The organism is Planomicrobium sp. YIM 101495 (genome assembly GCF_009707665.1).
Classification (GTDB): Bacteria; Bacillota; Bacilli; order Bacillales_A; family Planococcaceae; genus Planococcus.
Window position 1 is genome coordinate 1036901 of the sequence record NZ_WLZW01000001.1, and the last position, 57671, is coordinate 1094571.

Sequence of the window (57671 nt, forward strand, 5' to 3'; positions counted from 1 at the left end):
CATTTCAGCTACAGGTGTCTCACCCATTGCAGCTTCTGGAAGTGGGTAAACCCACAAGTTAGTCAAGTTGTTTACGCGTGGTTGGTCGAAAGTGATAGTGATTTCATAGTCGCTTACAACTTCAATACCAGAGATAGTATCAGCTTCGCCGTTACGGAAAGCTTCAGCACCTTCGATTGTTGAAACGTTTGTGTAACGAGGACCATCATAGTCCGGGCTAGCGATTGTTTCTAGAGCGAATACCCAGTCATTGACTGTCAATTCTTCGCCGTTATGCCACATTACGCCTTCTTCAAATGTGAAGTTGAAGACTTTGTTGTCTTCAGTTTCCCAAGAAGCCACGTTCGGGATTGGCTCAAGGTTCTCGTTGTAATCGATCAATGGCTCATCGAAAAGAGCGATGACTTCAGCATCAGTAGCAATGCCGTAGAAAGCAGAAGAGTATAGACCTTCTGGTGATGCGTCAAGTCCGTATACCAATGTGCCGCCTTCAGCAGGCTCAGCATCAGTAGCGTCGCCATCATCTGTTTGTTCAGTATCTTTGTCTGTGTCTTTCGGCTCATCATTTGTTGCTGAATCATCGTTGCCGCCACATGCCGCTAGGAATGCAGAAAGGACAAGAATCATCGCCATAAGCCAATATAGAGACTTCTTCTTCATGGTGTTCCCCCCAAAATTTTTTTTGTGATTTAGTACAGAACGCACGCAACGTGATGACCTGGCCGCACTTCTTTTAATGGAGGTTTCTTCTGCGAACAAACTTCCATTGCCATTGGGCAGCGCGTATGGAACGGGCAGCCTGTCGGCGGATTCTGCGGGCTCGGCACATCCCCTTGCAACACGATACGTTCTTTCCGGATTTCCGTATTTGGTTCGGGAATCGCGGAGATCAACGCTTGTGTGTAAGGATGCAGCGGCTCTCTGTATAAATCTTTATTTGAAGCAACCTCGACGAGATTACCCAAATACATGACACCGATCCGGTCACTCATGTGTTTCACGACGCTCAAATCATGCGCGATGAACAAATAAGTCAGATCAAACTCCTCCTGCAACTCTTTCAGCAGGTTCAAAACTTGTGACTGGACTGAAACATCCAGTGCCGATACCGGCTCATCAGCGATGATGAGCTTTGGATTCAACGCAAGGGCTCGTGCAATCCCGATACGTTGGCGCTGTCCTCCTGAGAATTCATGTGCATATTTATAATAAGCCTCTTCAGGCAGCCCAACCCGTGTCAATAATGCTTTGATCTCTTTTTCAAGTTCCTTCTTGTTCCGCTTCTCGTAGTTGAGGATCGGTTCGGCGATGATGTCCCCGACCATCTGCATCGGGTTAAGCGATGCATACGGATCTTGGAAGACCATCTGGAAGTCACGGCGTGCCTGCTGCAATTTCTTGCCGGACACTTTCGTGATGTCTTTGCCGTTAAAAAGGATTTTGCCATCAGTCGGTTTCGCTAGTCTAAGGATTGTACGTCCTGTCGTGGACTTGCCACACCCTGACTCACCAACGAGCCCTAAAGTTTCACCGCGTCGGATCGTGAAGGAAATATCATCGACCGCTTTGACGTGGCCTAGTACTCGTTTGAAGAAACCACCTGTCACTGGATAGTATGTTTTCAGGTTTTGGACATCCAGGAGAACTTCACGCTCTTCGAGGCTATCTATTCTTTCCTGGACGAAATCTCTAGTTGTCATTGAATCGTTGCCCCTTCTCTTTGTCTAGTTTCTCCTTCTGGCCAGCTTGAGTCATACAAGAGGCATGCTGTCTGATGATTTGATGCGACATCATTCAGCATAGGCGTGACAGTGAGACATTCCGGCATTGCTGCAGGACAGCGGTTCGCAAAACGGCATCCGACCTGCGGCATGTTGATGACAGAAGGAACAAGCCCTTCAATCGTCGCCAGCTTCTCGACATCCTCCGTCATTTTCGGGATCGCCTTCATAAGAAGATCTGTATATGGATGTTTCGGATTATTGAACAGTTCATCCACGCTCGCACGTTCGACGATTTTACCTGCGTACATAACGATGACCTCATCACAGATTTCAGCGACGACACCAAGGTCATGGGTAATCAAGATGATGGCCATGTCGTTCGATTCCTGGATGCCCTTCAACAGTTCCAGAATCTGTGCTTGGACAGTAACATCCAATGCTGTTGTCGGCTCATCCGCAATCAGAAGTTTCGGCTGACATGCGATCGCCATGGCAATCATGACACGCTGTCTCATTCCCCCTGATAGTTGGTGAGGGTATTCTTCCACGATTTTCTCTGCGCGTGGAATTCCGACACTTTTCAGGAGAGCGACCGATCGCAATCGCGCTTCTTTCTTAGAAATTTTCTCGTGGTTCAAGATTACTTCTTCGATCTGGTAACCGATCGTGAAGACCGGGTTCAAAGATGTCATCGGTTCTTGGAAGATCATCGAGATGTCTTTTCCGCGAATTTGGTTCATCTTCTTATCGGAGAATTCTGAAATATTTTCTCCCTCGAATGTAATTTCTCCTCCACGGATCTTTCCGATTCCTTGTGGCAGAAGTTGCATGATGGATAGGGACATTACACTTTTCCCGCAGCCGGACTCTCCCACTACCCCGACAATCTGCTTACGGTCTACATCAAAAGAAACACCTTCAACTGCATTATAGTAATCTCCATCGATCTTGAAACCCGTCTGAAGATTTTTCACTTGTAGAATGGGTGCCTTCTTTGCTGTGAAGTTATTAGCTGACATTCAAACACCTCTAGCTTTTTTCTATTTTTCTTTCTATTCTAACTAGGGTAAAGTTTATTACAGATTCATTTCAAACGCAATATGTTTTTTGTAAATTACAAAACCTATTTCCAATAAAAAACAACAAGTTTGCTGATAAATCCAATAATGACAAGGGTTTAATGACTTTGTGAACTAATTAAACTTCCCAAGAAATTTGACAGAAAATAAGACAAATAATAAAAAAGCGTCCCACTTATGAAGTGGAACGCTTTTTAACTAGGACCATTTTAACCTTCGAATTTCTTAAAGACGAGCGATGCGTTATGCCCACCGAAGCCTAAGGAATTGCTTAAGGCATAGGTAAGCTCTTTCTCTCTTGCTTCATTTGGCACATAGTCCAGATCACATTCTTCATCCGGCGTCCCGTAGTTCATCGTCGGAGGCAGGACGCTTTCCTTCAAGGCAAGTGCCGTGAAGATCGCTTCGATACCTCCAGCTGCACCAAGCAAGTGGCCCGTCATCGATTTCGTAGATGAAATGGCAAGGTCATATGCATGTTCTCCAAAGACGGATTTGACCGCCATTGTTTCATATAAGTCATTATATGGCGTCGAAGTCCCGTGCGCGTTAATATACCCGATTTCATCCGGCTGGATTGCACTGTCCTGAATCGCTTGCTCCATTGCACGTGCTGCCCCTTCGCCTCCTGGAGCTGGTGCCGTGATGTGGTGTGCATCGCCTGTAGCGCCGTAGCCTGTGATTTCGGCATAGATCTTCGCACCACGTGCAACCGCATGCTCATACTCCTCCAGGATGATAATGCCCGCTCCTTCACCGATTACGAAGCCATCACGGTTCTTGTCGAATGGACGGGATGCAGTTGTCGGATCGTCGTTCGTCGTCAATGCCGTATTCGCTGTGAAGCCAGCCACTGCAAGACGTGTGATCGGCGCTTCTGCACCGCCAGTGATCATTGCATCCGCGTCACCGCGCTGAATCACTTTGAATGCATCACCAATCGAGTTCGTGCCGGATGCACAAGCAGTCACGGAACATGAGTTGATTCCTTTTGCTCCGAAATGGATCGATACTTGACCGGATGCCATGTCCGGAATGATCATCGGAACGAAGAACGGAGAAATTCGGCGGACGCCTCTCGTATTGAGAACATCCATCTGATTTTCGATCGTTTCCATTCCACCGATACCGGATCCGATCCACACACCAGTGCGCGGCGCGTTCTTTTCATCGATAACAAGACCTGAATCTTTCATCGCCATAATTGATGCAGCAAGTGCGTAATGCGTGAAGCGGTCCATCTTACGCGCTTCCTTGCGCTCGATGTAATCCTCGATATTGAAATCTTTCACTTCCGCTGCTACTTTTGCCGGATATTGATCCGAATCCAAGCGTGTTAAAGGACCAACGCCAGATTTCCCGGCTTTGATTGCCTCCCATGTTTCTTCAATTGTATTTCCAAGAGGCGTGACGCCCCCGATTCCTGTAATTACAACACGCCGTTTTTCCATTTTCCCCTCATCCTTTCCTGTTAAGCTCATCATTTCCCCCAACGCATGGCGATAGCTCCCCAAGTGAGCCCTCCGCCGAAGCCGACCATCACGACAACATCATCTTCTTTGATCCGGCCTTCTTCCACGTCTTCCACAAGGGAAATCGGAATGGACGCTGCAGATGTATTGCCGTACTTATGAATCGTCTTGGACATCTTGTCAACTGGAAGCCCGAGACGTTCTCTCGAAGATTCCATGATCCGGATATTCGCTTGGTGCGGAATCAGGAAATCGATGTCTTCTTTTTCAAGTCCAGCCTTTTGGATGACGTTCTCTGCAGATTCACCCATTTGCCGGACAGCGAACTTAAATACTTCACGGCCGTTCATCACAAGATGCTTGTCCTGATACAGGTGTTTGCCTCCTGTACCGTCAGCGCCAAGTTCGAATGAAAGAATTCCACGGCCTTCCTGCACTTTCCCAACGATTGCAGCGCCTGCTCCATCTCCGAACAACACAGCCGTATTGCGGTCTTCCCAGTTGGTGATTTTCGAGAGCTTCTCTACTCCGACCACTAAGATATATTTATAAACATCCGACTCGATGAACTGTTTCGCTGTCACGAGTCCATACATGAACCCTGCACATGCAGCCGAAATATCCATCGCTGCTGCGTTAACTGCACCGATCTGCTGCTGGATGACACACGCCATCGAAGGAAACGGTTGATCCGGTGTCACCGTCGCGACTAAGATCAAGCCGATGTCCGCCGGATCGATTCCAGCATCCGCAATCGCCTTTTCTGCAGCTTTCTTCGCCATATGGGATGTATTCTCTTCGTCACTGGCGATGCGGCGTTCTTGAATGCCGGTCATCGTGCGAATCCATTCATCAGACGTATCCATCCGCTTCTCCAGATCGAAGTTCGTCAGTTTCTGTTCCGGCAACGATCGACCGATACCGATTATTCCTGCATTCATAAGATCCCTCTTTCCGAATTACCATCAATTATTAGTACCTGGTGATAATTATAAGCGATGAAAAATGATATTTCAACTTCGACAAATTTCTGCCATATTATTTTTTTCTTGAACATTGGTTCTTTCTGTCCTCCCATCAGTGTGCTATGATGAAAAGAGAAATTCATGTTGAGGTGAAAATCCATGCAATATATCGGAACGATTATTTGGTCATTCATTTTGATCACAATGGTTAACTATGTAGTAAGTGCTGTACAAAACGTAGATTTTGACTTCATGTTGGGTGTCTACATCTCATTGGCAGTGTCTGTCATGATCTTCATCATCGCAGCGTTGATTCCGGATGCACCGACTGCTGAAAAGCATTGATTAAAAAAGTACGGCCACTCCAATATTCATCACTGGAGTGGCCGTACTTTTTGCTTTCCCATGAAAAAATTCATCAACTGTTATTCAACCGACACTTGCAGCTGTCCTTGCTTCATTGACAGATGCAACACACTGTGTGGCGGAATTTCCCCTTTGATCATCTCGCGCGCAATTTTCGTTTCGATTTCACGCTGGATGAACCGTTTGAGCGGTCGCGCACCGAATACGGCATCCGTCCCGGCTTCCACGATATAGGAAATGACGTCCTCATCAGCCTCGAGTGTGATTTCCAGTCCAAGCATACGTTTCGCCAAGTCTCCGAGCAATTTCTTCGCAATGCCGTGGAAGTGCTTGTCGTTCAATGCATGGAAAATGACGATGTCATCGACCCGGTTCAATAGTTCTGGCTTGAAATGCTTACGCAGTTCGGCCATGACGACATCTTCCAGCTCATGATCGCCTGTATCCGCTCCGATAAACGATGAACCGATATTCGATGTCATGATGACGACTGTATTCGAGAAGTTGATGAGTCGCCCTTGGCTATCCGTAATACGTCCATCGTCCAAAATCTGGAGCAGGATGTTCGCAACGTCCGGATGTGCTTTTTCGATTTCATCCAACAGCACGACTGAGTAGGGATTGCGGCGTACCGCTTCCGTCAGTTGGCCGCCCTCTTCATAGCCGACGTAGCCTGGCGGCGCACCGACAAGCCGTGACACACTATGCTTTTCCATATACTCGGACATGTCGATGCGGATGAAGTGGTCTTCCGAATCGAACAGGTTAGCTGCGAGCGCTTTAGCGAGTTCCGTCTTCCCGACACCGGTCGGTCCAAGGAAGATGAATGAGCCGATCGGTTTCGCTTCGTCTTTGATGCCAGCCCGTGCACGCCATACCGCTTCCGTCACCAGCTCGACTGCGCGGTCCTGCCCGATGACCCGTTCTTTCAACGTGTCGTCCAGACGCAATAGCTTTTCCCGTTCGCCTTCGACAAGCTTGGTTACCGGGATGCCCGTCCAGCGTGCAACGATGCCTGCAATTTCTTCCTCTGTCACTTCTTCACGCAACAGCCTGCTTGCATCTTCCGCTTTCAACCCTTGTTCAAGTGCTGCCAACTCTTTTTCGAGCTGTGGGATCTCCCCGTGACGCAATACCGCTGCCGCATTCAAATCATATTTCGACTCCGCTTCTTCGAGCTTGCGGCGAAGTGTGTCCATTTGTTCCCGTTTTTTCTGGATGATCTGCAGTGATTCTTTCTCTGCCGCCCAGCGTTTCTTCATCTCTTCGGAACCTTCACGAATCGAAGCGATTTCTTCACGCAATGTCTCCAAGCGCATCTGGCTTGCCTGGTCTTTCTCTTTCTTCAGCGCCTGTTCTTCGATTTCCAACTGCATCAAACGTCTTGTCGCTTCATCCAGTTCTTGCGGCATCGAATCGATTTCAGTGCGGATCATCGCACACGCTTCGTCAATCAAGTCGATCGCCTTATCTGGCAGGAACCGCTCAGTGATATAACGATCCGACATGGTTGCTGCTGCGACAAGCGCTCGGTCGTGGATACGGACTGCGTGGTGCAGTTCGAAACGCTCCTTTAGTCCCCGAAGAATCGAAACTGTATCTTCAACGGATGGTTCCCGTACAAGCACTTGCTGGAAGCGTCGCTCTAACGCTGCGTCTTTCTCGATGTTCATGCGATACTCATCAAGTGTCGTTGCACCGATACAGAACAGCTCACCACGTGCTAGCATCGGCTTCAACATATTCCCGGCATCCATCGCACCTTCCGTCTTCCCTGCTCCGACAATGGTATGGATCTCATCGATGAACAAGATGATCTGTCCATCGCTGTCCTTTACTTGCTTCAAGACACTTTTCAGACGTTCTTCGAATTCTCCTCGGTATTTAGCTCCTGCAATCAGTGAACTCATATCCAATTCATAGATGATGCGATCCTTCAGACCTTCCGGCACATCGTTGCGGACGATGCGCTGAGCGAGTCCTTCGACGATGGCTGTTTTTCCGACGCCTGGCTCACCTATTAGAACCGGGTTGTTCTTTGTTTTGCGTGACAGGATGCGGATAACGTTGCGGATTTCTTGATCTCGCCCGATGACCGGGTCCATTTTGCCTTCTGCGACTTGTTCAATTAAGTTACGTCCGAATTGCTCAAGCGGCGTTTTTTCTTCTTCATTTTGAAATTGAACCATGTGACCACTCCTTTTTTGACCTTCTTTGACTAATTAAATTATACAATTTTATTAGAATTTCCGCAACAAATAGGATGTTGGATTGGAGGTGTTTTGTGCTAGAATAAACGGAGAAAAGGGGATCTGGTCGGGTGGTGACTGCGTAGACCACTGCGTTCTTATTTTGTTAATAGAATAGAAATGTAAGATTAGGTGCGCCTAAGCAATTAAGAAGTTATTCAGAAAGAAGTGAACCAGATGTCGACAGATGGTATGACGCTCGAACGGATTTTTACTGAAAATGGTACACTGGTGCATGTGAAGAAAGGAATGCAGCTCTACCAGGAAGGGGAAAGCGCGGATCAGGTGTTTTTCTTGAAACAAGGACAGATCCGCATTAGTAAGGAAACGAAGGATGGCAAGGAAATGACATTGCGTCTTTGTCAGCCCGAGAGTTTCACCGGTGAGACTTCCTTGTTCTGCAAGACATCGTATTACGCAGCCACTTCGACGGCCACGCATGATAGTATCGTGTACTGCTGTACAAGACTGCAGCTGGAAGAGATCTTGTCAGACGATGCGAAATTGCTGATGCAGTGGCTCCAGTTCGTACAGCTACAAAATCACCGGAGCCAAACGTTGTTCCGTGATTTGCTGTTGTATGGAAAGAAAGGCGCGTTATTTTCGACATTGATCCGCCTTTCCAATTCATATGGAGAGCCTGATGCCAATGGGGATCTCCGCTTTTCGAAGCCGTTGACCGATCAGGACCTTGCAAACTTTTGTGCCTCAAGTCGCGAAGTGATCAACCGAATGATGAGCGACTTGAAGAAGCGCGGTGTCTTGTCGAGTGATCACGGGCACATCACCATCCATGATCTCGCGTTTCTGAAAAACGAGATTGAGTGTGAAGGGTGTCCTGTCGAAGTATGCCGCATCGACTGAGGAAATGTGCTTTTCTTTCAGACGTAAAAAAACAGGTTGAGAAAAGAAATCTTTTCTCTACCTGTTTTCCATTTGTAAAGGAACCGAAGTCCTTCTATCGAGATACACTTATTGTAAAAGAGTTATCGAACACCTAGTGCCATTTTAGCGTAGCGGGACATATGGTCCTTGCTCCAAACTGGCTGCCAAACGATGTTTACTTCTGTTTCGTTCACTTCTGGCAAGTCTGCCAAAGCTTCCTTTGTCATTTGTACGATTTGAGGACCCATCGGACAACCCATGGATGTCAATGTCATCGTCACTGTTGCAACGCCTTCCTCGGACAAATCAACGTCATACACCAAGCCAAGGTTCACAATGTCGATTCCCAACTCAGGGTCGATTACTTGTTCCAACGCACCCATCATACTCTCGCGCATTTCTTGATCCATTCAGAATCCCTCCTTCTCTAGTATCTTCAGTTTAACAAATATCGGCATCGAATGAAACGGACATGCTTCATTCTGCAAGATGCTTCGTCAGCCAATCGACCGATGTCAGCATTCCTGCACGGCTTACGGCATGCGCCGCATCTTTATCATTCATGAATTCGATGCGCTCCGGTGTTTTCGCGTAATCCGCTTCCAGCTCTCGATAGAATCGATATGTCGGTTCGAACGGTACGGTCGGATCTTTTTGTCCGTGCCAGAAAAACACTGGGCGACCAGCCATTTTTTCCTTTTGCTGCGTCATATCGAAATAAGCGAGCGTAGCAAGCATCTTCTTGCGTTCTTCGTCATTGATCGGCAATTCGAATCCTTGCGCTTCGAATTGCGCCATTTGTGCAGAAGCAAGACCTACGAAGTTCGGTGCTCCCATCATGACAGCTGCTGTTTTGATCCAAGGATAAACAGTGAGCGCCCCCATGGTCGTAATGCCGCCCATCGACGTGCCTGCGACAGCGATTCGATCAGTCGCCAATTCCTTTTCCTTCATATAACTATGTAGGAATTTCAATTCTTCAATGTTCGTCAAGACGATTTCCCAGAAGCGCAAGCTCATCTGGATGACATCCAACTCTTCCGAACGTTCTCCGTGAAGATGCGCTTCAGGCAAGATCACGCGGATCCCTTTTTGCGTAAGATTGTACGCATAGTGCAAATTGTGCTCTTTCGCACTCGTAAATCCGTGGAAAAAGATGACCGTCGGTAAAGGATCTTCCTCTCCCTCGTTCGGCATGGCATGCAACACCGGAATACTTCCCCATTTCTCTTGTTTGACTAACATCTTCATCACTTCCTTCCCACCCATCGTATCAATATTTAAAGACGCCAGCAAACGAAGACCTTCTACAAAAACCAAATTTTTTTGACGAAATGCATTCCTTATCGATACACTATATATAATTGGAGAGGAGATAGTTTATGAAGCAGCATTTGATCGTCCTGGACTTGGACGGAACATTACTAACAGACCAAAAAGTAATATCAGATAAAACGAAACAAACACTCCAGCAAGCGATGTCGTCCGGGCACCAGGTCATGATTGCGACCGGACGACCGTACCGCGCCAGTATCCTTTATTACCAGCAGCTCGGATTGAACACTCCGATCGTCAATTTCAACGGTGCATTCGTCCATAACCCGGTGGATACATCTTGGGGACAGTTCCACACGCCGATCGACTTGAACGTCGTGCATGAAGTCGTCGAATCGATGCACTCGTTCAATTTCAACAACATCGTCGCAGAAGTGCTCGATGACGTGTACATCCACCATCACGATGAGAAGTTGCTTGATATCTTCACATTCGGCGAGCCAGCCGTCACGACAGGCGACTTGCGGAACTACTTGAAAGATGACCCGACTTCCCTTTTGATCCATGCACCTGTCGAGAAAGTCCCGCTCATCCATGATCACTTGTCATTCGTCCATGCGGAAGTGATCGACCACCGTCGTTGGGGCGCACCATGGCACGTCATCGAGATCGTCAAGAGCGGCTTGAGTAAGGCAGTCGGCATCGATCGTGTAAGCAAGTCTCTCGGAATCGACCGTCAGCACATCATCGCATTCGGTGATGAAGACAACGATTTGGAAATGATCGACTATGCAGGTGTCGGCGTCGCGATGGGAAATGCGATTTCGCCATTAAAAAACATTGCGGATGAAGTCACTTTATCGAATAATGAAGATGGAATCGCAGAACTTTTGATCGATCGTTTGAACTTAACAGTAACAACATAAAATTCTATTCATTGGAGGGAAAAAGATGAGACTATTCGCTGATAGTGCTTCTGATTTACCGAAGCAGTTTTTTGACGACAACAATGTAGCGCTCTTCCCGCTCCGCGTCCACATTGGTGACGAGGAGTATGAAGACATCCTGACGATCCATTCAAGCAAGATCTATGACGCCATCCGCTCAGGTGGACAGCCGAAGACTTCCCAAGTTTCGCCTGAAGATATGCAAAAGGCATTCCAACAATTGGCGAAGGATGGCGAAGAAGGCTTCTATGTCGCCTTTTCTTCAGAGCTGTCAGGTACATACTCGACCGCTGTCATGATCGCCAATCAAGTGCGGGAAGACTATCCGGATTTGAAATTGACCATCCTCGATTCGAAAGCCGCTTCACTCGGTTACGGCCTGCTCGTCAAACGTGCAGTCGAATTGCGAGATGCTGGTGAGCCGCTGGATGCGATCATCGCCAATGTCGAGAAATTGGCAGACAATCTACAGAGCATCTTTACTGTAGAAGACTTGGACTACATGGCAAAAGGCGGCCGCATCTCTAAAGGAAGCGCATTTGTTGGTGGACTCTTGAACATCAAGCCACTTCTGAATGTCGAGAATGGCAAGCTCGTGCCGATCGAAAAACTCCGTGGACGTAAGAAAGTATTGAAACGTATGATCGAATTGATGGAAGAACGCGGCAATGACCTCGACAAGCAGCACATCGCGATCAGTCACGCAGACGATCTCGATTTCGCAAACCAGTTGAAGGATGAAATCGAAAGCCGCTTCAAGCCGCAGTCCGTTGAAGTGCACATGGTTGGTTCAGTGATCGGTTCTCACACTGGCCCAGGCACGCTTGCATTATTCTTCTTCGAATCGTATGTATAATACACAAAAGGCTATCCTGGAAAGTCGCCGGACGACTTCTTAGGATAGCCTTTTTAACATTTCTTCTATTATTAAGCGTTGCTTTTCTTTTTCGCTTCATCCGCTTTGCGCTGTCTGCCTTTTTTCCAAACGAACCATAGGAAGAAGACGAACGTGATGTACATGATGATCAATGTCATGATGTAGGCGATGTTGAGCCCTTCCGAGTCTTTCACATGATACGTCTCGGCGATTTCGCGGTCGAGCGTGATACGGTATTCACCGTTTCCATCGACACGGACGATGTCATTCTCGAATAAGCCGCGCATCTCCTTGTCATCCCCCACTACTTCAGCCGGGATGTTCAAACTCTTCGTCGAAGAAGAGTTGTTGACGGCAATGATCCAAGATTCTTCGTCGTTGAAACGATTGTAGACGAGCCAGTCATCTTCCGCGTGAAGGATTTCGATATCCCCCGTACGCAGTGCAGCTGACTTATTGCGTAGCGAGTTCAAGTCGGTAATCCGTTGACTGAGCTCCTCGTCCACGCTCAAGTCCATAATCTGGTGGGATTCCGGAATCGTCGCCCCGTTCATCGCGATTTCAGATCCATATTGGAAGACCGGTACACCCGGCATCGTCAGGAACTGTGCCATCAATACGTTCCAGCGTGTCGGCGGATAGCCGCGGTCATCCACAACGTCCGCTGTGAAGCGAGAATCGAAAATCGAATCGACTTGAATCAAGTAGTCACCGCTCTCTTCCATCAAATCCGGAAGGTCTCCGAGTCCTTGGTCAAAGTTCTTCAGTGATTTCCGCATCGCTTCTTCCAGTCCAGGCTGCACCGTTAAGTCAAGTCCTTCGACCGGTTCCATCTCACTGTCACCGATGACGTAAATATCGCGGATTCCTTTCATTGATGCCGAGAAGCTGCGGATGAATTCGGGGGCCAACTGATCGGCCGTTTGCAGACGAAGTCCGTCCACTTTGAATCGCATGATAAAATCCCCAAGTGCATCGGTCAATGCCGTCTGCACTTCTTCATTCGTGGTATCAAGTGCGACCGTCCCGTCCTCACCTTCTATGAACCATTCCGGATTCGTCGACATCCATGTATGATCCGGACTTAGCGTCTGGGTCGGCACATCGATGATGACTTTCAAGTTCCATTTCTTCGCAGCTTCGAGCAGTTCCTCGAATTCTTCTTCCGTTCCGAAGTGGCGGTCAAGCTGGCTGTAATCAAGCACTTGCTTGCCATCATATGTCGCTGTCGCGAACACCGGACCGATCGAGATCATCGTGAATCCGAGTTCTTGTATATGATTCAGGTTGTTTGTGATTCCGCCGAAGTCCCCTCCCGAGAATCCGTTGATATCCCGTGAATTCGCTTCGAAATCATTGTCCGATTGTTTATTGAAGAAGCGATCGACGAGAAGGTCATAAATGCTTTCGTCCTTCAGTTCCTGCGCCGGTTCTGCAGATGCCGCAGTCGGAAGCGAACTGATCATAAGAATAGCCGTCAGCAAACCGGCCAAGAATTTTCTTTGCACTGCCATTTCCTCCTTCGATGAGGTCCAATATCATTCCACTTGCACTATTTTATCAAACTGCCTTTCGGGCTGCTATGACAGAACGAGGAATTTATGATGTTTCGGATGACTTTCGTCCAAACTGTGACGGATTTCCCTCAAAAAAAAGCAGGCGCATGAATGCACCTGCCTCCCGCTTCCCTTAAGCTAAGAAATCAAAGCCAAGTGGAAGTTTGAATCCGAAGAACAATGTCGCGAGCAAGAACAATGCAAATAGTACCCAGAACATTGTCGTTGGCTTCTGTTTCTTACTGCGCACAAGCACCATTTCCATCATCCCGATCGTCAGGACTCCGAATAGGAACTTGATGCCGTACTGCATTGCATCAGCAGAAGACCATGCGATGAAGAGTGCAAGACCTGTGATGATGATCAAGATGTAGAACAAGCGCAAGACCATGTGAACTATTTTTCGGCCTTTGCTTTCAGTTCCCATGACTACTGCAGCAAAGAAAAGAGCTAGTGCTACGACCCACGTCGTAATGTGGAGATGTGTTGCATCTGTTAGAAAGTCCAAAATCTCACCTCGTCTATTAGTATCCACACAAGTGTATCATAATTCGGCTGGCAAATAGCTTTTCAGGTTATGAAAAATGTGTGACGAGCGTGCCGATCGATTCGATGGAAACTTTCACCGTATCGCCTGCTTTTAAGAACTTCGGCGGGTTGAACCCTTTCCCGACGCCTGCAGGAGTGCCTGTCAAAATGACATCGCCCGGCTCCAATTCAACGTACTTCGAAATCTCAGCGATCAGCTCATCGACGCGGCGGAGCATTTGTTTCGTGTTGCCGTTCTGTCTCACTTCTTCGTTGACTTTCGTGACGATGGACAAGTCCTGTGACTGGGGAATCTCGTCTTTCGTCACAAGGTATGGACCAAGTGGACAGGATTCCGAGAAGCTCTTTCCTAAGAAAAACTGCTGGTGCTTCGCTTGTGCATCACGTGCAGTCAAATCGTTCGCGATCGTATAACCGAATACGTGGTCATACGCAAGTTGTTTCGGAATGGACTTGCCGCCTTTGCCGATGACAACTGCAAGCTCTCCTTCGTAATCATAGGAATCTGTCAGGTCGGCGTGGACCGATACATGTGCTTCGTCCGCTACGATCGTGTTCGGTGCTTTTGTGAAGACGACCAAATCGACCGGTGCTTCCGCGCCCATTTCCTTCGCATGGTCTGCGTAGTTCTTGCCTACACAGATGACGTTTTTCGGAGTCCGGGAGATCGGTGCCAACCATTCGATGTCCGAGAAAGAACGTTTGAATTTCTCTGGGGTTTCAGAATCCGCAGCCGTTTGGGCCAGCTGGCGCACTTGCTCTACGAACTCCATTCCAAAAGCAACACCATCCGTCAAAATGGCAGGAAATTGTTCAAATAACGCAAACTCTTCCTGAATTGCTGCCATATCCCATACAGCTTCTTCTTTCTTCACTTTTGGGCCAAAACTTGTTCTTTCTTGATATCGAAAAGACAACAGCTTCATTCGTCAAACACTCCTTTTTTGTAGTTCCATCCATTATACACAGTGCAGCTTCTTAATAGTCATTTTTTTCGAAATAATGCAATGTTTGCGCAGAAGAAATTCCTCGCCGGATTTCTTACACACGCTTCCCGCTCGTTTTTCCATTCTTCCCGTACGTCAATTTGCGCCAGAGCATCTCGACCGGGCCTTGACGGAACTTTTGGAGCCAGAATTCAGAGAAGATCAATTGCACGGCAAAAATACCGAGCGCAATGATTGTGCCTGTCAAAATATCGACTTGTCCGTACAGGCCAAGTCCGTAAGAATAGAAAATCAATGTGGCAATGACCGACTGCGTCAAGTAAGTCGTCATCGACATCCGGCCGGCTTTGGCGACAGGTGATAGCACCTTCTTAGCCATGGCTGTCTGGGCGATCAAGGCAATAATTGCTGCGTAACTTATCGCAAGTAACGGTCCACCGAACATGTCCTGCACGTAGATCGACGCGTAGTTCGCCGATGTCACGAACGGCACGAGCTTCAAGACGAAGCCAATGAGGAACGGGACGATAGCAAGGACAATCCATATTCTCTTCAATTCCTGCACACGTTCGATCAGGCGCCATTTTGCAGCAGCCGCTCCCACCAATAAGAATGGCAAGATCGTGAAGACAAGAACAAAGAATGTGCCGAAGTTATTCGCATACGTCCAGTCGTTCAGGCGCTGTGCGAACACTTCTGCAAAAGAACCTGTGGCATACGCTTCGATCGATGAAGACACTTCCTGGATGCCGGTATAGAAGTTTGGATCAACAGCAACTGCAAGGAACATCAATCCAAGAAAAAGCGTGTGTGGCAACGTGTACAGAAGCACACCGATCCCGAGTAGCCAACCTGGATGCAGCCGGATCAGCCCGAGCAACAAGAAACCCATGATGGCATATGTAATAAGGATATCCCCGTACCAGATCAAGAACGCATGGATAATCCCAAAGCCCAGCAATACGAACAATCTGCGTGCAGCGAGTGGCATGAAAGGCTCGAGCTTCGCTTTACTCTTATTGAATTGCATCGCCAGCCCGTAACCGAAGAGCATGGCAAACAGCGGGTAAAAGCTCGCCTGGACGAAGACGTCGATGAACCAGAACACTTCCCGGTCCCCTGCATCGCTGAACCAGCTGTACGGGTCGATATATGAAAATGGTGTGTGGAACGAAAGCATATTGACGAGCAGGATTCCCAAAAGCGAGAACCCCCTCATCAAATCAATTGCATAAATCCGTTCCGTCAATGGTGTCGGCTGCAATGAATTAACTCCCCTCGATTGTCAATTGTTGATGTGTGTTGAATAAATAAAGGACGCGTTCCTTGATTGGCACACGAAGAATCGCTTCGACCGCTTCTCCGTATACAGAAAGCTGCACGCCATAACGCGCTGTCATTTCACGCGCTGGTTCAGGGAGATGACGGATGCTGTCCGTCTTATAATCAAGTAAAACCCAGCCGTCCTCTTCTTCAAACAAGCAGTCGATGATTCCTTGGATAATCTGATGATCTCCGTCTTCATCTTCTTTCGTATACGTGAACGGCACTTCTCGTTTGATTGCTTTTGCAGCGTGTAAACGCTCAGCCATCTCACTGTCATAAAAACGGACGATGCCTTCCGGCCGCACTGCACGTGCTTCTGCTTCCGACAAGATTTCCATTCCGACGAGTGAATCGATGAACGTACGCACTTCTGTCAAATCCATCTTTCGGTCTAGCGGGATATGCTGCATAATGGCATGGACCGCGGTCCCGATATCCGCAGCAGTCAATCGCTTCTCCTGCAGGAATTCCGGCCGGTTCATGATGGTCCGCGTGTCATCGGTCGCATTCCGGATGAACGATTCCGGCTCATCTTGCCGTTGCAGCATCTGCAGTCGCTTCAGCTCACTGACCGATTGCTTCGAACGTTTATCAACTGAGCGGGTAAATGGATACTTGAAATCAAACCGGCTCTTCACTTCCGCTTCCATCGATACCACTTCGTCCGCCACGTCCTGCTCTTCTTCCAATACGAGAGGTACCGGCTTCAAGTCGTTCCGTTCAACGATTTCAAGCTTGAACTGTGACGGATGGTCAATTGTATAGCCACTGCCACCGAACTCGGGTGCAATATCCGCATGACGCATAAGTGCCGGACCGATCCAGTCCAAATATCCTTTTGCACGGGAACGCATGAAGTCCGGCAAGCGGTCTTCCCGGCTAGCTGTCTTCCATCGTTCCGGCAGCTTTTCAATGTCCTTCACGGACGCGGTCAAATAAAGACGTTCCTTCGCCCGCGTCATCGCCACATACAGAACACGCATCTCTTCCGCCTTCATTTGCAGCAACTGTGTTTCGCGCACCGCAAGAAACGGCAATGACGTATACTCGACGCGTGTTTCCGGATTGACTGCCTTAACTGCCAAACCATAATCCTGATCGAATAAATACGACTTCCGGAAATCCATTTCGTTGAACTGTCGCCCAGCACCTGCGAAAAAGACGACCGGGAATTCAAGTCCCTTCGATTTGTGGACAGTCATGAGACGCACCACATCTTCTTTTTCCGTCAACGACTTCGCAGTGCCAAGGTCGTCTCCTCTATCGCGCATCCGGTCAACGAACCGCAAGAAGCGGAACAATCCCCGGAACGACGTTTTCTCGTACTCGAGTGCACGGTCATGTAAGGCGCGAAGGTTTGCCTGGCGCTGCTTGCCGCCTGACATCGCACCAGCCATTTCGTAATAATTCGTATCCAAATATACTTGCCACACGAGCTCCGATAATGAACCGCGTCTCGCCATATTGCGCCAATCCTCCAGCTGCAGCAGGAAACGACGCAGCTTTTCGGCAGCTTGCGCATTCACTTCCCCGCCTCCGCGGATGAACGATTTAACCGCTTCGTAAAATGAAGCTTGCGGTGCAGCAAGACGGATCTCTGCCAACTCATTTTCCCCGAGCCCGACAAACGGTGAACGAAGAACCGAGACAAGCGGGATGTCTTGATATGGGTTATCGATGACGCGAAGCGTGTTCATCATGATCATCACTTCCAGCGCATCGAAATAGCCGCCTCTCAGCTCTGCATAAAGTGGGATGCCAGCCGCTTCGAATTCGTCTACAAAATCACCGGACCATGTCATCGAACGCAGCAAGACCACAATATCGCTGTAAGCGATTGGACGGACTTCACCACTCCACGGGTCCGTCACTTTTTCCCCGTCGTCCATCAGCTTGCGGATTTTTCTCGCGATGTAGCGCGCTTCCCACTTGGACTTCTCAAGTTCTTCCTGATCTATCACATCCGCTTCTTCCGGCTCATGGATCAGCGCCAGTTCGACCGGCATATCCGCTTTCGGATACGGTGCTTTCGGTTTCAATGCAACTGCATCGTCGTAGTCGATTTCCCCGACACGTATCCCCATGATTTGCGAGAAGATAAAGTTCGTTCCTTCTAACACTTGTTCACGGCTCCGGAAGTTGGCGTTCAAATCGATTTTCAAACCATTGTCGGCAAACTCCGTCGTGAAACGGTTGTATTTCCCGAGGAACAGCATTGGTTCAGCAAGACGAAAACGGTAAATGGATTGCTTCACATCTCCGACCATGAACAAGTTGCCATCCGCTTCGCCGCCAGATTTGACGAGCTGTAGAATCGTCTCTTGCAGGCGGTTGACGTCTTGGTATTCATCGACGAGCACTTCCTTGAAGCGTTGCCGGTACTCTTGTGCGATTGCACTCGGCTCACCATCGACGCGCAAGATCCGCAGCGCATAATGCTCCAAGTCGGAGAAGTCGACAACCGCCCGCTCCACTTTTAACGCTTCGTATGCTTCTGCGAATTGCTGCGTCAGTTCAGCAAGTGTCTTCATTAGCGGCGCCATTTCACGCATTTCATCGAGAAGTCGTGCAGGACTCCGTTCAAAATAGCTCAAGAACACTGCATTAACGATTTTCTTCACATCGTTACGGATGCTTTTTGCCTCGTCTGCCAGTGCCGGGTCGCATGAATCCTTCTTGATTGAAGCTGCTTTTGCCCATGTGAAGCCCTTGCTGAATGTATACAGCTCTTCCCACGAATGCTCGAGCGCACCGAGGGCGGATGAAATAACGCTCGCATCCAGATAGAACGTCTCTCCGAGCGCATCGGGACCGTCCGGCTGCAACGCCAATTGACGGCCTTCTTCCGTCATTTGCAACGCTTGCTCGAGCGCGTGGCGAATAACCATCTTCAAATCACCGATGAAGGGCAATTCGTCGACCGTCGCCCCTTCCGGCACTGCGTACAATTCCGGTAAGCGCAGAAGCCATGTTTCCGGGTCCGGATGCACGCGCGAGTAATCGTACAAGTTCGAAATCAGTACTTCCATCGCCTGGTCGCTCCGGTCCGTCGTGAAACTGTCCGCCAAGCGGTAGACAGCCTGCGCCCGTTCCCCTTCGTAAGCACGTTCCAAAACAATTTCCATCACGTCATCGCGGAACAATGCCGCTTCCGTTTCATTAGCGATCCGGAATCCTGGGTCAATCTCCAGTAAATACGCATACTGTTTGACGACATTCAAGCAAAACGAGTGCAACGTCGAAATTTGTGCTTTGTTGATCAATCGCATTTGTTTCCGGAGATGGAGCGATTCCGGATTATTAGCAACTGCTTCTTCCAGCGCTGACGCCATCCGGTGCCGCATTTCTGCAGCGGAAGCGTTCGTAAATGTCACGACAAGCAGTTCATCCACTGACACCGGATTCTCTTCATCCAGCACTTTTTCAATCATACGGTTGATGAGGACTGCCGTCTTGCCCGAGCCAGCTGCTGCGGAGACGAGCAGATCACGGTCTTTGGCCCAGATCGCGCGCCATTGTTCATCTGTCCATGTCGATTCCAGACTTTTATTCGGTATCATTTAACGTCTCCTCCTTGATTTTCTCAAGCGCTTTGTCGGGTGAAAGAATCGGCAATTTCCGGTACGTCTGCTCCGGATCGTCCGGGTCGAACTGACAAATTGAACGGTAGTGGCAGAATTGGCAAGGTGCTTTATCTTTCACTTTGTATGGTGTGATTCCTGTCTCTCCGTCATAAATGCCGTTCCCTGCCCGTTGGTGCTGCTTCCGAACGTAACGCCGGATCAGTTCCATATCATCTTTCGCCACTGTTTTTGACTGTGCTTTGGAAATGCTGCCATCTTTGTTCATCCGGACCGGGATAATCGATGAAAAGCCTTTAATTCCTTCATCCATTTCGAGGACGATGTCCGGATCTTCGACGACCAAGCCACCCATCTTATACGACTTGACGAAGGCTTCTTCCAGCTCTTCTTTCGTCATCAATTTGTCCGTCTTCAACATCGGATTGTGCATATGGAAATACAGGACGCCTGCAGGTTCCGCTTGTTCGCCCAGCCATTTCTCGGAGTGCGTCAATGCTACATCCAAGTAAGTGAACGTCTGCAACGACAGGCCGTAATACACATCGCTCAGATCCAGCTCTGTCTTCGAGGACTTGTAGTCGACGACACGGATGTATGGCTTGCCGCTGATTTCCGTCGCGTCGATCCGGTCGATCCGTCCGCGGACATTCATCTGACGGCCGCCTTTCAATGGCAACTGAAGTGGCGGGATCGCCTCTTTCGTCCCGAAGCCGACTTCCAGTGCGACCGGCACGAATCCGGTCATCTTCGCGTGACGGCCGAGCATGTATGCCGTCTGGCGCACAATGCTCTCTAGTTTATGCTGGATGTAACGGTATCGATATGAGCTGATCAAAATGTGATTCACGAAATAAGGCGCTAATGCTTCCATCGCCCCTCGCGCCAGTTCATGGCACTGCTTCTGTGACAATGAAGACCAAGACACACCAAGCCTGCTCACTTCGTCGGAAATCCATTTGATTGCGGCATGGAACAAGTCGCCGATCGCCGGTGCTGCCAAGCGGTATTGTGCACGCTCTTCCAGACGAAGGCCGTATGTGACATAATGCGCATACGGGCAGCCGAAGAACGTCTCGACACGCGAGACACTCGAAGAGATCGGTTTGCCGTAAAGTGGTTCCGTTAATTCCTCGCGCAGCTTCTCCGAGACATTCGGTTTGACCGGCTCGAGGATGCGGTGAAGGATCGATTCCCATAACGGGTCTTTCCGGTAATAGGACAGCACTGCCCGCCATTCCGGTGTCAACGTACCCGTCTGTAATTGAGCCGCCAAGAAAGGCAGCGTCGCACGTGGATGTGAGATATACTCCAGTTGGTCCGCACTCGGCAATTCCTCCGGATCATTCACCGCAGGAACCGTCTCCAGCTGCAGCATCTCCGCAATTTTTCCGATATAAAATGACGGAAGCAGTGCTTTCCCTTCCTCATCCGCGATCGGGTACGAAATGGTCAGTTCATCGGAAGCCGTCGTGAAGGCACGGTACGCCATATATGTCTCGTCCATGAGACGCATACGGGTCGTCGGTGCCAGCTCGAAGCCAATCTGGTTGAACCATTCGCGGTCACTGTCTGTTAGTAGCCCTTCCTGCTCCACGCGTTTCGGCAAGACTCCATCATTGACGCCGATGACGAATACGGATTTCATATCCATCAGCCGCGACAAGTCGATCGTCGAAACGGTAATTTGGTCGATAGACGGTGGAATGCGTGAGAACTCCAACGTCTCGAATCCTTCATCGAGGATTTTTGCCGCTTTCGTCAGTGTCATCTTCTGATCCCCAAACATCAGGACAAATTGGTCGAGCACTTGAATCCACTGATTCCAAGCCTGTTCATGCTCACTCGCTGCTAGAAGTCGGTGCTCTTGTTCTTCACGGAACTTCAAGCGTTCGATCTTGCCGTAGACGTTCAGCTCCTCCATGAAGTGGAACAAGGCAGTCGCGATGTCTTTCCCTGTGACGCAGTTGCTGAGCACTTCCTTCAATTGCTGGAGCGGTCCCCTGATCAGGTCGCGCACTGCGTGCAATTCCATTTGCGCTGCTAATTCTTCATCCGTCTGGATGCCTGTATGGAATTCGAGTCCGCGGTATTTTTTATAAAACCAACGTTTCTCTTCAAACCAACGCTCGCCGTAAATTCCATTTGCTATAACGAAGTTTTCGAGCAGATCGCTTCGCTCCCGCCATTTGTTGACGTCCCCTTCCGGAAAGAACAAGTCCGTCTTGACCGCGCGAAAAATCGGTTCATAACTGAATTTATTGATCATCGCCTCCATAATGGAGCGACTGAATTCGATGAGTGGATGGTGGAGCATCGTTTTTTTCTGGCTGATGAAATACGGCAGATCGTATTGCGGGAAAATCGTATTCAACAGCGCGTCATAGACATCCGGCTGACGGTACAAAATCGCGATTTCACGGAAACGCATACCGTCTTCCACTTGCTTCCGGATTTTCCGTGCGACTGCATGGACTTCCGCTCGCCGCCCTGCTGCTTCGACTAGCGTCACGTGTCCATCTGACTTCACTTGCTGTAACGGATACCGGTCGAATTCCGCCTCCAAGTGTGTAAGCTCCTTGTTACAGAAGCGGTGTGCCTGTTCCAGATGGACTGCCGGTTCGATCGTCACGCCGTCTTTTGCAGCCTGCTCCTGCAATCTGAATGCTGTATTGGCTGGCTGATAAAACAATGATTGCTCATCGAACGGATCACTTCGTTCGTCATAAGGGAGCGCAATCGTCACAGACTTCGCCGTCTTCATCAGTTCGAAGATGATTTCGTATTCACGCGTAGTGAATGAGACGAACCCGTCGATATAAATATCTGCCTGCTGCAGCGTCTCGGAATACCGGATCTTCTCGCTCAGCATCGCCAAGTGCCCTTCCGAATCGACGAAAACGGTACCGAGACGATTCTCGATCTCCGTTAAAATCTTCTCCAGATCCATCGCTTTGTCGAGCAATGTCCGCGGTGCTCCCGCTTCCTCAAGCGCCGTACGGATCGAAGTCATTTCCCCGCAATCCACACAATAACGCGAAAATTCCTTGATCAATTGTTCCACTTGGTCTGTGAAGCCTTTCTTGCCAGCCGCACGGCGGAACAAGCGGAACTCTTCCTTATGTTCTTCCAGCAAGCTGCGGATCAACATCCGGTAACCGAATGAATCCACTTCCCTCCTGCTGATGCCGCCGACTTCCTGAAGTACGCGCCAGGCCAACCGTTTGAACGTCACAGCCTGCGCGCGAATCGTCCCTTTCATGCCGTCTGCGGTGGAAAGTCTGTACTCCGTCGAAAACGACATCTGGTCCGGAACGACAAAAACGATCGGGTCTCCATCTGCTCGGTGATGTAGCGAATCCACGATCTCTTGAAGGATATAATCTGTCTTACCAGAACCTGCACGTCCATGAATAATACATAAGGACATTTCTTCACCCCTTCAACGGAACATTTGTTCTCATTATAACAAGAAACACGGCCGGACGCTATTGATTCCTTTGCTCCCGCCGCTTTTCTTCACGCTCTTTTTTAATTTCCAGAAAGTCCGTATCCACTTTCTTCTGCAACCGTTTTTCCAGGACCTTTCCAATCACATACAATAAGATGATCACGACAATGACAATTGCTGTACGGACCGGCTGCGTGAACAACGCGCGGATGTCATAGCCAACATACGAAATCATGAAGATCATGACGAACTTCCCGGCCATCAATGTCATTAAATAATAATGACGGCTGATGTTCGATAGTCCTGCGACAACGTTGACAAGCGCTGACGGTGTGAACGGAAAACAAAGCAGCAGAAACAGTGGCCCGAAGCCATTCCGTTCCACCCAAAGAATCAACTTCTCAACTTTCTCATGCTTCGTCATGAAATTCATGAAACGCGCGCGTCCGTATTTCCGGACAATCAGGAAGACGACATATCCTCCTGCAACCGCTCCGCCCCACGACAGCAAAAAACCGAGCCATAGGCCGTAAGCTGTCGCATTTGCGAACACGAAGACAAAAAGCGGGAGAAATGGCAGGAACGCTTCGATGAACGGCAGTAGAAAACCGATCAACGGACCGAATGCCCGGTAGGACTGAGTTAACTCTATTATGTTATCCATCGTAAAGAAGTTTCCCATTAGACGCCATCCTTCATTAAATCCGGTACTTCAATCCCACTCCCCTTGAGTGGGTGTCCGAAAAATCAGTTTCTATCTTTCAAAGCTTTTGTGCTATGCTCTAGTTATTACTTTACACTCTTTTTCAGCTTTTGAAAAAGAAATACTATAGAACGAGGAGAGAAAATTTTGGAAAACCGCAGTTTCATATCCGGATTGAAAGCAGGCTCCAGTATCGCAATTGGATACTTCCCGGTCGCATTGACATTCGGCCTGCTCGCAAAGACGGCTGGGCTCTCCTTATTAGAAGCAACTGCGATGAGTATTTTCGTCTACGCAGGCGCTGCCCAGTACATCACGCTGTCACTCCTGACAGCTGGAGTCTCTCCACTCCTCATCGTCATCAATACATTCATTGTCAACATCCGTCACTTCCTCATGACGGCTTCACTCAATGAAAAGATGCAGCCGGACGCCAAATGGAAGAAAGCCATTTACGCGTTCGGCATTACAGATGAGTCGTTCACGGTGCTCGCTACACAAAAAGGCGGCAAATTGAAAACGGTATATGCAGCAGGTGTCATCATCATCGCTTATGCCAGCTGGGTCGTCTTCACTGCGGTCGGCCACTTGATCGGTGCCAACCTGCCTGCATTCTTGCAGGCAGCTATGTCCATCGCGCTTTACGCGATGTTCATCGGGCTCTTGATCCCGTCCGTTAAAGGGAACCGGAAAGTCTTGAGTCTCGCACTCATCGCAGCAATCATCAATTCTTTCTTCTATTTTACAGGTCTGCTGTCAACCGGCTGGGCGATTCTTGTCTCCACACTCGCTTCTGCCATCTTCATTGAAATCATCTCATCGAAAAGGGGGAAAGCGTAATGGAAGCTTGGTATTGGTGGATGATCGCCGGCATGGCCATCGTCACGTATTTGCCGCGTGCCATCCCACTGACATTTCTTGAAGGTCGGGAACTGCCAGAAGCAGTTCAAAACGTCCTGCGGAACATCCCGTTCGCAGTTCTTGGCGCTTTGATCTTCCCTGCTGTCCTTTTCATTCAGGAAGATATTTGGTTCGGCATCATCGGAGCCGCAGCGGCAGTCGGAATCGCTTTGCTCGGTGCAAACGTTATGTTCGTCGTCCTCGGCTCCATCGCGGTCCTTGCAGTGTATAGCGTATTTTTCTGAGTAATAATAAAAAGCTATGAATCGGCGCATTCGGCCGTTCCATAGCTTTTTCCATTTCTTCATTCATCTAAACATATTTTACTCTTTATCAGTTTCTGCTGCTCTCTGCTTTTGGATCATCCGAGTCGAATACCAGAATCCGGCTGTCAGCGACGCTGCATTGACAACATACAAGAGCCAGGTCTGTGTATATCCTGCATAGACAGCCGCGGCAATCAGTGCAACCGTCAAGACCAGTGCAACGACGTTATGGAACGTCACACGGGTGAACAAGACGACCAGTAAGCCAGGCACAAAAAACGACAGGATGAACTTCGTCAATAAAGATTCCACTATTTCCACTCCTTATCCAAGAACGATCAACCCGAGCCGGTGGTGGTCATGCCGGAATATGACATGCTGCCGCAACCTTACTTCGCCTTGGTGGTCAAGCACTTCCAGACGGCAATGTGCAGCATTCACTTGGATCGCTTCATATAATTCAGTTTCATTCGACACTGTCAATCCATTGATCTTACGAATGACTTCCCCGCGCAGCAAACCCATTTTCTCAGCAGGCGATTTCGGCAACACATCCAAGATCATGACGCCTTGCGCTTGAGGCGCTGCTGCGTGCAGTCCGCCTCGCTCACGCAAAATACTGCGGATCATCAAGCCGAAACGGCCCAGAGCGGCGATGCCGATCGCGATTAGCGCCATCGGTTCCCACGCGAATGAGATAAGCGCCAGGATAAGGACAGCAATACCTAGTGAAAGAATCGATTTCCCTAAAGCCGGATAAAAGTATAACGGCAATGTTTTCCGTGTACGGTTCCCGAAGCCGATGATGAACGGGAACAGAATGAACGAAAATGCCGTTTCGCCGATTGTTAGCTGTGGCCAGTACGGCGTCGATGAAGCGATCAAGTCACCTGGGACGACGAGTAAAATCGGCAGGAGCCAGAGCCTTTTCGTTTCAAAGCTTGCTGCTGTCAAACCACGTGCGGATTTTTCAAGGCGCGGCGAAGATCGGGGTGCTCCTTGTTTTTTGATGAGGATGCCTTCAGCTACAAGCAAGCCTGCTGTCAAAAGTGCGACCGGCAAAAGCCATTCCCAATTGATATATAACCCTTCGTAAGCGATTGGTCCGACGTTGATGTCCCAGCCAAAGCGGCGGAACAACCATCCGAGCGCAACCGCTGCCGCTGAAAGATAGACGAACGAGCCCATCTGATACCACCCGGATAGAACCATCACGAAACTGATTGCTGTCAAGGCAATCAGCCATTCCATTGGAACTGTGAGGCCGATGCCCGCCATTACTACTGAAAGGAGAAGACTGATGAGCAGCGTGTTTCTCAGCAGATCGACCAGTTCAGTCCAGCCCCAAACAATGCGCGAGCGGAACATCTTGCGCTCGCGTTTAACGCGCACATATCCGAGCACGATTGCTGCCGCAATCGCGATATAGAAAACCGGATTCAAGAAAAACCGTACAATATCGAAAAACAAATCTGAAACCACTGACTAATCACCGTCCATTCATTCAAAAAGCGAATCATGTTTCTTATTATTGTACCAAAGAAGATGAAGCTCGAGCAGTTTTTATTTTATCGGAGTGCGTTTTTCAGCTCTTCGATAATATCTTCAGCTGCTTCGATGCCGATCGACATCCGCACAAGGCGCTTTGTAATGCCGAGCCGCTTCTTATCCTCTGCCGGTAATTCCCGATGAGACGTTCCGTATGGATAGGAAACCGTCGTTTCGACACCAGCTAGTGTCGGGACGATTTTGATCCAGCCGAGCAATCGGTAAAACGTCGAGACATCGACTCCCTCAGGAATTTCGAACGTCACGATCGCGCCCATCCCCGAAGACCAGATCCTTGTCCGGCTTTCCAAGTAAGCCGCTACTTTCCCGGCACTTTCCGTCTGTTTCTTCATCCGAAGCGAAAGTGTCTTAATGCCACGAAGCGCTAGCCACACCTCAAATGGACTCAAGTTCATGCCCATATTGACGATCCGGGATTTTGCAACCGCCAGCAGCCCTTCACCACCAACAATTACACCAGCCGTCACATCACTGTGGCTGCCTAAATATTTGGTTGCGCTATGTACGACAAGATCTGCACCTTCCAAAAAACGGCTGCATCGTATAAGGCGTCGCAAAGGTATTATCAATCAACAGCTTGATATCTTGACGCTGCTTGAATGCTACAAGCTCAGCGATAGCTTCCACCCGCAAGAATGGATTCGTGATGGATTCACTGACGAGTAGCCGAATATCCGGGAACTCTTCCAACATCCCTTCCATCTTTTCATGATCGGTAAAATCAGAAAAATGGACAGCGATGCCAAACCGCTACAGCTCCCGCTAGGATCGCAGACATGCCAGAAGATGCCGCAGCTCCAGCCGGTACCCTCTCTAATACTGCGACCGTTTCACCAAGCGCGTCCGTATTCGGATTTGCCGTGCGACTGTATAAGTAAGTGCCTTTATTTTCATAATAGCCTTCCAGTTCTTCCAACGAATCGAATACAAAAGCGGAAGTCTGATAAATCGGCATCACCTTCGGTTGAATCGCACGTTCTTTCATCGAAGCCGTATGTACAGTCTTTGTTTGCATCGATTTCATGATCCTAGCCCCTTAATCCAGTTTGTCCATCTGTTCCTGTATCAATTCCTTGTTCAACGGTCCGACAATTTTCTTCTGTACGCGTCCTTCCGTATCAATCGTGTACGAAGTCGGGATCGCGATGCTCTGGTATGTCTTCTCGACTGTGCCTTCCGTATCCAACGGCATCGTCATCGTCAATCCGAACTCCTCGACAAACTCCTTGATCGCACGCATTCCATTATCCTTCGATGTCAAATTGACTGCGATGATCTCCATATTGTTCGCTTCTGCATCATTCTCATGATAATTCTGCATGATCGGCATTTCTGCACGGCACGGCGGACACCAAGAAGTCCAGAAGTTCAAAAATACTTTTTTCCCACGGTAATCCGATAATCTGATTACTTCTCCATCTATTGTCGTCAGCTCGAAATCAGGCGCGACCTGGCCGATGCCGAGTCCTTCTTCAGTCGGCAGGAAATCCACTTCCGTACCGAGCCGGAAATCATTGATCTGCTCAGTTTTGGATAGATTGCTTTGGACGACTCCCACAATTACAACAGTAATCAGGACCGCCAGAAGCAGCAGACCTAAACTTTTTTTGACCACGTTCCTCATCTCCGTTCCTCCACCCATCATACGACAAAACGCCCTTCCCACGCCACCTGCATGCCGTTGCAAATTGGTGAACAAACGGGGAGAGATGGATATTAGGAGTCTCTCGTAGTTTGCTTCCCATGGGAAATGACATAATTAGAGACCGGCTGACCTGCATTCCAGAGCTTCTCACGTTAGAGGCGCTGAGCCGAGCCTCCTCGGTTGCTGCGGGGTCTCGTCTTAGCTTTCCCCCTCCAACGTGCTCGCTCTTCCATTCCGGATCAGCTCGTTCGATAAAGAGAGAGGGGGGAGAATGCTAGTGATTTGGATGATCAAAGCGTAGCAGCCAGCGTCGAATTTTCACAGAAGGTATCGAGTGGTAGATGGAAATTTCAATTTTCGTACTGATTCAGGATTTAGTCGCGACTCACAGAATTTAATCGCGACTCAACACATTCTAATCGCGACTCAGTTTTTTCACGCTTGAAAATGAGCAAGTCAATGATGCATGTCGTACCTCAAGCTGGCAAAGTCGTAACCCGAGAAAAATTGGTATCTCCCACTCACTTTTCCTTCTTCAAAATCAGAACCCCAGCGGCCTACGCAGTCAGCCGCCCAGACATTTATCACAACACCAGCGATAGAATGAAATGAAAATTGCATCTCATCCCCAGTTCTCCCACACCCTCAGTGGAGGAGATAGTTTGGACTGGGCGAAGCGACGCAGCGGATTTCTACGCGGTACCCTTCCCCATTTTTTCACACACCAAATTAGAATCTCAGCGGCCTACGCAGTCAGCCGCCCCAACATTTATCTCGACACCAACAGTAAAACGAAATGAAAATTGCACCTTACCTCCACTTCTCCCACAACACAAAGCGAAGTGGCTGGTTTGGACTGGGCGGAGGAAGGAGACGAGCGTTCCTCAGCTTGGCTTCTTCCCGGAGCCCTGTCCGAAGCGACGAAGCGGATTCCCACGCGACACCCACTCTCACTTTTCCACACACCACAGTCAGAACCCAAGCGGCCTACGCAGTCAGCCGCCCGAACATTTAACTCAACATCAACAATAGAACGAAATGAAAATTGCACCTTACCTCTACTTCTCCCACAACACAAAGCGAAGTGGCTGGTTTGGACTGGGCGGAGGAAGGAGACGAGCGTTCTTCAGCTCGGCTTCTTCCGGGAGCCCTGTCCGAAGCGACGAAGCGGATTCCCACACGACACCCGACTTCCCTTTCCTACAAAAACAAAAGCCACACCAAAAGCGCGCGTCGCTTTTGGTGTGGCTTCTATATCTCATTGCTTATCCACCGATGTAACCGATCGGATTTACAGCATTCGAACGTGAACCGTTCCATGTGCCAATATGGATTTCGAAGTGAAGGTGAGGACCAGTAGAACGTCCCGTGCTTCCCATTGATCCGATGCGTTGGCCTTGTGATACTGACTGGTTAACCGACACGCTGATTGCACTCAAGTGTGCATAAACAGTCGTATGTGTCTGTCCATTGATCGAGTGCGTCACCATGATGACATTTCCGTAAGTACCCATCGGTCCTGCATAAGAAACATAACCGGACGCCGCTGCCATGATTGGCGTACCTGTCGGTGCAGCGATATCGATTCCGAAGTGGTTTTCATGACCAGAGCCGATGTTCCGTCCGCCATAGTTCGAGCTCAGACGCCCTGATGCCGGACGGATAAAACCGCCGGAATTAGCAGGTGCTGAAACCGCTGGTGGAGCTTCGTAACTCGGTTTTGATGCTGGCTGTGATGAAGACTGTGATTGTGCCGCCTTTTGCTGAGCAGCTTTCGCTTCTGCTTCTTCTGCTGCTTTCCGTTCAGCTGCCAACTTGCGTTGACGCTCTTCTTCAGCTTTTCTTGCCACTTCTGCCAGGCGTGCTTGCTCTGCAGAAATTTGTTTTTCCAAATCCGAGCTAATTTCCAGGGCTTCTTGGTAATTGCTTTCAAGGCTGCTCTTCTCATTCGCTAGACGTGACTGCTCTGCCTGTAATTGGCTGACAAGTGAAGCTTGTTCATTCTTCTGGCTGTCAAGGGATGCTTTCAGGTTAAGTAATTCTGCCTGACGCGCTTCTTGATCAGCAAGTTTTGTTTCAACTTGTTTCTTCTGTTTCGCCAGCAACTCTTTATCGATTGCCTGTTCACGCATGATTTCGCGGTCAGCCTCAATCAATGTGTTGACTGCCGAGAAGCGGTCGATGAAATCGATGAAGCTGTTTGCCCCAAGTAAAACATCGATGTAATCGACAGATCCGCCGCTCAATTGAATTGCACGTGCACGGTCCTGGAGCAATTGATCGCGTTCAGCGATTTTCTTTTCCAGTTCTTCGATAGACTGTTTCAAAGCTGCGATTTCGACTTTTGTCTGCTCGATTTCGCCTTCAACTTCAGTGATTTTGCCTTGTGTTTCATTAATTTGATCATCCAATTCGGTAATCTTCGCCATGATTTGCTCTAATTTCGAAGCATTCGTCGAAATGGCTTCTTTTTTCTCATTGATCCCTGAATTGAGTTCATTTTTCTCTTGCTCGATCTGTTGTTGTTTTTGTTCCAGTTCGTTCAATGTATTAGCTCCTGCTGCCGGTGCCATGATTGACACAGCTAATACAGTCGAAAGTCCAGTCAACATCCATTTCTTCATCAAAAAACTTTCCCCTTTCAGCACTCCTGTTATCTCTTTTACTTTCGCGCATTAAACGCGCAGGAATTTACGGATGGACATAAAACTGCCCCAAATTCCGATAAACACACCCATCAACAGGATGAGCCCTCCCACTTGATAAACAAGCGGTGTAAATGGCAGCAATTCAAAAATCTGGCCGCTCAGTCTCGGTTGGAGATAGTTGTCGATATTATAATAGAGCAGGGTGACCGATGCGATCGGAATGATCGAACCTAGGATCCCTAGCCACATCCCCTCAAGAATGAAAGGAATACGGACAAACCAGTTTGTAGCACCAACGAGTTTCATAATTTCAATTTCATGTCGTCTTGCGACGATCGTGATTCGGATCGTATTGGAAATAAGGAACATCGCAGTGAAGAGGAGCGCCAAGATCAGCACTAATCCAACGTTACGTCCTGTGTTCAGGACAGTGAATAACCGCTGTATTTTTCCTTCACCGTATTTAACATCTTCGACATTTTCCAATTCAGCTATTTGCGCTGCAACTTGCTCTGTCTGCTGAGGTTCTGTCGCTCGCACGTAGAAGACATCGAACAACGGATTGCTTTGTTCGAATAAGCTCAGCTCATCTCCGAAATCGAGGATGAGATCAGTCAATTCCTCTTCTTTCGTAGAGAAAGTGACTTCATCAACACCGGGCAAATCTCCGATTGTTGTCTCTATCTGTCCCAGCTGCTCCTGCTCTGTCGCAAGAGAGATGAACACTTTCATTTCAACATCGTTCTCAAGATCGTCAGCAACTTTGTTCAAGTTCATCATGATGAGAACGAATACACCGACTAATAGTAAAGTGACTGTCACTGCACTGACGGATGCGAATGTCATCCAACCGTTACGGCTGAGACTGCGCATGCTGTCTTTAAAGTGGCGGAACATTGTTCTAGCCTTCATAGCCGTAATCACCTCCGGCTACGTCACGGACGATAAGTCCGCCTTCGATTGCGATGACGCGATGTCTGATCGTATTGACGATTTCCCGGTTGTGGGTCGCCATGATGATCGTCGTTCCGCGGTTGTTGATTTCTTCGAATAGACGCATGATGTCCCAAGACGTATCCGGGTCCAAGTTTCCAGTAGGCTCATCGGCAATCACCACTTTCGGTGTGTTGACGATCGAACGTGCGATGGAAACGCGCTGCTGTTCCCCGCCGGACAATTCATTCGGGAACATGCGCGCTTTTTGTTTCAATCCGACCAAATCCAGTGTATCGATGACCTTCTTCCGGATCGAATCCGGGGATTCCTCGATCACTTCAAGAGCAAAAGCTACGTTTTCATATACATTCAGTCTTGGCAGTAATTTAAAATCTTGAAATACCACGCCGATATTCCGACGCAACATGGGTACATGTTTGTTTTTCAGTGTAGTGATATCCACACCATCAACAAGCATTTGACCAGATGTCGGCCGCTCTTCTCGGTACATCATCTTGATGAACGTCGACTTGCCGGCTCCACTTGGTCCTACTATGTATACGAACTCGCCCTGGTCGATCTCAACATCAAGTCCGTTGAGTGCCACAATGCCGTTCGGATACTTTTTGTAGACATTTTTCATTTGAATCATTTGGTAACCACCTATGTTTATTCTAGTTCATTCTTAGATGCCGTCTCTCAAAAAATCTAGCAGATTCATTATAACATCTTAAATCCCCGTTAGTATTACAGTTATGTATCAATTCAATGTGCAGCTTGAAATATTCATGGTTCTTAAGGCCTAATAAATTTTCATAATTGTCATCTCGTAATATGGAAGCATCTTTAAAGACTGAACATACTTTTCGTGATGTTTCATATACTTTTGTGCAAAAAAAAACCGGCTGTTGGGCCGGTTTCGTTCCTTACTGCATGGAAGCTAAGTAAGCTGCTACTGCTTCCGCTTCTTCTCCGTCGATGATACCGGCAGGCATAGCGCCTTGGCCGTTCACGATGACATCAAGGATTTCTTCCTCTGACATTCTGGATCCAACATCGTTCAAAGCAGGGAAATTTCCTGTGCCTTCCAAGTTTTCACCGTGGCAGGAAATACAGTTTTGCTGTACCACTTGCTCCGGATCTACTGATGCTTCATCCGTTGTCGAGCCTGTGTCGTCTGCAGGTGCATCTGCTGTGTCGTCATCCCCGCCACAAGCCCCTAACACTAACATACTGCCGAATAGAACTGCCAACCATCGCTTTTTCATTGTCCTCGACTCCTTCAATGACTTTATTTCAACATACTGAAACTATACCACAGTTACGCATTTTTGAAACCTTCGCCAAGTACTTCCGAAGCGTCCGAAACGATTACGAATGCCGCGGGATCGATAGTCTTCACCAGTTCCTTCAACTGAGTGAACTCGGTCTGGTGGACCACCACCATCAAAATCGGTTTTTCCGTATCCGTATAACCGCCTGTCGCTGGCAATTGTGTGACACCTCGGTCGATGTGATCGAAAATCGCATCTCGGATTGCAATTTGGTGATTCGTGATGATATAGACAAGCTTCGATCGGCCGAATCCGACTTGGACAAGGTCGATCGCTTTTGTCGTCACATATAAACTCAACAACGCATAAAGTCCTTTTTCGATATCGAACACGATTGCCGCGGCAAGAACAATCAGCCCGTCGATCAGTGCTACGCTTGTCCCGAGTGTCAATCCCGTATACTTCGTAATGATCTGTGCGGCCAAGTCCGTTCCGCCCGTAGATGCTTTTCCACGGAAGACGATGCCGAGCCCGAGCCCGACCATGATTCCGCCGAACAATGCACCTAGCAATGGATTGGTCGTCCACGGTTCCCAACCAGCCGTCAAGAAGACGACCAGTGGCAGGAAGATCGTCCCCACCGCTGTCTTGATGCCGAATTGCCTGCCGAGCAAGATGACACCCGAGATGAACAACGGAATGTTGAATGCCCACTGGACAAATGCCGGCGTCCAGCCGAATACGCCGTATAGGATTGTTGAAATCCCGCTGACGCCTCCAGACGCGACTTCGTTCGGAAGTAAAAATACGTTAAAGGAAATAGCGACAATCGCCGCTCCTGCCAATACGCTTATATAATCTTTGAACAGCGTAGCCTTCGGATTCACTGGCTTGCGGTTGCGCTGATTCTTTTTCTTTGCCATCATTCAATTCCCCGTTTCTGCTAAAACTCCAAAACCCTTTCAGAGTATAACAAAACCGCCAGCGGTTTGGAACTTCATCAAGATAAAGTACTCGTTTCACAAAGCTTGGGGACGCAAAAACGGCGAAAAAATCAGTTTCGATTTTTTCGCCGTCTCTTAAGATCGGTGGTGTGTGGCTTTAGTTATTGCAATTTCGAGCGCAGCAAGGAATTGATGAAGCCCTCGATGTCGCCATCCATGACTGCACTTAGGTTACCGGTTTCGTAATTCGTCCGGTGATCTTTGACCATCGAGTACGGATGGAAAACATACGAACGGATCTGGCTTCCCCAGCCGATTTCTTTTTGTTCGCCGCGGATTTCCAGCAATTCTTTCTCTTGTTCTTCGATTTTCAGCGCATACAATTTCGCTTTCAACATCTGCATCGCTTTGTCGCGGTTTTTGATTTGTGAACGCTCCTGCTGGCACGTCACGACAGCGCCTGTCGGAATGTGTGTAATCCGGACTGCCGAGTCAGTCGTGTTGATGTGCTGACCGCCGGCACCACTCGCACGGTACGTATCGATTTTCAGATCTTCGTTCCGCACTTCGATTTCGATGTCGCCAGTGAATTCCGGCATGACTTCACAAGATGCAAAAGAAGTGTGACGGCGGCCTGATGAATCGAACGGGGAAATACGGACGAGGCGGTGAACGCCTTTTTCCGCTTTCAGATAACCGTACGCGTTATGGCCTTTGATGGCAAGTGTGACGGATTTGACGCCTGCTTCGTCGCCGGCAAGGTAATCAAGCGTCTCCACTTTAAAGCCGCGCTTCTCAGCCCAGCGCGTATACATGCGCAAGAGCATCGAGCACCAGTCCTGTGATTCCGTACCACCTGCACCTGAATGCAATTCGACAATCGCATTGTTTTTATCATAAGGCTCACTGAGGAGCATCTGCAGCTCAAAATCGCTCAGTTCCTGTTTGTGGCTTGTCACTTCTTCCCCTAATTCTTCGAACAGCTCATCATCCATCTCTTCTTTCAGCAATTCCAAGGTCATTTCCATGTTTTCCTGGGAATCTTCGAATCCTCTGTAAGTGTTGACGATGTCTTTTAAGCCGTTTAATTCCGAAATGACCACTTGTGCTGCATCTTGGTCATTCCAAAATTCGGGGTCGAGCATTCTTTCATCCAATTCCTGAATACGCATCTCTTTGTTTTCTAAGTCAAAGAGACCCCCTGAAGTCCGCCAGTTTCTTGGCTGATTTGTCGAGCTCGTTGCGGATTTCTGCTAATTCCATCATATAAGTTCCTCCTCAAAATGATACCGGGGAGTCCATACTCCCCGGTAGACGTGCATTAGGCGCTGGCGCCATGACAGTTTTTGAATTTTTTGCCGCTGCCGCAAGGGCACAATTGATTGCGGCCGACTTCCATTTCTTTACGGACCGGTGTTTTCTTCGGCTGAGCAGCCCCTTCTTCTTTCGGGTTGACTGCTTGTCCTTTCGCCACTTCTTCGCGCTGGAGATTGTTGCGGATTTCCGCTTTCATTGCATATTTCGCTACGTCTTCCTCGATCGCTTCGACCATCGACTCGAACATCGCGAATCCTTCGTTCTGGTATTCACGAAGCGGGTCTGTCTGGCCATATGCACGCAAGTGGATTCCTTGACGCAACTGCTCCATCGCATCGATATGGTCGATCCATTTCGTATCGATCGAACGGAGAAGGACGACTTTCTCGAACTCACGCATGCGCTCGGCTGTCATTTCCTCTTCCTTCTGATCGTACTGTTTATATACTTCTTCCTTGATGAAGGCAATCAGTTCTTCCTGAGATTTGCCTGCGAGATCTTGCTCGGTGATCGTATTCTCCGGCAGCAAGTTCGCAGCAATCGTATCAGCAAGTGATTTCAGTAGCCACTGCTCCTGCTTCTCTTCCATCGTGTGCGTTTGGACCATCCGCTCGATCGAAGCGTTGATCATGTTCTCGACCAATGCTCGCATGTTGTCCGTCTCAAGGACTTCCATCCGCTCTTTGTAGATGACTTCACGCTGTTGGCGAAGCACATCATCATATTGCAGGAGACGTTTACGTGCATCGAAGTTGTTTCCTTCCACACGTTTCTGTGCGGATTCCACAGAACGTGTGACGATCTTCGACTGCAATGGCTGTGAATCGTCCATTCCGAGCTTGCCCATCATGTTGCGCATGTTGTCCGAACCGAATCTGCGCATCAAATCATCTTCCAATGACAAGTAGAACTGGGTGACCCCGACGTCCCCTTGGCGACCGGCACGTCCACGCAGCTGGTTATCGATGCGGCGTGATTCATGGCGTTCCGTACCGATGACCGCTAGACCACCGACATCGAGTACACCTTCACCAAGCTTAATGTCCGTCCCTCGTCCCGCCATGTTGGTAGCGATTGTGACAGCACCTTTTTGACCGGCATTCAAAATGATCTCCGCTTCACTTTCGTGGTTTTTCGCGTTCAAAACGGAATGCGGAATGCCATTCTTGCGGAGGAAATCCGAAATGATTTCGGATGTTTCGATTGCGACCGTCCCGACAAGAACCGGCTGGCCGACTTTATGGCGTTCGATGATATCTTCTGCGACCGCCTTATATTTTCCTGCAATCGAGGCATAAATCAAATCGACACGATCATCGCGGACAATTGGTTTGTTTGTCGGGATGACGATGACGTTCATGTTGTAGATGTTACGGAATTCTTCTTCCTCGGTCTTCGCCGTACCAGTCATACCAGCAAGCTTGTCGTACATCCGGAAGAAGTTCTGGAACGTGATCGTCGCCATGGTCATCGATTCGTTCTGGATCTCGAGACCTTCTTTCGCTTCGATCGCCTGGTGCAAGCCATCCGAGTAACGGCGGCCTTTCATGAGGCGGCCTGTGAATTGGTCGACGATGATGACTTCTTCGTCCTGGACGACGTAGTCCACATCTTTGTGCATGGAAACGTGTGCTTTCAACGCTTGGTTGATCGCGTGGTTCAAACGGACATGGCTAAGGTCGAACAAGTTGTCGATGCTGAATGCCTTCTCGACTTTCTCGATCCCTTCTTCCGTCAACGTCACGCCTTTCGTCGATTCATCGTATAGGAAATCGACATCTTTGCTCAAGATGCGCGTGAACGCATTCGCTTGTTTGTAAAGCTGGGCCGCTTTTGCCGCTTGCCCGGAAATGATTAGCGGTGTCCGTGCTTCATCGATGAGGATGGAGTCGACTTCATCGATCACTGCATAGTGCAGTGGCCGCTGGACCATATCGTGCTTGTAAAGAACCATATTATCGCGCAAGTAATCGAAGCCGAGTTCGTTGTTCGTGCTGTACGTGACGTCTGCCGCATATGCTTCGCGCTTCTCGTCTTTCGTCAAGCTATTGATATTCAAACCGACCGTCAAGCCGAGCCATTCAAAGAGCTCGCCCATCTCTTCCGCATCACGGCTCGCCAAGTATTCGTTGACCGTTACGACATGTACGCCTTTCTTCGTCAAGGCATTCAAATAGACTGCGAGCGTGGAAGTCAATGTTTTCCCTTCCCCGGTCTTCATCTCGGAAATATTCCCTTCATGAAGTGAAGCCGCACCCATCAACTGCACGCGGAACGGATACATTCCAAGGACGCGCTTCGATGCTTCACGGACAGTCGCAAACGCTTCTGTCATGAGTTGGTCGAGGGTTTCGCCTTTTTCGTAGCGCTCCATGAATTCCACTGTTTTCGCTTTTAGTGCATCATCGGACAGTGCTGCATAGTCTGCTGCCAACGCTTCGACCTTGTCCGCTTTCTTTTCCAGTCGTTTCAAATCTTTTTTATTTGGATCAAACACTTTATTGATAACTCCAAGCATATACAACCGCTCCCTGTTGATATTCGCCTTCTTGGCGAATCAATTTCCTCTAAAGATGCCGATACGTAAAACAAAATTAAAAACTTCCTTTTATTTTAACACTGCAGCAGCTGTGCTGCAAACATCAGAACCGCGATATGCAAGCAGACAACGGGATTGAACCGACTCTTTTCGAACGCAAAAACAGGCGGAGATAGTTGTCTCCGCCTGTTTCGTATTAGGATGTTTCGATCAGACCGTAAGAGCCGTCTTTCCGTTTGTAGACGATGCTTGTGCCGTTCGATTCAGCATCCGTGAAGATGAAGAAACTGTGTCCCAACAAGTTCATCTGCAGAACCGCCTCTTCCTCGTCCATCGGCTTCAAGTCGAATTGCTTCGTGCGGACGATCTTCAAGTCATCCTCTTCTTCAGCGGCTGCGCCATTTGTTGCCGTTGTACTCTCAGCAGCTGCGAATGCGAGCCCCATGCCATCCCGGTCACGGAATTTCCGGTTGACCCTCGTTTTATATTTTCTGATCTGACGTTCCAATTTAGAAACGATCATATCGATTGCAACGTATAAGTCATCGTTTTCTTCTTCAGCACGAAGTGTTAAATTTTTCATTGGAATCGTTATTTCCACTTTGACTTGACTGTTGTTTAATTTTTTCAGATTCACCATCGCTGTGGAGTTTGTACCATTTGTGAAGTACCGCTCGATTTTCTCGACTTTCTTCTCCACATGCTCTCTGATTGCTGGAGTTACCTCGAAATTTTCGCCTCTGATATTGAATTGCAGCATGTAAACTCCTCCTTCATTTATGCTGGTGGTGCTTAGTGTAGTATTTCTATATCTTCCCTCGAAAGTCCTTCTTAAAACGTAAATTATTTTAAGGAAAGTGGCTTGACGAACTGATCTCACGCTTTCCCCTTCCTGAAAAGTAAGCGCTCACAATGTTTCCCGCTTCTTTCAGCTGCGGACCAAGGAAAGCAGTTCGACCGATTCCGCTCCGGCGTCCTTCAATACTTTCGCCGCGTGCCGCATCGTTGTTCCGGTCGTATACAGATCATCGACCAAAACAATCCGTTTCGGCACCGGCTGGCCGTTCCACGAAAACAAGCGTTCCGCAGTAAGTCGCTGCTCCCGTGACTTCTGCCCTTGCACCGCTTCGGTCTTTTCCAGTAATGTTTGAAACGGAATGCGCGCTTCATGCAACAATGCCTCCACTTGGGCGAATGTCCGGTTCTTCAAGCGCTCCGGATGGAGGGGAATCGGTACGACTGCAGTGCCTTTTCGTCTTTTCAACAGCTCATGCAACTCCGGTGCGAACACACGCGCGAGCACAACATCCTGCAGAAACTTGAACTGATAAATATAATCCTGCATGGCCTTATTATACGTAAAAAGACATTTCCCACTTGTGATGCAGCCAGCGTAAGCGGTCTTCTCCCACTGCACACATTCCTCACACATATCTATGCCCGCCCGGCTGCAATACCGGCATACGTCTCCTCCGATCAGCTCGAAACCTTTCCTGCAGCCAATGCAGATCGTTTGTGGCAGCTCATTCAAGAACAGTCCGCGCCATGATGGGATTTGCGAAAGCGGCAAGTCGCATAGAAGGCAGTTCATCGCCGATCACCTCCTTTGTTATAAGAACGGATTAACTGCCGTGCCCGGTCCATCTCGAGGGAAATTCCATTATGGAAAAACACGACCTCTCCATCGGGGAAATCAGCTGAACGACCGGCACGACCGGATATCTGGATGAGTGCAGCATGATCGAACAGCGCTTCATCTGCACCGACAATAGCGATTTGGACATTTGCAATTGTAATCCCCCGTTCTAGAATGGTCGAACAGACGAGTCCGGGCACTTTCTGTTCACGTAATTGCATCACTTTTTCTTTCCGTCCAGGATCTTCCGCGTGGACCGCTTCAATTCCCGGTACGACTTCTTTGAAAAGCTGAACCGTTTCGTCGATCAATTGAATGGTCGGGAGAAAAAGAAGAAACGGCTCTCCCGCGTTCACTTTTTCCTGAAGCCACTTCTTCAGCTTCTCCGGCACTTTTCCCGCTGCCAGCTGTTTCTTATAACCCCACAGTGGCCGGTAAACCGGGACAGGCAACGGGAAGCCGTGATACCGTGAAAAAATCTCCGAGCGGTTCGGAATGGTTTTCAAAAGTCTTTTCGTCGGTGTCGCAGAAACGTAGATGATCGGAGCACCGGGCTTCCGCGCCTTCTCGACGGCACAGGCCAATGCGGGATCCACTGTATACGGGAACGCATCCGCTTCATCCACAATCACCACATCGAAAGCTTCTTCGAACCGGTAAAGCTGGTGGGTCGTGGCGATGACGAGCTGTGCTAATCCTTCTTGTTCCGGAGAACCGCCGTACAACGTGTGCGTGACGGTCGCCGGGAAAGCTGCCCGCAGTCTCGGCGACAGTTCAAGAACGACGTCAGTTCGTGGTGCAGCTAAACAAACACGCTGCCCTTTTTGGAGAGCTTCGTGAATGCCAGGGAATAGTAATTCAGTTTTGCCGGCGCCGCAAACTGCATAGACGAGATGCGGACGGCGAAGTGCGATGCTCTCCGCGACTTCTTCGGATGCCCGCTTCTGCTTATCAGTGAGTTTGCCTTGCCAATCGAATGAAGGGAGTGCTGGCTGCCAGCTTGAAGGGTTCCGCCAGACGAGCAGTTCGGTACAAGATGAGATTCTTCGCATTTGAAGACACTGTCTACAGTAATAGCATGTTGCTTCACATTTCGCGCAATCAAAGGGGATTATTTTTAAAGGGGATTGTTCCAGGCACCGCATACATTGCTTGTCGGTTGAGATGCCTTGTTTGATGGTGATGTCACCATTTGCGATCGCTGCATCGACCTGTTCTTTCGGAAATGGCGTGTGTTCGCGCAGCCAGATGCGGCCGCGTAGAAATTGTTCGAGGTCGGACATGCACTTCACCCTTTCCATATAAGAAAAAGCGACAAGGCTTGCGGGTTATTTGACAACCCAACCAAGCCCCATCGATCCTTCCCCAAGATGTGTTCCGATTACCGGACCGAAATAGGAAATATCGAATTCCACATTCGGACATGATTGTTCCAATTCGGCTAACCATGCTTCCGCTTCTTCCCGCTGGTTCGCGTGAATAATCGTCGCACGGAGTGGCAAGCCTTTATCCGCATCTTCCTTCAGCAAACCGGAGATACGCGCCATCGCTTTTTTCCGCGTTCGGATCTTTTCGAACGGAACGATCACTTTCTCTTCGAAATGAAGGATCGGCTTGATCTGGAGCAGTCCGCCCACCAGTGCCTGTGCGCCTGATAGACGCCCGCCGCGCTGCAAATGCTTCAAGTCTTCTACCATGAAGTAAGCACGCATCGTCTTCTTCATCCGCTCAAGCTCTTCGAGAATCACTGCCGCTGACTCGCCTGCATTCGCCATATCAGCTGCTTTCGTGACAAAAAAGCCTTGAATGGCACAAGATACTTCCGTATCGAATACGTGGACGTTAGCGTTCTCGATCATTTCCCCGGCTTGGATCGCCCCAGCATAAGTGCCGCTGATGCCGCTTGATAAATGGATGGAAATGATGTCATCCACTTCTTCCGCCAGTTGGCTGTATAGTTCTTTAAATTCGCCGAGCGATGGCTGGGAAGTTTTCGGAAGTTCGGTTTTCGCCTTTTTATAAAATTCATCCATCGTCAATTCCATCTCTTCTTTGAACGACTGGTGGCCGCCGAATGTCACTTGTAGCGGAATCATCTGGATGTTCTTTTCTTTTCGGTGTTCTGCGGACAAATAGGAAGTACTGTCCGTTACAATTGCTGTTTTCATCGTATCAGCCTCCATTTACAGTTTACCAAAGAAACGCTTAATTACCTATAGGTAATCAGGAAGTGCTTAAAGATTTCCAAACTGGAAAAAGGCGGGGAAACCAACTTGGTTTCCTCCGCCTCTTGCCATTTTTTTAGTTGCTGAAATTTATGAATTGCCGATGAAGTGAAGGCTCGTCACTTTCCACTTTCCATCTTCCTCGTGGAAGACGACGACTTGCCTGCCGCCTTGCTCGACGCTTCTTCCTGTCGATTTCTCTTCAGTCGAAACCGTGATATTCGCAAAGACTTCAGCACGGCCCTCTTCGTATTTCACGATGGTCTCATCCGCTGTCTCGTACACCGTCGTGTAAGTTTCGAATGCTTTCTCCAACGCTATGAGATCCTCTTCCTTATCGAAGCTTTCCGGATTTTCCGAAAGCACTTCTCCGTATCTTTCCAGATCTTCGGAGTTGAATGCAGCGATATATTCATTAAAAGCAGCGAGGATTTCTTCCGCTTCCTGTTCAGGGACATCCGCTTGTTGTGTATTGCCTTCATCATCCATGACGAAACCGACCGTATCGTTTTCCATACTATGGTTGATAGCATTATTTTCATTCGATGAATTGCCGTCATCCGCGGAATTGCTGTTTGTCTGTGATTCTTCGTCTGCCGAACAGCCCGCGAGCAACGCGGCAAGACCTGCAGCCACTAACCATTTTTTCATATCAACGCCTCCAAGCCCATTTTGCCATAGACGAGCCCCTTTAATCAAATGACGAAAGGGTGAACACCCCCCCTTTTTTTCCACTAAAAAATGCGGAGCCATGTCAAGCAGCTCCGCATGTCGATACTAATGGAATTAGCGTACTTCAACCCAGCCATTCTTGATTGCTGTCACGACAGCTTGTGTGCGGTCATTCACTTGCATTTTCTGCAAGATGCTGGACACATGGTTTTTGACTGTTTTTTCCGATATGAACAATGTTTCACCGATGACCCGGTTGCTTTGTCCGTCTGTTAATAATTGAAGAACTTCGCTTTCGCGTTTTGTCAATAAGTGATACGGGCGACGGATTTCCGTCTGGTGGAACGAGCCTTTGTTTTCACGCTCGCTCAATCTGCGGAATTCCTTCACAAGGTTCCGTGTGACTTTCGGGTGCAAGTATGAGCCGCCCTTCGCCACGACTTTGATCGCTTGGATGATCGCCTCTGCATCCATTTCTTTCAGCATATAGCCGAGAGCTCCTGTTTTCAAGGCATGCGTGACATATGATTCGTCATCATGGATAGACAGAATGATGACTTTGGCGTCCGGGAACTTCTCCAGCAATTCACCCGTAGCTTCTACACCATTTTTTTGTGGCATGTTAATGTCCATCAGGACGACATCCGGCTGGTGCTCTTCGTATAGCTCGATGACTTCTGTGCCGTCCCCGCCTTCCGCGATCACTTCGAACGAGTCCTCGAAGTCCAGGATACGCTTCACGCCCTCCCGGAAAAGTTGATGGTCATCTACAATAATGATTCTTGTCATAATACCGTCCTCCTCAGCTATCTCAACTATCCTTGTTGCAAGGTATGGTGAATTTCAATGTTGTGCCATTTCCTGGAGACGATGTCAGTTCAAACAACCCTGACACGAGATCGATCCTCTCCTGCATCCCTCTTAATCCGAACGACTGGTCTTTCACCATGCTCTTGTCAAAGCCAGCGCCGTCATCCTCTACAGTGATGATGACGCTGGCTTCCTGCCATTCGATGACGACCTCGATCTTCTTTGCTTTGCCGTGCCGGAGCGCATTCGTAACAGACTCCTGCACGAGCCGGAAGATCGTCGTTTCGTAAGCGTTCGGCAGTCGGAACTCCTGCCCCGACGAGACGAACGAAATTTCCGTACCGGAATTGTATTCTTCGATCGTATCCAAGTATTTGACCAACGTCGGCACTAGACCAAGATCGTCCAACGCCATCGGTCTTAAATCATAAATGATCCTTCTCACTTCCGTCAGTGCTTCCCGCACACTTTCCTTCAGTGATTTGATTTCCTGAAAAGCAGGCTCAGGACCTTTTTGGCGATATGTACGTTCAATCAAATCGGAGCGCAGCAAAACATTCGCCATCATCTGTGCCGGTCCATCGTGTATTTCGCGGGAAAGGTGTTTTCGTTCTTCCTCTTGTGCAGCGATAATCTGCAAGCTGTACCCCTGATTCCGATTCACTTTGCCGATCGAATCATCCAACCGGTCCGCATCTGTCGAAAAGAAGTTCGAAGCGACATTCACTTGATTCACGAAATGCTCTGCACGTTCGATCGTGTGAAGCAAATTTTGCAGCCGACTTTGCAATTCTTCCCTTTTCTTCCGGCTCGCCTTCTCTTCCAGACGATTCGCTGACAGCGTTTGTTGCAGTCGGTTCGCCTGTTCATACGCTTCGCGCACTTCATCTTCCGAAAACAGGCTGAACGAATTGGTCACTTCTGCAAGACGTCTTCTGGCAGCACGCATTCGGTCTTCCAATCCCTCGCTCTGGTCGATAATCCTGTTCGCCGTCAGACGGATGTCCTCCAGCTGGTTTTTCAGATTCTCGTAATCGCGACGGCTTCGTTCACTGATTGTGAAGATTTCCTGTTTGGTCCCTTCCATTTTCGCAAGCAAATCTTCCCAGATGGATTCAAGCTCATTCAGATCATGCTGTTTAGCCATTTCAAAACCGCCTTAGCTATGTTTAACTTAAGTTAAGATGTAAAAAGCTTGCACCTTAATCCCTGTTCCGACGCTTTCAAGTATAACATTATCTGCAGACGCACAGGTTAAAAGCATATTACAAATTATCTGATTACATTTTACACCAGGAGGTTCAAAAATGCGAGAAAATTACAGAACGGCAGGCAGCTTCGGCGAAGCGGAAATGACGATCCAGAAGTCGCGCTTCATCGGTTATGCGAAGCGGGCGGAAACGGAAGCTGAAGCGATCGCCTTCATAGATGAGATAAAACAGCTGCATAAATCCGCTACGCACAATTGCTCCGCTTATCTGATCGGGGAACATGATTCAATCCAAAAAGCCAATGACGACGGGGAGCCAAGTGGAACGGCTGGCGTCCCGATATTGGAAGTCCTGAAGAAACAAGGATTGAAAGATACCGTCATCGTCGTCACCCGTTATTACGGCGGCATCAAGCTAGGGGGTGGCGGGCTGATCCGGGCTTATGGAAAAGGAGCGACGATTGCGCTGGATGCTGCCGGCATTGTCGAAAGGAGACTTCATCATCTAATGAAGATTTCCATCGATTACACGTGGCTTGGCAAGGTCGAGAATGAAGTGCGCCAGTCCGAATACCCGCTTCACGAGATTGTATATACGGACGGCGTCGACTTGTTCCTCCACGTCCCGGTCGAAAACGAAAGCTCATTCACCGACTGGATGATGGAAATGACGAATGGTCAAGCAGTAATCAAAAATACACAATCGGAATTTCTTGAATTCCCATTCTCTTGAGCCATGTCATTTTCATTTACGTTCTTGAATATTCCCTGTATAATGGATAGAACAATGGAGCAATATGACGATCAGCAGGAATGAACTAGCTTTGGAACTCTGCCTGTAAGCGATAAGCCCAATTCCGATAGAGGAGCAAAAGAAAATGAAACGAAAAGAGTATAAGAAAAGCCGTACCAAGAAGAGCCGCACATGGCTCAAAGTATTGGTCACGTTGGCTGCTTCCCTCTTGATCTGTGGTTCCGCTTATGGGATCTACCTCGTCAAGAAAGCCGAGAACGCTGCGGACCGGGCCTTCGAAACAGCTGGTGACCGCGGGATCTCCGACTTACGGGATGAGCAGGTCGAGCCACTGCATGACAACATTTCAGTGTTGTTCATCGGTGTCGATGATAGCGAGAAACGGGATCAGGACGACAACAGCATCCGCTCCGACGCCCTTGTCCTCGCGACACTCAACAACGATGACAAGTCGGTCAAGCTCGTAAGTATCCCACGTGATACTTACACGTATATTCCGGATGCCGGCTTCCGTGACAAGATTACACATGCTTACGCCTATAACGGCCCCCGCTCGACAATCGAGTCGGTGGAAGAATTGCTTGAAGTCCCGGTCGATTACTATGTAAGAATGGACTTCGAAGCGTTCATCGATGTTGTGGATGCACTTGGCGGCATTGAAGCCGAAGTTCCATATGACCTTTCCGAGAAAGATGAAAATGATGTCCACGACGCCATCGTCCTTGAAGAAGGCTTACAGGAACTGGACGGACGTGAAGCATTGGCTCTCGCCCGCACAAGACATTACGACAATGATATTGAACGCGGCAAGCGCCAGCAGATGCTCATCGAAGCAGTCATGGATAAAGCATTATCCGCTGCATCTTTGACGAAATACGGTGGCGTGATCGATGCGATCGGCGATAACATGAAAACGAACTTGACGTTCAAGGATATGCAGTCGTTCTTCGAATATGGCAAAGGCGGCATTCCTGATATCGAAACCATTACGCTTGATGGCTACGACGACATGACGACAGGGATCTACTACTGGCAGTTGAACGAAGAATCATTGATGGAAACGATCGACATCCTTCAGAGCCACCTCGGCTTGAAGCCTGATACGTCCACTCTTTCCAACAACAACGATTCCGACCTTGCCGAGAATGCAAGCGAAGACCAATACTAAACACAATCCCCCTTCCGGACGATTCCGGAAGGGGGATTTTTCGGTTCTCCAACACCCAAAAAGACAGCAGCGAATTCGCTGCCGTCTTTTTATTTACCAATCATTTTCACTAAATTGATGAGCGGGCGATAATTCTTCCCTGCCAGGCCGACGACTTCGACGAACAGCTCGATCGCAATCAGCATGACGCTCAGGAGAAGGATGCCTCCCCATAGTGTCGCTTGTGAGAACAATAAAGCTGCAAGGCCGAACAAAGCGGCGATTCCGTAGATGATCATGACCGTCTGGCGGTGTGAGAATCCGATGTTCAACAAGCAGTGGTGCAAGTGCGATTTATCCGCTTCCGAGATCGATTTCTTCTCGCGCACTCGACGGACGATCGCAAAGAATGTATCCGAGATCGGCACACCAAGCATGATGATCGGGATAATCAATGCGACGACCGTCACGTTCTTGAAGCCCATCAGTGCCAGTACCGAAATCATGAAGCCGAGGAACAATGCACCTGTATCCCCCATGAAAATCTTCGCTGGGTGGAAGTTGTAGAACAGGAAGCCGATGGCACTTGCCGCGAGGATTGCAGCGAGTGACATGACGAATACATCGCCCATGATGAAGGCCATGACTGCCAGTGTCAACAAGGCGATGGATGACACTCCTGCCGCCAGTCCGTCGAGTCCGTCAATTAAGTTGATGGCGTTCGTGATGCCGACGATCCAAAGAATCGTCAATGGAATACTGAAGTACCCGAAAGATAACTCACCGCCGAACGGCAAGTTGATGAACGAAATTTCCAATCCACCGGCAACGACGACGATTGCAGCCGCGATCAGCTGGCCAAGTAACTTAGCCTTCGCAGTGATCTCGAGCATATCGTCCAGAACACCTGTAATGACGATGATCGTTGCACCGATCAAGATTGCTGCCGAGATGGAGATGAATCCTCCGTCGATTGCGTTCGTGATAGGTTCAGCCGGTCTTAAAATAAAGTATCCAATTACAAATGAAGCAAATATAGCCAGTCCGCCTAAGCGCGGCATGATGCGTGCATGAACTTTTCGATGATTAGGACGGTCGACAGCTCCGATGCGGAACGCCAGCCGTTTAACTAGCGGGGTCAGCACAATGGAAGCGATGAATGCCAGAACCAATGTGAGGTAAAGCATGATAGTCCTCCTTAGTACGCTACTCAGTACTCAAATCCTTTTTATTATAGCATGTCTTGCAAGTAAATAAAGCCTTTTACTCCTTCTATACCCCATTAGACGCGATACACTCCATAAAGGTTTCACGACGGGCAGTGGAGTTTAGACAGAAAGTTTGATAAAATGACCAAGTAGCAGCGGCTCAGAAAAAGGAGACTACATGTGATGGCAACGTTATTTAATCGCTCGAATGAGACAAATCCACGGCAACTGAAGAAGTATAGCCGGATTACGAAAGAAATCAATGCGCTTGAAGCAACTTATGAAAACATGACCGACGATGAACTTCGCGAGATGACGGATACGTTCCGTGAACGATTACAAAAAGGTGAAAAGATAGAGAAAATCATCCCTGATGCATTCGCAGTCGTCCGGGAAGCATCAAAACGTGTGCTTGGTATGCGCCATTTCGACGTGCAGCTGATTGGAGGGCTTGTCCTTGCAGAAGGCAACATCGCGGAGATGCCGACCGGCGAAGGTAAGACGCTTGTCGCATCCCTTCCTTCCTATACACGTGCTCTCGAAGGAAAAGGCGTCCACGTCATCACAGTCAACGATTACTTGGCGAAACGAGACTTTGAACAGATCGGTCAGATCCATACATTCCTTGGATTGACGGTCGGCTTGAACCTCCCCCTCATGCAAGCACATGAAAAGCAGGAAGCGTACAAAGCGGACATCACTTACGGTGTCGGTACGGAATTCGGCTTCGACTACTTACGTGACAACATGGCGATCACGAATGCGTATAAAGTGCAACGCCCTTACCATTACGCCATCATCGATGAAGTCGACAGCGTCTTGATCGACGAAGCGAAGACACCATTAATCGTCGCAGGGAAAACGAAAGTGAGCGCGCACTTGCACCAAGTCGCTTCACTGGTTGCATCCCGCTTCAAGGAAGGTGTCGATTACGATTTCGATGAAGAAACGAAAGCCACATCCTTGACGGATACCGGCATCGAGAAAGTCGAACGGGCTTTTGATGTCGATAACTTATATGAGCTGGAGCATCAAGTCCTCTACCATTACGTCATCATGGGCGTTCGTGCGCGTGTCATGTTCCAGCGCGATGTGGACTACATCGTCAAGGACAACAAAGTCATGCTTGTCGACATGTTCACTGGCCGAACGATGGAAGGACGCACACTTTCCGACGGTTTGCATCAAGCCATCGAAGCGAAAGAAAAAGTCGAAATTACGGAAGAGAACCGTGCACAAGCCCAGATCACGATCCAGAACTACTTCCGCATGTACCCGCTCATGTCGGGCATGACCGGAACAGCGAAGACACAGGAAAAAGAATTCCGTGAAGTATATGGAATGGATGTCATCCAAGTGCCGACGAACAAGCCGCGTATCCGGGAAGATATGCCGGACCGCGTCTTCGTCACGACGGAACAGAAATACGAAGCTGTTGCGGATGAAGTCGCGAAGCGTCACGCTACTGGCCAGCCAGTACTTGTCGGAACGACTTCAATCCTGCAGTCCGAGGCGGTCTCGGAATACTTGAGAAAACGGAACCTTGATTTCCAACTGCTGAACGCGAAAAGTGTCGAGCAGGAAGTCAACCTGATTTCCGAAGCCGGTCAAAGGGGCCAAATCACGGTCGCCACGAACATGGCAGGACGCGGAACGGATATCACACTAGGTGAAGGCGTCGACGCACTCGGCGGCTTGCACGTCATCGGCACGGAAAAACACGAAAGCCGGCGCATCGATAATCAATTGCGCGGTCGTTCCGGCCGTCAAGGGGACCCTGGCTCCACACAATTCATCCTGTCACTTGAGGATGAGATGTTCCGACGCTTCGCCAAAGAAGATGTCGAGAAATTCAAGAAGAAAATGACCGTTTCCGATAACAATGAAGTAACAGGTAAAGATATGCATGAACTGACAGAACGCACACAGCGGATTGTTGAGGGCTCCCACTTCTCCATGCGGGAATATAATTTGAAGCTCGATGACATCATCAACGATCAGCGAAAAATCGTCTACGACCTACGTAACCGCGTACTCGATGGCAAGGAGAACTTCTCCATCCTGAAGACGATGATCGCCGATGCAGTCGAGTTCATCATCGAGGATACATTGCCGGAAGATCTCGACATCCAGCCGCAGCATATCGGAAGTATCGAGAAATCACTCAGCCGTTTCCTGAAAACCAAAGTTTCCATTCCAGCCGAGACGACGAAACGCAAAAGAATCAACGATGCTATACAGCCTGCGATCGATGACTTGCTTGAGCGGATCGAGTCATTCTCCACGCATACACGCGTCAACCGTACGATTCCCGCTGTGATGAAGACATTCATCGACCAGATGTGGGTCAAGCACCTTGAATCGATGACCCACCTGAAGGAAGGCATCGGTCTCCGCTCATATCAACAGGAAGACCCGATGCGCATTTACGCGCGGGAAGGCCTTGAGCTCTTCGGTGGCAACTTCCAGCGCATGCGGTACTCGATCGCATCGGAACTGATCGGATTCATCGATCTGCTCGAAAAAGAAGCGAAGGAGGAACAGGAATGAGCATCTTTTCATTTTTCAATAAAACAGATAAAACAGGACGTGATTCTACAATCAATTCAGAAGAAGTCCTAGCAGGTTCTGAAAGCGAAGGAAAAGACGAAGTCACCACTTCACTCGTCATGCCCGAACAATGGAATATTTCCAAAGAACAGGAATACGTCCTGAAATTCCACTCGAACGATCTGAAGCCGTTGAAATCAAACCAGCTATCCCTTGCTGGCATCACGATCGACGAGGACAAAGTGTCAGGCGACTGGATCGTCCAGGCGTTCGTCCGTTCTTCCCTTAACCAGGAAGTGAAGCTCGGCAAGATGGAATTGATCTTGATGGACGCGGACAATGCAGCGATCACTTCGAAAGAATTCGATTTAGGTGAACTTGGCGTCTTGCCTCCGAAATCGAACAAACCTTGGATCTTCACATTCGAGAAAAAACTCGTCGATGGCAAAACATTCCCTGGCGACGACTGGCTGCTTGCGTTCAACGTCCAGTCCATCTTCCCTCATGCAATCGATCTTGATGAGTCATGGGAAAAGGCACTTCCAGAAACGCAGAAGAATGCGCTCGAGGAGCTTGTCAAGACCTTGCCGAAGTTGAAGCCGAGCGAAGTGAACATCACTGGATTCCAAGCATCGTTCCGTGATGATGGCAATCTTGTCGTCTCCTTGTTCATCCGCAATGGTCATACGAAGCACATCCAGTTAGAGAAACTTCCCCTAGAAGTGCTCGACGCGAAAGGGACACGCGTCGTAAAAGGAACGTTCGAGCTCGATCAATTGCTTGTCAAAGCGAATACATCGAAGCCATGGACATTCATCTTCCCTGCCCAAACACTCGCAAATCCACAACCGGATCTATCGAAATGGGCAGTGCGGATCCCGCAGCAAAACCAACAAGTAAATGAATAAAAAATACCGCTGAAGCTCATCGCTTCAGCGGTATTTTTCATTTCACCTGGAATTGTGTAATGGAATCCTTCATCATGCGGATGTTTTTCTTGTTCGGCACGAAATGCGTGACGACTAAACGGTAATGCTTGTTCTTTTCATACCCAGCTTTCGGCGCATCGATGATGACCTGTTCCGGCTTGTTCCCTTTTTTCACGGTGACTGCCTGGCGGTTCCCGAGCTCGTCTTCGACATAAACATATTTATTATGAAGGAACTGTTCGTTCATCGCCTGTGAAAATGTCACGGTGAACTGCTTGTCCGACGTCACTGTCCGGGCATTGCTGTCTTTCTTGAATGTCGGTGCGACCGTCGCCTTCGACTGATAGACCGCCTGCATGCCATCGATGCGGATCGCGCCTTTCGTCTTATTCGTCGAACGCGTTTCGGCGACGTACAACTGATTGAATGTCAGTGGTGCAATCGCTGTCGCAGGAATCGTTGCTTCGACATACTTCCAGCCTGCCCAGTCGAGCTTGCCTTCTGCCGTGAAATCGACGATGACGTCTTTACCGGAGGCATCTTTCAATGAGCCGCGTAGCCAGTGGTTCATCGTATCTCCGTATACCCAGAAGCCGATGCGCTTCGGTGCTCCCGGAATTTTATAAGGGGAATTCCATTTCAAATACGCTGCAGAAACCCCTTCTTTGTTCTTTGTGAAATCATAGTTGAGCTTGACCGATCCACTTCCTTGCTGCGGCTTGATCATCCGCTCCGTCTCGATGGAACCTGTCGCGCGCGCACTTGCGAACGACAAGCCAGATGTTGAATCCAGCCCGCTCAATGTGACGACCGGCTCCGTTACTGTGACAGGAATCGACACAGTGACGCCTTCATAAGTGGCTGAGATCGTGCCGTTACCTGCCTTTGTTCCGGTAAAACGGTTGTTCTCGATCTTCCCGATGCCACCACTGACCGTTTCGAGTTTCAATTTCGACTGGTCAGGGTTCAGGACATTATAGTACTGATCGACCACTTGGTCTGCCTTGAAGCCGACCGATTCGCCGATCACCGTCGATTCACCAGCATTCGGCGAAGCTTTCACCGATGTCGGACTGCCATATGGTGCTGTCGAGATCGCTTGGAGAATCGCTGAAACTTTCCGCTCCATCCCTTGTGAAGGACGGTTGACAAGGGACGGATAGACATCTCCATATTTCCGCGCAATCATTGTCGTCGAGCCACCACCATCAAGGTTGATTGCAGTATGGACACCGAGTGTTTTCAAGTAGCGTGCGAATTCCGGCAGTGTCATTCCTGAGCTGCCGGCAATAGCACTGTCGACAGTGACGAAATAAGCACTTGTACCGTTTTCATTCACTGCGACTGCTGTACGCGCGGTTCTTTCTATAGCACGGGGGCTTGCAGAGTCGATCGTCATGTTCACTGCTCCGTTCTGCACAAGCAACGGACCTGTCGCCAGCATGAACTTCGCACCTTTCCAGTCCTGTTCCACGTCGATCGTCAAATCGACTTGATCTCCGACTTTCATGTTACGAAGCTTGTCCACTTCCGCCGTTCCTGAAGCGGATAGGACAAAACCGTTTTTCGGAATCCATGAAGCTTGGCTTTGCCCATAAGGACGGACTGCCTTCACTGTTCCGGTGATTCGCTCACCGAAGTCACGGCCAGTATTGACGGATGCAGCCGTTTCGACTACCACTTCCATTCCTGTCGAATTGGTCCGTGTCGTTTCGTAAGACCAGCTCGATGTATAAAGCACGCTATCTCCCGACTCTCGTTCGATATTCAATGAGTTGATCGTAGACGATTTCCCTTTATGTGTAATCGTGTAATCAAGTTCGTATGTACTGATTTTCGCTTTGTTGTCCGGCGTTACTCCGAATGCTGCTGGTGTATGCATGAAGTCGTTGTAGTTTGTCGACACTGCACCGAGGTTCACGATTTCGTTGCCTTCTGCCAGCAAGTATGTCGGCAAGCCGTTCGCAAAGGTGAAGAACGAAGCATTGACTGCGCCGACTACATGATGCTGCTCTTTCGTATATTGACGCGCCAGTGCGGACGTCGTCGCTAATGAAGTGAATGGATTGGAGATTCCGATATCGATTGTCGTGTACGGTTTCCCTAGATTGATGGACAATTGATTGACGCGCTGCGACTTTCCTTCAAAGCTTGTTGTTTTGCTTTCATGGTGGACACCTGGTGAGACCATTCCCGCCTCGAACGCCTGTAGCGGCATCGTCAACAGCAGGATGAAGCCCAGCAAGGCCACTCCGATTCGTTGCAATTTCATTTCTCAATACTCCTTTTGTGGTTTCGGCACCCAAAAAAGGAATCCACAAATAAAGATTTGTGGATTCCTTTTTTCGCTTCAACCAAGTCAAATCATTCTATATTGTTGACAAACAGGGTCATTACAATCCAATTTTATCACAACCACTGTCAAAAACAATAGAATAGACATAATTATAGAAAAAATCTTAATCCACTGATATAACTTCCGGCGGCGTTAAATCCATTCCGATTTGATCCGCTCTGAAGATGAATAACGCGAATTCCCCGCGTGTGATGGGATCGTTCGCACCAAAGCGTGTCGGCGTCTTCCCACTCGTCACGCCTGCTTCCACTAATGCTGCAACATCGGGGGCGAATCGTGGGTTAACGTCCGTGAATGGGATGTTTTGCGATGTTGCTTCCAGCTCATAAGCTGCTGTAATCATTTTTGCCATCTCGCTGCGCGTCATTGTCGAGTAGGCGCCGTACGAAGTGGCTGTCTTTCCGTTAATGACGCCAGCTGCTTTCAATGCATCCGTCGCCCATGCGCGGTTGGCAGGAACATCCGTAAATCCTGAAGCAGGATACGTGCCGCTTTCTTTATATCCAAGCACATTCGCAATCATGACTGCTGCATCGATTCGGATAATCGGACGGGATGTTCCGTATTGTGTTTCAGAAATCCCTCGTGCATATCCTTCCGTGACGATGTGATCAACTGCTTCCATATACCGCTCACTCACATCGGTGAATTGCTGCTTCGCTTCCGGTTTGAAAGCGACGATGGAAGAAATCCCTAAAACCATAACCAATAAGATGATGAATCCAAAACGCTTGTTCACATTAACATTCCTTTCAGCTTTCTTCCGAAACTATACGTCATGGAAAAATTCGTCGCAAGGTGCTTTTGTAGGATAGTATTTACCGATCACCATCAAGAAAGCTTACTGCGTAAAGTCCGTTCTTCGTCCATCGATAAACCGACCTTTAATTCCCGCCCGTCTTCTTCAGCGAGCCACTGCCGTGTATCTTCCGCCATCTCGCTCATCGGCCGCTGTTTCAGGCCCGCTTTCTTCGCTGCATCATTCGCTGCGAGGATGAAGCCTTCCGGATGGGTGCCACTTACCGGAATCCAAAATGGAATCTGGAACGGCTTGATTTGTTCTTCTAGCAGACGCTCGTCCGGAATCCACTGTGGGTGGATTTCTGCACTTTTGACCCCGTCCACGAACTGCTCCATCGTCACCGGGTCCGCCGCCACGTTATACACACCGGTATCTCCTTGCTCGACCATCGACAACGTGAAGTTCGCCAAATCCCGCGCATCGATCCATTGTAGCTTCCGGTTCTTCCCGCCTGGAATTAATACTTCCCCAGGAACCGACAAACGTTTCGCCCAATACGTGAAGCGGTCGGTCGGATCGTGCGGCCCTGCAACAATCGCTGGGCGGATGATTAACGATTTCAGCCCTTCCCGCTCCGCAATGACTCCTTCACACGCCACTTTCAAAGGACCGTATGTTTCCCCGGTCACTACATCACTTTCGATATACGGCTGATGCTTCGAACCTTCTTCGGGTACAGCACCAGCAGAAAAATCGTCGTAAACAGAAATCGTCGAAATAAATGTATAGTGATCCGTATCTAAAGAATTAAGAACCGTTTCAAGGTCTTTCGGACTGTACGCGGAGCTATCGATCACTGCATCCCATTTCTGATTTGCTAGGAGACCGGCGTCTTTCCGGCGGTCTCCTATGATGCGCGGCAAGTCCGCAAACAGCCCTGGATTACTCTTTCCTCTATTGAACAGCGTTACATCGTGTCCATTCGCGAGCGCTGCCTCTACAAGATGACGTCCAACAAACGAAGTCCCTCCAATAATTAATAGTTTCATTAAAAAAACCTCCTTTTGATAAAAAACTTTCATTCCTAAAGAAATGTGCTATAATTGAATGTATAATTTGAATATTAAAATTCTTATATAGGAGTGCTCAAAACATGGACGGTCAGCAACTTTTCTTCACAACTTTGAGAGATTGGACGCCACAGGATGAAGCGACTGTACTGAAAATGGATTATGAGGCACGGGCAAGAGTCGCCAAAACGATTGCCTGTGCGGGCTTGCTGATCGATTTGTCGCTGGACCAGCACACGATCGTCAGGGAAAGCGTTGCTCAGAATAAAAATACACCGATGCGTACATTAAGAAGGCTCGCGGAAGAAGACCTTTCTTCTTCAGTGAAGCAGGCAGCTCAACGGACTTTATCATCACTCATCTAACATTTTAGCATGATTATTTTAAATCCGTATATTTTTCCGACAGCTCCCCTAGTTTATTTTTCTTCAAAGCGGTTATACACAAGGTAACGCGTTTCACCAAAAGGAGGAATCAGGATGAGCAAAGATGGATTCTCAGACAAATTAAAAGGTGCAGTGAACAAAGGCAAAGGCGAACTGAAAGATCAGGTCGGCAATGCGACGGATGATCACCGCACACAAGCAGAAGGCAAAATCGATAAACTGAAAGGTGAAGCACAAGAACGTATCGGGGATTTCAAGAATAACCGCGACGACGAAAAACGCTGAAAATTTCAAACGATTTGAACCATCCATTTTCAAGATGAATGTTCCAAAGAAAGCGGCAGAGGGGATGCACAATCCTCTTTTGCCGCTTTTTTGCGGAAGTTGGTTGTTATTGCCCGATTTTTAAAAGATGAGAACGTTTCCAATGTGCAGAGAATTCGTATATAATCTATTCTGGCGTAGTTCTTGTCAAAGGGGTTAGTAAATCTTATGGAAAAACAACTGAAACTCAGTGAATATTTAGTAATCGGTTTTTTACTTTTCGCCTTATTTTTAGGCGCTGGGAATATCATCTTCCCTCCTTTACTCGGCCAGTTTGCGGGCGATCAATTACCGATGGCAATCTTCGGATTCCTATTGACCGGTGTCGGCTTGCCGCTCCTCGGAATTTTGGCAATCGCCAAAGACGGGCATGATTTGCAGTCGATCGCGAGCAGAGTTTCACCGTTATTTGGAATCGTTTTCACGATCATCGCCTATTTAGCGATCGGACCATTCTTCGGGATTCCACGAACAGCGACCGTTTCCTATGAAATCGGCATCTTGCCCTTTCTGCCGGAAAGTTCCGCTGCATCCGCTGTTCCACTCGCTCTTTACACCATCATCTTTTTTGCATTGACGGTGTGGCTCGCGATGAACCCAAATAAGCTTGTCGACCGTATTGGAAAGATCTTGACGCCTGTATTGCTTGTAATCATTTCGTTACTTGCCGTGAAAAGTATCCTTACACCGATCGGGGAAATCGGACCAGCCATCCAGACCTATGAAACGGGCGCCTTTTTCGAAAGTTTCATCCAAGGCTATTTGACGATGGACGCAATCGCGGCCCTCGTCTTCGGCATCGTCGTCATCCAGGCTATCCGGGAACGTGGCGTCAATTCCCGCGGCCAAATCTTGAAAGCGACATCGATTGCTGGCCTGATCGCAGCTGGCGGCCTTGCACTCGTCTACTCGTCGCTCAGTTTCATCGGAGCGACAAGTACAGGGGCAATCGGCTTACAGGAAAATGGAGGTACGATCATTTCCCTCGCTTCCCGTCTTTTGTACGGTGAATCGGGCGGAATGATCGTTGCAGCAGCTATAACAGTGGCGTGTGTGACGACATCGATCGGTCTCGTCTCTGCGACCGCACAATTTTCCCATAAGCTCTATCCACGGCTTCCTTATCAAACGTTCGTCTGGATTTTCTCAGGATTCTCGGCATTTGTTGCGAACATCGGACTGACACAATTGATCGCTGTTTCACTTCCGGTCTTACTGGTAATTTATCCGCTTGCCATTGTCTTGGTGATCTTGTCCTTGATCGATGTCACATTTTACAGGCATTCACTCGTATATAAAATCGCCTTGTCGTTAACGGGTATCGTCTCAATTTTTGATGGACTCCGCTCGGCAGGTATCGAGTTCGATGCACTTGATAGGTTGTTCGCTCATTTACCGCTTTTCGATCAAGGAATCGGTTGGGCACTTCCCGCCCTTGTCGGAGCCGTCGTCGGCTTTGCGATTGTGCACTTGTTCGGATTGAAACAACAGAAGGTATGAAAAAACCCGCTTGTCCTGCATCTGCTTCTGCCGGAAAAGCGGGTTTTTGATTCTTTTAAAAAAGTGGTTGACCTCGGTTTTTTTCTATTGTACGATTATTGTGTTAACCAAATAAAATTACCAGTTAACGCAAAGGGGATCTGTATGAAGAATGAACAATTG

50 protein-coding genes and 1 pseudogene (2 of these 51 running past the window's edge) are annotated in these 57671 nt (G+C 48.8%); 14 read left to right on the plus strand and 37 right to left on the minus strand.

The genetic code is table 11. The annotated features are described in order from the left end of the window. From opp4A to GIW82_RS05280, 5 genes are all read right to left on the minus strand, one after another. Window positions 1-660 carry the 5' portion of an oligopeptide ABC transporter substrate-binding protein gene (gene opp4A / locus GIW82_RS05260; protein ID WP_154748832.1) on the minus strand. It extends 1086 nt beyond the left edge of the window, so the window shows 660 of its 1746 coding nt (coding positions 1-660); it begins with the start codon at window positions 658-660; the stop codon falls past the left edge of the window. Window positions 661-689: 29 nt separating this feature from the next. Next, on the minus strand, window positions 690-1700 hold the full coding sequence (locus GIW82_RS05265) for an ABC transporter ATP-binding protein (RefSeq protein ID WP_154748833.1): 1011 nt from the start codon (window positions 1698-1700) through the stop codon (window positions 690-692). Then, on the minus strand, window positions 1697-2743 hold the full coding sequence (locus tag GIW82_RS05270) for an ABC transporter ATP-binding protein (protein ID WP_154748834.1): 1047 nt from the start codon (window positions 2741-2743) through the stop codon (window positions 1697-1699). Before GIW82_RS05270 ends, GIW82_RS05265 begins: the two co-directional genes overlap by 4 nt. A gap of 269 nt (window positions 2744-3012) precedes the next feature. After that, window positions 3013-4254 (minus strand): beta-ketoacyl-ACP synthase II, encoded by a 1242-nt coding sequence (gene fabF, locus GIW82_RS05275; RefSeq protein ID WP_154748835.1) that lies wholly within the window; start codon window positions 4252-4254, stop codon window positions 3013-3015. A 29-nt stretch (window positions 4255-4283) separates the two neighbouring features. Continuing rightward, the gene (locus tag GIW82_RS05280; RefSeq protein ID WP_154748836.1) at window positions 4284-5216 is read right to left on the minus strand and encodes a beta-ketoacyl-ACP synthase III; all 933 of its coding nucleotides are present in this window, start codon (window positions 5214-5216) and stop codon (window positions 4284-4286) included. A 183-nt stretch (window positions 5217-5399) separates the two neighbouring features. Between GIW82_RS05280 and GIW82_RS05285 the strand changes: the two genes are divergently transcribed. Continuing rightward, on the plus strand, window positions 5400-5585 hold the full coding sequence (locus GIW82_RS05285; protein WP_154748837.1) for a YjzD family protein: 186 nt from the start codon (window positions 5400-5402) through the stop codon (window positions 5583-5585). 80 nt (window positions 5586-5665) lie between these two features. Here the strand turns inward: GIW82_RS05285 and GIW82_RS05290 are convergent, their stop codons facing one another. Next, window positions 5666-7795 carry an ATP-dependent Clp protease ATP-binding subunit gene (locus GIW82_RS05290; protein ID WP_154748838.1) on the minus strand — a complete coding sequence of 710 codons (2130 nt, stop codon included), beginning with the start codon at window positions 7793-7795 and terminating at the stop codon, window positions 5666-5668. 237 nt (window positions 7796-8032) lie between these two features. On the opposite strand from GIW82_RS05290, the gene GIW82_RS05295 reads away from it, so the two are divergent. Further along, window positions 8033-8719 carry a Crp/Fnr family transcriptional regulator gene (locus GIW82_RS05295; protein ID WP_154748839.1) on the plus strand — a complete coding sequence of 229 codons (687 nt, stop codon included), beginning with the start codon at window positions 8033-8035 and terminating at the stop codon, window positions 8717-8719. A gap of 122 nt (window positions 8720-8841) precedes the next feature. On the opposite strand, the gene GIW82_RS05300 is transcribed toward GIW82_RS05295, so the two are convergent. Together GIW82_RS05300 and GIW82_RS05305 are read right to left on the minus strand one after the other, a co-directional pair. After that, a complete protein-coding gene (locus tag GIW82_RS05300; RefSeq protein ID WP_154748840.1) occupies window positions 8842-9150 on the minus strand; it encodes a metal-sulfur cluster assembly factor in 309 nt (102 codons plus the stop codon). A 67-nt stretch (window positions 9151-9217) separates the two neighbouring features. Further along, window positions 9218-10036 carry a prolyl oligopeptidase family serine peptidase gene (locus GIW82_RS05305; RefSeq protein ID WP_370456011.1) on the minus strand — a complete coding sequence of 273 codons (819 nt, stop codon included), beginning with the start codon at window positions 10034-10036 and terminating at the stop codon, window positions 9218-9220. 86 nt (window positions 10037-10122) lie between these two features. On the opposite strand from GIW82_RS05305, the gene GIW82_RS05310 reads away from it, so the two are divergent. Both GIW82_RS05310 and GIW82_RS05315 read left to right on the plus strand, forming a co-directional pair. Next, window positions 10123-10941, plus strand: coding sequence for a Cof-type HAD-IIB family hydrolase (locus GIW82_RS05310; RefSeq protein ID WP_154748841.1), 819 nt, complete (start codon window positions 10123-10125; stop codon window positions 10939-10941). A 25-nt stretch (window positions 10942-10966) separates the two neighbouring features. Then, window positions 10967-11818 (plus strand): DegV family protein, encoded by an 852-nt coding sequence (locus GIW82_RS05315; protein ID WP_154748842.1) that lies wholly within the window; start codon window positions 10967-10969, stop codon window positions 11816-11818. 71 nt (window positions 11819-11889) lie between these two features. Here the strand turns inward: GIW82_RS05315 and GIW82_RS05320 are convergent, their stop codons facing one another. The 7 genes from GIW82_RS05320 to GIW82_RS05350 all read right to left on the minus strand — a co-directional run bounded on the left by GIW82_RS05320 (window position 11890) and on the right by GIW82_RS05350 (window position 23931). Beyond that, window positions 11890-13347 (minus strand): alpha-amylase family glycosyl hydrolase, encoded by a 1458-nt coding sequence (locus GIW82_RS05320; RefSeq protein ID WP_370456012.1) that lies wholly within the window; start codon window positions 13345-13347, stop codon window positions 11890-11892. Window positions 13348-13528: 181 nt separating this feature from the next. Further along, window positions 13529-13903: a YisL family protein gene (locus GIW82_RS05325; protein ID WP_154748844.1), complete on the minus strand. Its 375-nt coding sequence runs from the start codon at window positions 13901-13903 to the stop codon at window positions 13529-13531. A gap of 67 nt (window positions 13904-13970) precedes the next feature. Next, window positions 13971-14870: a fumarylacetoacetate hydrolase family protein gene (locus GIW82_RS05330; protein WP_154748845.1), complete on the minus strand. Its 900-nt coding sequence runs from the start codon at window positions 14868-14870 to the stop codon at window positions 13971-13973. Between the two features lie 115 nt (window positions 14871-14985). Further along, window positions 14986-16155, minus strand: coding sequence for a DUF418 domain-containing protein (locus GIW82_RS05335; protein ID WP_230309167.1), 1170 nt, complete (start codon window positions 16153-16155; stop codon window positions 14986-14988). A gap of 4 nt (window positions 16156-16159) precedes the next feature. Next, window positions 16160-19777 carry a helicase-exonuclease AddAB subunit AddA gene (gene addA / locus GIW82_RS05340; protein WP_154748846.1) on the minus strand — a complete coding sequence of 1206 codons (3618 nt, stop codon included), beginning with the start codon at window positions 19775-19777 and terminating at the stop codon, window positions 16160-16162. Beyond that, window positions 19764-23228 carry a helicase-exonuclease AddAB subunit AddB gene (addB, locus tag GIW82_RS05345; RefSeq protein WP_154748847.1) on the minus strand — a complete coding sequence of 1155 codons (3465 nt, stop codon included), beginning with the start codon at window positions 23226-23228 and terminating at the stop codon, window positions 19764-19766. Before addB ends, addA begins: the two co-directional genes overlap by 14 nt. A 58-nt stretch (window positions 23229-23286) precedes the next feature. Then, window positions 23287-23931 (minus strand): TVP38/TMEM64 family protein, encoded by a 645-nt coding sequence (locus GIW82_RS05350; protein ID WP_195913945.1) that lies wholly within the window; start codon window positions 23929-23931, stop codon window positions 23287-23289. Window positions 23932-24099: 168 nt separating this feature from the next. Between GIW82_RS05350 and GIW82_RS05355 the strand changes: the two genes are divergently transcribed. Further along, window positions 24100-24792, plus strand: coding sequence for an AzlC family ABC transporter permease (locus tag GIW82_RS05355; protein ID WP_154748848.1), 693 nt, complete (start codon window positions 24100-24102; stop codon window positions 24790-24792). Then, window positions 24792-25097, plus strand: a complete 306-nt coding sequence (locus GIW82_RS05360; protein ID WP_154748849.1) for an AzlD domain-containing protein — start codon at window positions 24792-24794, stop codon at window positions 25095-25097. The genes GIW82_RS05355 and GIW82_RS05360 overlap by 1 nt, the downstream gene beginning before the upstream one ends. A 78-nt stretch (window positions 25098-25175) precedes the next feature. Here the strand turns inward: GIW82_RS05360 and GIW82_RS05365 are convergent, their stop codons facing one another. From GIW82_RS05365 to GIW82_RS05450, 18 genes and pseudogenes are all read right to left on the minus strand, one after another. Next, window positions 25176-25430 carry a CsbA family protein gene (locus tag GIW82_RS05365; RefSeq protein WP_370456013.1) on the minus strand — a complete coding sequence of 85 codons (255 nt, stop codon included), beginning with the start codon at window positions 25428-25430 and terminating at the stop codon, window positions 25176-25178. 12 nt (window positions 25431-25442) lie between these two features. Then, window positions 25443-26600, minus strand: a complete 1158-nt coding sequence (locus GIW82_RS05370) for a PDZ domain-containing protein (RefSeq protein WP_370456014.1) — start codon at window positions 26598-26600, stop codon at window positions 25443-25445. 86 nt (window positions 26601-26686) lie between these two features. Continuing rightward, window positions 26687-27711 (minus strand): annotated as a pseudogene (locus GIW82_RS05375) (trans-sulfuration enzyme family protein). A 12-nt stretch (window positions 27712-27723) separates the two neighbouring features. Then, window positions 27724-28311: a TlpA family protein disulfide reductase gene (locus tag GIW82_RS05380; RefSeq protein ID WP_154748850.1), complete on the minus strand. Its 588-nt coding sequence runs from the start codon at window positions 28309-28311 to the stop codon at window positions 27724-27726. Window positions 28312-29597: 1286 nt separating this feature from the next. Beyond that, window positions 29598-30956 (minus strand): murein hydrolase activator EnvC family protein, encoded by a 1359-nt coding sequence (locus GIW82_RS05385; RefSeq protein WP_154748851.1) that lies wholly within the window; start codon window positions 30954-30956, stop codon window positions 29598-29600. A 51-nt stretch (window positions 30957-31007) separates the two neighbouring features. Further along, window positions 31008-31892 carry a permease-like cell division protein FtsX gene (gene ftsX, locus GIW82_RS05390; protein ID WP_154748852.1) on the minus strand — a complete coding sequence of 295 codons (885 nt, stop codon included), beginning with the start codon at window positions 31890-31892 and terminating at the stop codon, window positions 31008-31010. Continuing rightward, window positions 31882-32568, minus strand: coding sequence for a cell division ATP-binding protein FtsE (ftsE, locus tag GIW82_RS05395; protein WP_154748853.1), 687 nt, complete (start codon window positions 32566-32568; stop codon window positions 31882-31884). The genes ftsX and ftsE overlap by 11 nt, the downstream gene beginning before the upstream one ends. 274 nt (window positions 32569-32842) lie before the next feature. Further along, the gene (gene cccB / locus GIW82_RS05400) at window positions 32843-33184 is read right to left on the minus strand and encodes a cytochrome c551 (protein WP_154748854.1); all 342 of its coding nucleotides are present in this window, start codon (window positions 33182-33184) and stop codon (window positions 32843-32845) included. A gap of 53 nt (window positions 33185-33237) precedes the next feature. After that, a complete protein-coding gene (locus GIW82_RS05405) occupies window positions 33238-34113 on the minus strand; it encodes a YitT family protein (RefSeq protein ID WP_154749613.1) in 876 nt (291 codons plus the stop codon). 182 nt (window positions 34114-34295) lie between these two features. Further along, window positions 34296-35397 (minus strand): peptide chain release factor 2 gene (gene prfB, locus GIW82_RS05410; RefSeq protein ID WP_154749614.1). Its coding sequence is split into 2 segments (ribosomal slippage): window positions 34296-35324 and window positions 35326-35397, totalling 1101 coding nucleotides; the frame shifts between segments, so codons are not numbered across the junction. Between the two features lie 58 nt (window positions 35398-35455). After that, entirely contained in the window at window positions 35456-37969 is a 2514-nt protein-coding gene (secA, locus tag GIW82_RS05415; protein ID WP_154748855.1) for a preprotein translocase subunit SecA, read from the minus strand. 217 nt (window positions 37970-38186) lie between these two features. Further along, window positions 38187-38750 carry a ribosome hibernation-promoting factor, HPF/YfiA family gene (hpf, locus tag GIW82_RS05420; protein WP_154748856.1) on the minus strand — a complete coding sequence of 188 codons (564 nt, stop codon included), beginning with the start codon at window positions 38748-38750 and terminating at the stop codon, window positions 38187-38189. A 168-nt stretch (window positions 38751-38918) separates the two neighbouring features. Next, window positions 38919-39581 carry a ComF family protein gene (locus GIW82_RS05425; protein WP_154748857.1) on the minus strand — a complete coding sequence of 221 codons (663 nt, stop codon included), beginning with the start codon at window positions 39579-39581 and terminating at the stop codon, window positions 38919-38921. Then, window positions 39578-40909 carry an ATP-dependent helicase ComFA gene (locus GIW82_RS05430; protein ID WP_154748858.1) on the minus strand — a complete coding sequence of 444 codons (1332 nt, stop codon included), beginning with the start codon at window positions 40907-40909 and terminating at the stop codon, window positions 39578-39580. Before GIW82_RS05430 ends, GIW82_RS05425 begins: the two co-directional genes overlap by 4 nt. A 45-nt stretch (window positions 40910-40954) precedes the next feature. Next, window positions 40955-41794: a DegV family protein gene (locus GIW82_RS05435; RefSeq protein WP_154748859.1), complete on the minus strand. Its 840-nt coding sequence runs from the start codon at window positions 41792-41794 to the stop codon at window positions 40955-40957. 147 nt (window positions 41795-41941) lie between these two features. Further along, on the minus strand, window positions 41942-42502 hold the full coding sequence (locus GIW82_RS05440) for a nuclear transport factor 2 family protein (protein WP_154748860.1): 561 nt from the start codon (window positions 42500-42502) through the stop codon (window positions 41942-41944). A 135-nt stretch (window positions 42503-42637) separates the two neighbouring features. Beyond that, window positions 42638-43312, minus strand: a complete 675-nt coding sequence (locus GIW82_RS05445) for a response regulator (RefSeq protein WP_154748861.1) — start codon at window positions 43310-43312, stop codon at window positions 42638-42640. A gap of 22 nt (window positions 43313-43334) precedes the next feature. After that, window positions 43335-44480, minus strand: a complete 1146-nt coding sequence (locus GIW82_RS05450) for a sensor histidine kinase (protein WP_154748862.1) — start codon at window positions 44478-44480, stop codon at window positions 43335-43337. 160 nt (window positions 44481-44640) lie between these two features. Between GIW82_RS05450 and GIW82_RS05455 the strand changes: the two genes are divergently transcribed. Together GIW82_RS05455 and GIW82_RS05460 are read left to right on the plus strand one after the other, a co-directional pair. Next, window positions 44641-45276, plus strand: a complete 636-nt coding sequence (locus tag GIW82_RS05455) for a YigZ family protein (protein WP_154748863.1) — start codon at window positions 44641-44643, stop codon at window positions 45274-45276. A gap of 145 nt (window positions 45277-45421) precedes the next feature. Then, on the plus strand, window positions 45422-46465 hold the full coding sequence (locus tag GIW82_RS05460) for an LCP family protein (RefSeq protein WP_154748864.1): 1044 nt from the start codon (window positions 45422-45424) through the stop codon (window positions 46463-46465). Between the two features lie 89 nt (window positions 46466-46554). Here GIW82_RS05460 and GIW82_RS05465 read toward each other — a convergent pair whose 3' ends face one another. Beyond that, on the minus strand, window positions 46555-47631 hold the full coding sequence (locus tag GIW82_RS05465) for a glycosyltransferase family 4 protein (protein WP_154748865.1): 1077 nt from the start codon (window positions 47629-47631) through the stop codon (window positions 46555-46557). A 204-nt stretch (window positions 47632-47835) separates the two neighbouring features. On the opposite strand from GIW82_RS05465, the gene secA2 reads away from it, so the two are divergent. Both secA2 and GIW82_RS05475 read left to right on the plus strand, forming a co-directional pair. Beyond that, the gene (secA2, locus tag GIW82_RS05470; protein WP_154748866.1) at window positions 47836-50202 is read left to right on the plus strand and encodes an accessory Sec system translocase SecA2; all 2367 of its coding nucleotides are present in this window, start codon (window positions 47836-47838) and stop codon (window positions 50200-50202) included. Continuing rightward, a complete protein-coding gene (locus GIW82_RS05475; protein WP_154748867.1) occupies window positions 50199-51110 on the plus strand; it encodes an accessory Sec system S-layer assembly protein in 912 nt (303 codons plus the stop codon). Before secA2 ends, GIW82_RS05475 begins: the two co-directional genes overlap by 4 nt. A 37-nt stretch (window positions 51111-51147) precedes the next feature. Here the strand turns inward: GIW82_RS05475 and GIW82_RS05480 are convergent, their stop codons facing one another. The 3 genes from GIW82_RS05480 to GIW82_RS05490 all read right to left on the minus strand — a co-directional run bounded on the left by GIW82_RS05480 (window position 51148) and on the right by GIW82_RS05490 (window position 55278). Continuing rightward, the gene (locus GIW82_RS05480) at window positions 51148-53403 is read right to left on the minus strand and encodes a phosphodiester glycosidase family protein (RefSeq protein WP_154748868.1); all 2256 of its coding nucleotides are present in this window, start codon (window positions 53401-53403) and stop codon (window positions 51148-51150) included. 187 nt (window positions 53404-53590) lie between these two features. Continuing rightward, the gene (locus tag GIW82_RS05485; protein WP_154748869.1) at window positions 53591-54226 is read right to left on the minus strand and encodes an S-layer homology domain-containing protein; all 636 of its coding nucleotides are present in this window, start codon (window positions 54224-54226) and stop codon (window positions 53591-53593) included. Window positions 54227-54318: 92 nt separating this feature from the next. Next, the gene (locus GIW82_RS05490; RefSeq protein ID WP_154748870.1) at window positions 54319-55278 is read right to left on the minus strand and encodes an NAD-dependent epimerase/dehydratase family protein; all 960 of its coding nucleotides are present in this window, start codon (window positions 55276-55278) and stop codon (window positions 54319-54321) included. 104 nt (window positions 55279-55382) lie between these two features. On the opposite strand from GIW82_RS05490, the gene GIW82_RS05495 reads away from it, so the two are divergent. The 4 genes from GIW82_RS05495 to GIW82_RS05510 all read left to right on the plus strand — a co-directional run. Then, entirely contained in the window at window positions 55383-55664 is a 282-nt protein-coding gene (locus GIW82_RS05495; protein ID WP_154748871.1) for a hypothetical protein, read from the plus strand. 114 nt (window positions 55665-55778) lie between these two features. Continuing rightward, window positions 55779-55970, plus strand: a complete 192-nt coding sequence (locus GIW82_RS05500) for a CsbD family protein (RefSeq protein WP_154748872.1) — start codon at window positions 55779-55781, stop codon at window positions 55968-55970. A 207-nt stretch (window positions 55971-56177) separates the two neighbouring features. Then, window positions 56178-57509, plus strand: coding sequence for a branched-chain amino acid transport system II carrier protein (brnQ, locus tag GIW82_RS05505; protein ID WP_154748873.1), 1332 nt, complete (start codon window positions 56178-56180; stop codon window positions 57507-57509). A 144-nt stretch (window positions 57510-57653) separates the two neighbouring features. After that, a protein-coding gene (locus tag GIW82_RS05510) for a biotin transporter BioY (RefSeq protein WP_154748874.1) crosses the window boundary here: on the plus strand, window positions 57654-57671 show its beginning. It continues 552 nt past the right edge of the window; only the first 18 of its 570 coding nucleotides appear in the window; the start codon lies at window positions 57654-57656; its stop codon lies beyond the right edge, outside the window.

Bases quoted from the DNA above. Each gene is read 5' to 3' on its own strand.
- GIW82_RS05265 (WP_154748833.1), bottom strand. From the start codon at position 1,700: ATGACAACTAGAGATTTCGTCCAGGAAAGAATAGATAGCCTCGAAGAG.
- GIW82_RS05270 (WP_154748834.1), bottom strand. From the start codon at position 2,743: ATGTCAGCTAATAACTTCACAGCAAAGAAGGCACCCATTCTACAAGTG.
- fabF (WP_154748835.1), bottom strand. From the start codon at position 4,254: ATGGAAAAACGGCGTGTTGTAATTACAGGAATCGGGGGCGTCACGCCT.
- GIW82_RS05280 (WP_154748836.1), bottom strand. From the start codon at position 5,216: ATGAATGCAGGAATAATCGGTATCGGTCGATCGTTGCCGGAACAGAAA.
- GIW82_RS05285 (WP_154748837.1), top strand. From the start codon at position 5,400: ATGCAATATATCGGAACGATTATTTGGTCATTCATTTTGATCACAATG.
- GIW82_RS05290 (WP_154748838.1), bottom strand. From the start codon at position 7,795: ATGGTTCAATTTCAAAATGAAGAAGAAAAAACGCCGCTTGAGCAATTC.
- GIW82_RS05295 (WP_154748839.1), top strand. From the start codon at position 8,033: ATGTCGACAGATGGTATGACGCTCGAACGGATTTTTACTGAAAATGGT.
- GIW82_RS05300 (WP_154748840.1), bottom strand. From the start codon at position 9,150: ATGGATCAAGAAATGCGCGAGAGTATGATGGGTGCGTTGGAACAAGTA.
- GIW82_RS05310 (WP_154748841.1), top strand. From the start codon at position 10,123: ATGAAGCAGCATTTGATCGTCCTGGACTTGGACGGAACATTACTAACA.
- GIW82_RS05315 (WP_154748842.1), top strand. From the start codon at position 10,967: ATGAGACTATTCGCTGATAGTGCTTCTGATTTACCGAAGCAGTTTTTT.
- GIW82_RS05330 (WP_154748845.1), bottom strand. From the start codon at position 14,870: ATGAAGCTGTTGTCTTTTCGATATCAAGAAAGAACAAGTTTTGGCCCA.
- addA (WP_154748846.1), bottom strand. From the start codon at position 19,777: ATGATACCGAATAAAAGTCTGGAATCGACATGGACAGATGAACAATGG.
- addB (WP_154748847.1), bottom strand. From the start codon at position 23,228: ATGTCCTTATGTATTATTCATGGACGTGCAGGTTCTGGTAAGACAGAT.
- GIW82_RS05350 (WP_195913945.1), bottom strand. From the start codon at position 23,931: ATGGGAAACTTCTTTACGATGGATAACATAATAGAGTTAACTCAGTCC.
- GIW82_RS05360 (WP_154748849.1), top strand. From the start codon at position 24,792: ATGGAAGCTTGGTATTGGTGGATGATCGCCGGCATGGCCATCGTCACG.
- GIW82_RS05380 (WP_154748850.1), bottom strand. From the start codon at position 28,311: ATGAGGAACGTGGTCAAAAAAAGTTTAGGTCTGCTGCTTCTGGCGGTC.
- GIW82_RS05385 (WP_154748851.1), bottom strand. From the start codon at position 30,956: ATGAAGAAATGGATGTTGACTGGACTTTCGACTGTATTAGCTGTGTCA.
- ftsX (WP_154748852.1), bottom strand. From the start codon at position 31,892: ATGAAGGCTAGAACAATGTTCCGCCACTTTAAAGACAGCATGCGCAGT.
- ftsE (WP_154748853.1), bottom strand. From the start codon at position 32,568: ATGATTCAAATGAAAAATGTCTACAAAAAGTATCCGAACGGCATTGTG.
- cccB (WP_154748854.1), bottom strand. From the start codon at position 33,184: ATGAAAAAGCGATGGTTGGCAGTTCTATTCGGCAGTATGTTAGTGTTA.
- GIW82_RS05405 (WP_154749613.1), bottom strand. From the start codon at position 34,113: ATGGCAAAGAAAAAGAATCAGCGCAACCGCAAGCCAGTGAATCCGAAG.
- secA (WP_154748855.1), bottom strand. From the start codon at position 37,969: ATGCTTGGAGTTATCAATAAAGTGTTTGATCCAAATAAAAAAGATTTG.
- hpf (WP_154748856.1), bottom strand. From the start codon at position 38,750: ATGCTGCAATTCAATATCAGAGGCGAAAATTTCGAGGTAACTCCAGCA.
- GIW82_RS05425 (WP_154748857.1), bottom strand. From the start codon at position 39,581: ATGAACTGCCTTCTATGCGACTTGCCGCTTTCGCAAATCCCATCATGG.
- GIW82_RS05430 (WP_154748858.1), bottom strand. From the start codon at position 40,909: ATGTCCGACCTCGAACAATTTCTACGCGGCCGCATCTGGCTGCGCGAA.
- GIW82_RS05435 (WP_154748859.1), bottom strand. From the start codon at position 41,794: ATGAAAACAGCAATTGTAACGGACAGTACTTCCTATTTGTCCGCAGAA.
- GIW82_RS05440 (WP_154748860.1), bottom strand. From the start codon at position 42,502: ATGAAAAAATGGTTAGTGGCTGCAGGTCTTGCCGCGTTGCTCGCGGGC.
- GIW82_RS05445 (WP_154748861.1), bottom strand. From the start codon at position 43,312: ATGACAAGAATCATTATTGTAGATGACCATCAACTTTTCCGGGAGGGC.
- GIW82_RS05450 (WP_154748862.1), bottom strand. From the start codon at position 44,480: ATGGCTAAACAGCATGATCTGAATGAGCTTGAATCCATCTGGGAAGAT.
- GIW82_RS05455 (WP_154748863.1), top strand. From the start codon at position 44,641: ATGCGAGAAAATTACAGAACGGCAGGCAGCTTCGGCGAAGCGGAAATG.
- GIW82_RS05460 (WP_154748864.1), top strand. From the start codon at position 45,422: ATGAAACGAAAAGAGTATAAGAAAAGCCGTACCAAGAAGAGCCGCACA.
- GIW82_RS05465 (WP_154748865.1), bottom strand. From the start codon at position 47,631: ATGCTTTACCTCACATTGGTTCTGGCATTCATCGCTTCCATTGTGCTG.
- secA2 (WP_154748866.1), top strand. From the start codon at position 47,836: ATGGCAACGTTATTTAATCGCTCGAATGAGACAAATCCACGGCAACTG.
- GIW82_RS05475 (WP_154748867.1), top strand. From the start codon at position 50,199: ATGAGCATCTTTTCATTTTTCAATAAAACAGATAAAACAGGACGTGAT.
- GIW82_RS05480 (WP_154748868.1), bottom strand. From the start codon at position 53,403: ATGAAATTGCAACGAATCGGAGTGGCCTTGCTGGGCTTCATCCTGCTG.
- GIW82_RS05490 (WP_154748870.1), bottom strand. From the start codon at position 55,278: ATGAAACTATTAATTATTGGAGGGACTTCGTTTGTTGGACGTCATCTT.
- GIW82_RS05495 (WP_154748871.1), top strand. From the start codon at position 55,383: ATGGACGGTCAGCAACTTTTCTTCACAACTTTGAGAGATTGGACGCCA.
- GIW82_RS05500 (WP_154748872.1), top strand. From the start codon at position 55,779: ATGAGCAAAGATGGATTCTCAGACAAATTAAAAGGTGCAGTGAACAAA.
- brnQ (WP_154748873.1), top strand. From the start codon at position 56,178: ATGGAAAAACAACTGAAACTCAGTGAATATTTAGTAATCGGTTTTTTA.